Here is a 54,912-nt window from a genome sequence, read left to right on the forward strand (position 1 = left end):
GCACCGACGGCGTCACCGGCTGGGAGGGCGCGCAGTGGATCGGCATGCGGGGCAAGGCCCCGAACTCGCCGGGCGCCCCGATGCTGCGCACCCAGGCGCGCCTGACGGGCCGGGTCCGCGAGGCGCGGCTCTACATATCCGCCCTCGGCGTCTACGACGCCTACGTCAGCGGGCACCGCGTGACCGTCCCGCAGGACGGCGGCACCACCCTCGAACTGCTGCCCCCGGGGTGGACCAACTACGACGCACGCGTCACCTACCTCACCTACGACGTCACCCACCTCGTGGCCCGGGAACCGGCCGTCACGCTGGCGGCCGTCCTCGGCAACGGCTGGTACAACGGCCGCATCTCCGAGGGCAGCACCTACCACTCCGAGAGCGGCAACGCCCTCGCCCTCAAGGCCAGGCTGCTGATCCGCTACGCCGACGGCACCACCCAGTCCGTCGTCACCCGGCCGGACGGCTCCTGGAAGGCCACCGACACCGGCCCCTGGCGGGCCGACGACATCTACGACGGCCAGACCTACGACGCCCGCCGGGAACTGCCGGGCTGGACCTCCCCGGGCTTCGACGACTCCGCCTGGTCCGACACCGAACGCGTCCCCTTCGAGACCAGGTACCCGCAGGCGGAACTCCTCGCCTACCCGGCCGAGACCGCCCGGCTCATGAGCCGCTGGGACCGCCGTCCCCGCTCCGTCACCGTCTGCACGGGAGTGACCGGTGAGGGCCGGGGCCGGGTCGTCGTCGACCCCGACCGGACCGTGACCGACCCGCACCGGGCGGCCTCCGCGCCGGTCACCCTCGGAGCAGGCGACACCGCCGTCTTCGACCTGGGACAGAACATGGTCGGCGTACCCCGCTACACCCTGCGCGGGCCGGCCGGCGCCCAGGTCACCTTCCGGTTCGGCGAGATGCTCAACGACAGCGGCGCCGGCGCGGACGGCCCCGCAGGGTCCGTGTACCGGGCCAACCTGCGCAGCGCCAAGGCCACCAGCACCTACATCCTCAAGGGCGACCGCGACGGCGAGACCCACCAGGACTCCCTGACCTTCTACGGCTTCCGCCACGTCTCCGTCACCACGACCGCGACGGTCACGATCACCGGTCTGACCGGGAAGGTCGCCACCTCCGCGATCCGGGAGACCGGCACCCTCACCACGAACGACCCCGACACCAACCGGCTCATCGGCAACATCCGCTGGGGCCAGCGCGGCAACTACCTCTGGGTCCCCACCGACTGCCCGCAGCGCGACGAACGCCTCGGCTGGACCGGCGACACCCAGGTCTTCGCCGCGACGGGCCTGTACAACGCGGACGCCGGACCCTTCCTCGCCCACTTCCAGAACACCGTGATCGACTCGCAGACCCTCTACGGAGAGGACAAGGACCAGTTCACCGGAGTCGCCCCCGGCGCACGCTACAACTTCCCCGGCGGCGGCAGCGGCTGGGCGGACTGCGGCGTCGTCCTCCCGTGGACCCTGTGGCAGATGACCGGCGACCCGACCGTCATCGAGAGCAGCTGGCCCGCCATGACCCGCTACCTCGACTGGATCCGGCAGCAGACCGGCGACACCTACGCCGGTCAGGGCTCCCTCACCGGCGACTGGCTCGCACCGCAGAAGACCAGCGCCCAGCTCATGAGCGACGTCTACTACGGCTACTCCGCCCGGCTCATGGCACACATGGCCCGAACCGTCGGCCGCCCCACGGAGGCCGCCGCGTACGAACGGCTCTTCGGCGAGATCAGGAAGGCGTTCATCAGGAAATACCTCGCCACCGGCGGCGGCACGGTCACCGTCAGGTCCAGCCTCGGCGAGGCCTCCCCGATCGAACCGGGCGCGGATCCCGACGAGAGGACCGAGGACAACTCCCAGTCGGCGCTGCTGTGGGTGCTCAAGCTCGGCTTCTACGACACCGAGGCCCAACGCCGCGCCCTGGTCCAGGCGTTGGCGGACAACATCGGCAACGACGCGGCCTACAAGGCGGCCCACCCGGACAGCAGCCGGGTCAAGTACGCAGAGAACACGCTGTCCGTCGGCTTCCTCGGCGTCAACGTCATCGCGCCCGTCCTCACCGACGAGGGCCGCGCGGACCTGGCGTACGCGCTGCTGCACCAGGACGCCATGCCGTCCTGGCTGTTCTCCGTGCGCAACGGCGCCACCACCGTCTGGGAGCGCTGGAACTCCTACTCCGAGGAGGCCGGCTTCGGCCCGGTCAGCATGAACTCCTTCAACCACTACGCCTACGGCGCCGTCATGGAGTGGATGTACGCCTGCATGGCGGGCATCGCCCGGGACCCGGAGAGCCCCGGCTTCAAGCACTTCCTCCTGCGGCCGCACCTCGACCCCACCGGGAGGATCACGCACGTCACGGGCTCGCACGTCTCGCCGTACGGCGAGATCAGGAGCGAGTGGCGCGTGCCGGACGGCGGCGGGCAACTGGCGTACGACGCGGTCGTGCCCGCCAACAGCGAGGCCACGCTGCACCTTCCCGCGGCCTCGGCGGACGCCGTCCGCGAGGGGCGTACCCCGCTGGCTAGCGCGGACGGCGTGCGGTTCCTCGGGCACAGCGGCGGGGTGGCCTCGTTCCGGCTGCCGTCCGGGTCGTACCGCCTGACGAGCGCACTTCGCTGACCGCTCCGGAAACTTTCGCAGTCTGCGGCGGAGAAATTAACATGAGGGGGTGTGCGAGGCCGCAGCCGCGTCGGAGCGGACGACACCGTCGCCCGTCGCCCGAACTGCGTGCTGTCGGTGGCCCAGCTCTCCGCGGACGAGCGGGCCCAACTGAAGGCGAAGGGCATCCCGTTCGTCGTCTTCGACCCGACCGCCGAACTGCCGGACGACGTGCCCTTCGTCGGCGCCACGAACTGGTCCGGAGGCCGGACCGCGACCCGGCACCTCACCGAGCTCGGGCACCGCCGCCTCGCGATGATCAGCGGCCCCGAGGACGTCCTCTGCTGCACCGCCCGCCTGGACGGATACCGCTCCGCGCTGCGGGCCGCCGGCCTGCCCGCCGATCCGGGGCTCGTCGCGCACGCGCCGCTCACCCGGGAGGACGGCTGCGCCGCGGCGCGTTCCCTGCTGGCCCTGCCCGACCGGCCGACGGCGATCTTCGCCGCCAACGACCTCCAGGCACTCGGCGTCTACCAGGCGGCGCGCGAGGCCGGCCTGCGCATCCCCGACGACCTGAGCGTCGTCGGCTTCGACGACCTGCCCGTCGTCGCCTGGGTGGACCCACCCCTGACCACCGTCCACCAGCCGCTCACCGAGATGGCCGTCGCCGCCACCGAACTGGCGCTCGCCCTCGGCCGCGGCGAGGAAGCGCCCCAGATCGGCCTGGAGCTCGCCACCACCCTCACCGTCCGCTCCAGCACCGCACCGCCGCCCGCCTCCGCGAGCCGAGGCCGTTGATTTCCAGCGGTGCCCGTCGCTAGCCTCGTCGGAAACTGTCCACGGATCGAGCGCGAAACTTTCCGCGAAAGTTTCTCCGGCGAGAGGACTCGATGAGAGTGCCGAGCACACCCGACCCGGGCACCACCCTCCGCAACCCCGTGATCCCCGGCTTCCACCCGGATCCGAGCGTCTGCCGGGCCGGCGAGGACTACTACCTCGCGTGCTCCAGCTTCGAGTACTTCCCCGGCATACCGATCTTCCACAGCCGCGACCTGGTCCACTGGACGCAGATCGGCAACGTGCTCGACCGGCCGGGCCAACTCCGCCTGCCGCCCGGCTCGCCCTCCTCCGGCGGGATCTACGCCCCCACCCTGCGCTACCACGACGGCCGCTTCTGGCTGATCGTCACGAACGTGAGCGGCGACGGGAACCTGCTGGTCACGGCCACCGACCCGGCGGGCCCCTGGTCCGATCCGATCCTGCTGCCCGGGGTACGCGGCATCGACCCGGACCTCGCCTGGGACGACGACGGAAACTGCTGGTGCACCACCGCCGGAGTCACCCAGGTGCGTCTCGACCCGCACACGGGACAGACGCTCGGCGAACCGCGACGCCTCTGGTCCGGCACACCCGGCGCCAAGGCCCCGGAAGCACCGCACCTCTACCACATCGGCGACTACTGGTACCTGATCATCGCCGAGGGCGGCACCGAGCGGTGCCACGGCGTCTCGATCGCCCGCGGCAAGGCACCCGAGGGCCCGTTCGAACCCTGCCCCGCCAACCCGATCCTGACCCACCGGGGCACCGACCACCCCATCCAGAACACCGGCCACGCCGACCTGGTGCAGGGCCCGGACGGCTCCTGGTGGATGGTCCTGCTCGGCGTCCGGCCGCAGGGCGGCACCCCCGGCTGGCACGTCCTCGGCCGCGAGACCTTCCTGGCCCCGGTGACCTGGTCCGACGGCTGGCCGGTCGTCGGCGAACTCACACCGGACCTGCCCCGGCCCCCGTGGCCGCTCCAGGAACCCCCCGTTGTGCCGGTCCGGGACGACTTCGACGACAGCGAACTCGCCCCCGCCTGGATCTCACTGCGCACCCGGTCCGCGGAGCACTGCACCACGAAGGAGCGGCCCGGCTCGCTCACCCTCCGCGCCCGGGGCGAGTCGCTCGACGACCCCGAGGTCACCTTCGTCGGCCGCCGCCAGCAGCATCTGTCCTTCCGCGCCCGGGTGTCGGCCGACCCGGCCGAAGGAAGCGGCGGGCTGGCCGTCCGCCTCGACGAGCAGCACCACTACGAGATCGAGGCGACACCGGGCGAGGTGAGGGTCCAGGCCCGCGTCGGCTCGCTGCGCTCGCAGCTAGCCTCCCGCCCGGTCCCCGCAGGTCCGGTGGTGCTGAGGATCGAGGCGGCCGCCACCCGGCAGGTCAGCGACGCGCGCCAGGGCCCGGACACCATCACCCTCGGCCTGGAGGACGCGGACGGCACCTTCGCCGAACTCGCCACGCTCGACGGCCGTTACCTGTCCACCGAGGTCGCGGGCGGCTTCACGGGCCGGGTCATCGGCATGTACGCCGCGACCGGGACCGTCCACTTCGACTGGTTCGACTACGAGCCACTGGACGCCGACGCGGCCGGGTAGGCGGACACGGGCATGGCCGGCCCCGCACACGCGGTCAGCAACTGACCGCATCCCCTGGGACGGTGACCGTGCACGCCGCCCGGACACCCCGACCACGGGCCGGCCCACGACGCGAAGGCCCAGATACCGCGATGACCGTTCTCGACGCCCGGGCGCTCAACCGCGCCACCCTCGCCCGGCAACTGCTGCTCGACCGCGCCGACCTGCCGGTGCTCGACGCCGTCGCGCACCTGTGCGGCCTCCAGGCACAGGAACCGCAGGAACCGTACGCCGGCCTCTGGTCCCGGCTGCGGACGTTCGACCCGGCGGCGCTGTCGGACCTGCTGACCGGACGGCGCTTGGTGCGGACCCACCTCATGCGCCGCACCGTCCACCTCGTCACCGCCGCCGACGTCCTGGCCTGGCGGGCCCGCCACCACGACATGCTGCGCACCCGGGTGCTCGGCACGTACCGCCGCGAACTCGACGGGATCGACCTCGGGGAACTCGCGGCGGCCGGCCACGAGGTCATGGCCGACGGCGAGCCCCGCTCGATGTCCGACCTCGCCCGTGCCGTCTCCGGCCGCTGGCCGGCCGCGGGGATCCGGCCCCTGGGCGAGATGCTGGCCGCCGCCCTCCTCCCGACGGCGCAGCTGCCGCCGCGCGGGCTGTGGCGCACGACCGGGGGAGCCCGCTACGCGCTCCTCTCCACCTGGCTGGGGCGCGAGACCGACCCGCCGGCCCCGGACGGCTCCGACCCCGTGGGCCAGGCGCTGGTACGGCGTTACCTGGCCGCGTTCGGCCCCGCCGCCTCGGCCGACCTGCGCGCCTGGTGCGGCCTGGCCGGACTGCCGGCCGCGGTCGCCGCCCTGCGCGGCGAACTGGTCGCCTTCCGCGACGAGCGCGGCCGGGAACTGCTCGACCTCCCCGACGGGCCCCGCCCCGACCCGGAGACCCACGCCCCGGTGCGCTTCCTGCCCGCGTTCGACAACGCGATCCTCGGCTACCACGACCGCAGCCGGATCATCGACGACGCCCACCGCGGCCTCTCGGTCGCCGGCGCCCGCGTCGTCCTCGTCGACGGCCGGGTCGCCGCGACCTGGACCGTCGAGGCCGGCACCGGCACCGTCCTGGTCACCCCGCTGCGCCGCTTCTCCCGAGCCGACCGGGCCGCCGTCGAGGAAGAAGGCCGGGCGCTGGCGTCCTTCCTGTCCGACGGCGCCGGCCAGCGGGTACGGATCGCCGCGTCCTGACAAGCGACGCCGGACAACTGCCGATACGCGATAGGCGCCCGGCCCCGGGGGTACCCAGGAGTGCGCCGCGGACGCGACCACGCAGGCGTCCGCACGGAGCAGCGAGGAGCCCGGCATGGGACGGAAGCGGCCGCGGACGGACCCGAGCCGGGCCACGCGCCTGCGGCAGACCGCCGCCGAGGTGTTCGGCTGGGACACCCTCCTGCCCGAGCAGCTCACCGCCATGGAATGGGTGCTCGACGGCGAGGACACCCTCGTCGTCATGCCGACCGGATCCGGCAAGTCCGCCGTCTACCAGGTCCCCGCCCTGCTGCTGTCCGGGCCGGTCGTGGTCGTCTCGCCCCTGCTCGCGCTCCAGCGCGACCAGATCGCCGGTCTGCCGGACGGCGACCGCGCCCCCGGCGCCGTCGCCGTCAACTCCGACCTCGGCGCGGCCGGGACGGCGGACGCCTGGGACGCAGTGCGCAGCGGCGACGCCCGCCTGCTCTACCTGTCGCCGGAACAGTTGGCCAAGGACGATGTGGTGGAGCGGCTGGCCGAGGCACACCCCGCCCTGTGCGTGGTGGACGAGGCCCAGTGCGTGTCCTCCTGGGGCCACGACTTCCGCCCCGACTACCTGCGCCTCGAACAGGCGGTACGCCGGGTGGGCCGGCCACCCGTCCTGGCCCTGACCGCCACCGCCGCCGCACCGGTGCGCAGGGAGATCGCCGAACGCCTGGGCATGCGCCGGCCGCGGCTGATGGTCACCGGCTTCGACCGGCCCGAGATCAGACTGGAGGTCCGCCGCTTCCTGGACGACGACGAACGGCGCCGGGCCGTCGTCGAACGGGCCGCCGCCGAACCCAAGCCGGGCATCGTCTACGCCGGGACCCGCAAGGACAGCGAGCACTACGCCGGTGAACTGGCCGCCCTCGGACTCGCCACGGAGGCCTACCACGCCGGGCTGCGCGCCGCCGAACGCGAGCGGATCCACGACGCCTTCCTGTCCGGCGCGGCCGACGTGGTGGTGGCGACCTCGGCGTTCGGCATGGGCATCGACAAGGAGGACGTGCGGTTCGTGCTGCACGCCTCACTGCCGGGTTCCCTGGACGCCTACTACCAGGAGATCGGCCGCTGCGGCCGGGACGGGCAGCCGGCCCTCGCCGTCCTGCACTACCGGGCCGAGGACACGGGCATGCGGACCTGGTTCGCGGGCCGCACCCCCGGCCGCGACACCCTGGCGGACGTGGCCCACGCCGTCCACGACCACCGCGGGGACGCCCCGGACCTCGACGACCTGCGCGAGGACACGGGCCTGTCCAGGAACCGCGTCACGGCGGCGGTGAACCTGCTGGAGGAAGCGGACGCCGTCGCCACGGGGGAGGAGGGGGAGGTGCGCCCGGCCGCCGGCGTCTCCCCGGAGCGGGCGGCCGAGCAGGCCGCGCGGACGGCGCAGGCGCACCGCCGCACCGACCGCACGCGGGTCGAGATGGCCCGGGCCTACGCCGAGACCACCGGCTGCCGACGCCGCTTCCTGCTGGGCTACTTCGGCGAGAACCACCCGGGGGCGTGCGGGAACTGCGACCTGTGCGACGCGGACCGTGCCGGGCACGGGCAGGAGGAGCGGCCCGCCCATCCCGCCGCGGCCGCCTGTCCCGTGGGCACCGAGGTGCGGCACGAGCAGTGGGGCGACGGCATGGTGCTCAGCGAGGACCGGGACCGCATCACCGTGTTCTTCGGACAGGCCGGCTACCGCACGCTGGCCCTGGAAGCGGTGGCCGGCCAGGACGGACTGCTCACCGTGGTGCGCAGGCCGGGCGAGGACCGGTGGGCCGGCTGACGTGAGGGGAGCACACTGGAAGGGAGCTGCCGGTGCTCACGAGGGGGTGTCGGCCGATGGAAGCGTCAGGGCGTACGACCGTGCGGTGCTGGCGGTGGCGGCGCAACCCGCTCAAGCGGCGCGTCGACGTCGTCGAAGCGTGGGTGGTGCTCGCCGGTTGGGTGTTCGCCCTGCTGGGCGGGCTGGTCGCCGGGTCGATGGCGGCGGGCGCCGTCGAGCGGGCCGTCGAACGGCAGCGGGCCGAGAGCCGCGAGGTCACGGCGGTGCTCGTCGAGGACGCGCCCGGCCCGTCCCCGGCGCGCGCGGCGAGCGATCACCGGGTCTGGGGCAAGGTGCGGTGGACCGCGCCGGACGGCTCGGCCCACCGGGAGGAGGCACGGGTGCCGCCCCGGGCGCCCGCCGGGAGCACGATCCCCGTGTGGGTGGACCGCGACGGTGACCTCACCACGCAGCCGGTGTCACCCGGCGAGGCCTGGTTGCACACCACCGTGGGCGGCGTGCTGGCGGGTGCCCTGACGGGCGGGGCGGTACTGGGAGCCGCCTGGGTGACCCGTCTGTGTCTCGACCGGCGGCGGATGGCGCAGTGGGACGCCGAGTGGGAGCGGATCGACACGCGGCGGGGGTGGAAGACGGGCTGATCGACACGCGGCGGGGAAGACCGGCTGAACCGGGCGGCCCTCGTGCGGTCGTGCCGCCGCTCTCCCGTGATCACGCCCGGCCGACCGTGTCCTGCCCCTCGATCGACTCGTGCTCGCCGGACGGGCCCGGCGCCGCGGAGCCGGCCGCCCCGACCCGCCGCCGGCGCACGCGGCGGCCGGTCAGGCGGGTGGCCAGTGGCTCGGTCCAGCGGGCGGTCAGCGGGCCGAGGAGGACCAGGATGAGGACGTACGCCGTGGCCAGGGGACCGAGGGACGGCTCGATGCCGGCCGTGACGGCGAGCCCGGCGATGACGATGGAGAACTCGCCGCGGGCCACGAGCGCCCCGCCCGCGCGCCAGCGGCCCTTGGGCCCGATCCCGGCACGGCGCGCGGCCCAGTAGCCGGTGGCGATCTTCGTCGCGGTGGTGACGGCGGCCAGCGCGAGGGCGGGCAGCAGGACGGGCGGGATGCTGGCCGGGTCGGTGTGCAGGCCGAAGAAGACGAAGAACACCGCGGCGAACAGGTCCCGCAGCGGCGCGAGCAGGCTCGACGCGCCCTCGGCGACCTCACCGGACAGGGCGATGCCGACCAGGAACGCGCCCACGGCGGCGGACACCTGCAACTGCTGGGCGACCCCGGCGACCACGAGGGTCACCCCCAGTACGACCAGCAGCAGCTTCTCCGGGTCGTCGCTGGAGACGAAGCGGGAGACGTGACGGCCGCAGCGCACCGCGAGGACGAGCACGAGGGCCGCCACCCCGAGCGCGATGGCGAGCGTGAGCGCGCCCGCGGCCAGGCTCACCCCGGCCAGCAGGGCGGTGACGATGGGCAGGTAGACCGCCATGGAGAGGTCCTCGAGGACCAGGATGCTCAGGATGGCCGGCGTCTCGCGGTTGCCGAGCCGCCCCAGCTCGCCGAGGACCTTGGCGATGACGCCGGAGGACGACACCCAGGTCACGCCGGCCAGCACCACGGCGGCGACCGGCCCCCAGCCGAGCAGCAGGGCCAGGGCCGCGCCGGGCAGGGCGTTGAGGACGGCGTCGACGATCCCGGCGGTGTAGTGGGTCCGGAGGTTGGAGACGAGGTCGGCGGCCGTGTACTCCAGGCCCAGCATGAGCAGCAGCAGGATGACGCCGATCTCCGCGCCGACGGCGACGAAGTCCTCGCTGGCGCCCAGCGGCAGCAGCCCGCCCTCACCGAAGGCGAGCCCGGCCAGCAGGTAGAGGGGGATCGGCGAGAAGCGGAAGCGCCCGGCGAGGCGGCCGAGCAGCCCGAGCCCGAGGATGAGGCAGCCGAACTCGATCAGGAAGACCGCGGAGGAGTGCATGGCGGGTCACTCCCGCCCGAGTATCGCGGCGGCCGCCTCCACGCCCTCGCGGGTGCCGATGACGATGAGGATGTCACCGCCGGCGAGCCGGAAGTCCGGGGCGGGGGAGGGGATCGCCTCGGCCCGGCGCAGCACCGCCACGACGGACGCGCCGGTGTCGGTGCGCAGCCGGGACTCGCCCAGCAGCCGCCCGTTCCAGTGCGAGGATCCGGGCAGTTCGATCCGCTCGGCGACGAGGCCCAGGTCGGTGGTGGACAGCAGGTTCGGCGTGTGGTGGGCGGGCATCAGCGCGTCGATCAGCGTGGCCGCCTCCTCCGCCGTGAGGCGCACCGACAGGTCGCACGCGTCGGGGTCGTCCTCGCGGTAGGCGCTGATCGTCCGGTGTCCGTCGCGGTGGGCGACCACCGACAGGCGGCGGCTGTCCCGTGTCGTCAGGTCGTAGCGGACCCCGATGCCCGGCAACGGCGTGCTGCTGAGGCGTGGCGCGCTCATCTCGTCCCCCTTCGGTCGGCGTACGCGTTCCGGTGACTCGCCTGCGGGGGGCCTCGCCCGGACGTGCGCCCAGATCCGGCCTGTGCGCTCATCCTAGGCGGCCGTGCGGGACCGTACCCGTCCCGCGTGTGCTACCTGGACGACTCCGGGACAGGGGATCCGGACGGGAAGGGAGTGGTCGTGGGCTGCCGCGCGGTCGCCCCCTCGACCTGCCGTACGGTGCCCGTCCCCGGCCGGTGGCCCTGGCCCGCGCCGGTGGACAGCTGGGACCAGGCCCCGAGGGCCAGGGCCACGGCGGCGGCGGTGGCCACGACACGTCCCACGCGCCGGACCTTGGCGCCGCGGTCCAGGTCCCGCCAGGCCACGCGCACCCACAGCTCCTCCGGCTGCCACAGGTCACCGACGGCGTGCGGGGGCTGGGGCTGCCGTCCCGTCGCCCTCTCCCGCGCGGAGGGTTCCCTGGGGGCCGAGGCGCGTATGGCGGACTCGCTGTCCGTCAGGAACCGCAGCCACACCTCGTCCGGGACCGAGAAAACGCCCTCCGGCTCGTCGGGTGCTCCCCGTCCGCCCGGTCCTTCGGTGGTCACGTCCCCTCATCCCCTCTCCGCCCGTCGGCCTGGTCACCGGGCAGCGAAGATCAGTATGCCGCCCGGCACCCGGAGCCGCTGCCCCGCGGACGCGGCGATGTGCGACCGGGACCGCCTCGATACGGGCGTGTGCGGCGGGGCCGCCGACGACCGGGATCCCGGGCCGCGCGACGAGGGTGGGGCGCCGTGGGGCGGGAGCGGCGCGCGGCGCTCCCGCCCCACGGGTCAGACGGCCGCCGGCAGCACGTGGTCGCCGACCTTGTCGGTGCTCAGGCACAGGGAGCAGACGACCGCGTCGTGCGTCCGGCACGCGGTCACGTCCGGCCGTTCGAACCGCTGCCGGCACACGTGGCAGTCGTAGGTGGTGGCGCTGGGGTTGCCGTCCTCGTCCAGGAGCGGCTCGTCGATGCCGTCGTCGGTGCGGCGCAGGTAGTACCGGCCCTTGGTGACCACGGCCATCAGCGGCGTGAGGACGAAGGCGATGACGGCCGCGGCGACGGGCGAGTACGGCTGGAGCGTGTCGCCCAGCGCGTGGAAGTACATGGCGATGGACAGCCCGGACGCGGCGACGAAGGCCACGACACCGACCGGGTTGACGGCGTAGAGCATGCCGCGGCGGAACTCGGGGGCGTGCGGGGACAGCTTCAGCACGTACTTGTTGATGCCGATGTCCGTGGCCACGGTGACCACCCAGGCGATCGCGCAGTTCGAGTAGAAGCCCAGGATGCTGTTGAGGAAGCTGAACATGTCGGCCTCCATCAGGGCGAGCGCGAAGCCCAGGTTGACCAGGACGAAGACCATCCGGCCCGGGTAGCGCCTGGTGACCCGGGTGAAGGAGTTGGTCCAGGCGAGGGAGCCGGAGTACGCGTTCGTCACGTTGATCTTGATCTGGCTGATCACGACCAGGGCCACGGCCAGCGGGAGGACGAGCCAGGACGGCATCATCGCGTCGAAGGCGTGCTTGAACTGCTGGATCGGCTCGGGCGCGGCGGCCGCGCCGACCTCGGCGATGATGTAGACCGCGAGGAACACGCCGATGGCCTGCTTCAGCGCGCCGAGCACCACCCAGCCCGGGCCGGCCATCACCACGGCCGTCCACCAACTGCGCTTGTTGGCCTCGGTCTTGGGCGGCATGAAGCGCAGGTAGTCGATCTGCTCCCCGATCTGCGCGATCAGCGACAGGCAGACGCCCGCGCCCAGCAGCACGGAGGCGGTGTTGACGCCGCCGTCGCCGTCGGTGCCCGCGTAGGCGAGGAAGCGGTCGACGCTCCCGGGGTCGGTGGCGACCAGGTAGACCAGCGGGCCGACCATCAGCAGCAGCCAGATCGGGGTGGTCCACACCTGGAGCTTGCTCAGCGCCGTCATGCCGTAGATGACCAGCGGGATCACCATGAGCGTGGACACCAGGTAGCCCAGCCACAGCGGCAGTCCGAGGCCCAGCTTCAGGCCCTGGGCCATGATCGAGCCCTCGAGGGCGAAGAAGATGAAGGTGAAGCTGGCGAAGATGACGCTGGTGAGGACCGAGCCGAAGTAGCCGAAGCCCGAGCCGCGCGTGATCAGGTCCAGGTCGATGTTGTAGCGGGCCCCGTAGTAGGCGAGCGGGAATCCGGTCACGAAGATGACGACCGCGGCGACGGCGATCGCCAGCAGCGCGTTGCCGGTGCCGTGGGCCAGGCCGATGCCGGCGCCGATGGAGAAGTCGGCCATGTAGGCGATGCCGCCGAGCGCGGTCGTCGCCACCACCATCGGAGTCCAGCGCCGGTAACTCCGCGGCGCGAAGCGGAGGGTGTAGTCCTCCAGGGTCTCCTTGACGGCCTGGTCCGTACCCCGCGCTGCCTCCTGCGCGGGTTCCGGCTCGACGACTTCTGCCAGTCGTGGCTCCGTACTCATGCCACGCCTCCTTGCTGCGGGTTGGGGACCGACAAGGCAGGCACGGTAGGCAGCGGTCGTTACCCCTAAATACTTCCTGCGTGAAGGGAATGTTTCGGAGGCATCTCACGAGACCTGGGGCCCCCGCCCGAGCGCCGCGACGAACGAGAACGGCGAAGGGCCCGTGCACAGGCACGGGCCCTTTCTGTCTGGCTGTCAGGCGGTGACGCGGTGACCCCTACGTGCGGTCACCCTTCGGCTTGCCCGGCTGGTCCGGCGTCCCGTGCGGCGGCGCACTGGACGGCTCCGGCGACGTGGCGCGACACCGGCGAGCCGCCGTGGCCCTCGCCCGTCTCGGGACGCAGGGCGCCCGGGTCGCCGGACGTCGGCTCCGCACCCGCGCGCAACTGCTCGAGCCGGGACCCCAGCAGCTCCGTCACCGGCAGCCGGTCGGCGTGCGACCGCTCGTACGCCAGCAGTTCCTCGACCTCGTCCGCCGACAGCGACCGCACACGGCTCTCCAGTCCGCCGAGCGGCAGATGGTCGTAGTCGGGCAGCGGCAGGGTGTTGCGGGCGGGATCAGCCATGGTTCTCACTTCCCTGTGTACGACGTGATGTACGACCGGGGCGGGCGGCCCGGGGCGGGCGGGGTGGCTCGGGGCCGGGTGGTCCGGGACCGGGTGGCTCAGCGGGCGCCCGGTCCGCCGCTGCCGAAGCCGCCGCTGCCGCCCTCGTTCCAGCGCGGACGCTCCTGCGAGGCGCTCGTCCGGTCGCTCTGGCGGCCGTTCGCCTTCAGCTCGTGCGGAGTCAGGCGCTCCTCGCTTCTCGGCATCTCGTCCGGTTCCCGGCGCTCACGCGTCTCGCGGACCGGGCCGCCGGCGGGCATCCGCGGCTGTTCCTCGGGGCGTGGCGTGGGCAGTTCCCTGCGCTTGTTGCGGAAGCCGAGGACGAAGGCCCCCAGCAGCAGGCCCACGACCACCACGCCCGCCACGACCAGCCCGATGCCGAGGGCGCCACGGCCCGCGGCCAGCTCCATCCATGCGGTATTCATGGCGAGCGGGTACCCCTGGTCCTCCCCGTGAACCGGCTCACCTCGATCGCGAGGACGAGCGTGACGAGGACCGCGAGGACGTCCGCGAGGACCTGGTCCGCGCGCGGTTCTCCTTGCGGACGGCGTCCAGCAGCTCCGCCTTCGACATACGCGAGCGCCCCTCGACCCCCATCCGCTTCGCGAGGTCGTACAGGTGCTCCTTCGAGGCCTGCTCGTCGACGCCCTCGCCGCTGCGCCCGCCCTGCTGCCGGGGCCGGGCCGACCGCGGGTCGGAGGGGCCCTTGCGGCCGCCCTCCTTGCGCTCCCAGTGGTCGCCGACCTTCTCGTGGGTGTGCTTCAGCGCGCCGAACGCCGTGCGGTGCGCGCGCTCGCCCTCGCCGTACTGCTCGACGGCCGAGTCGTGCGCCTTGATCCACGTGCGCTGCGCTTCCTTGGAGGACCGCTCCAGGGTCGACGGAAGCTCCTCTCGCCCGGGCATCTGACTCACCTCCGTGCGTGGTCGTTCCGGGGTCGGCCGGGTGCCCGGCGGCAGGGCCGGAAAACGGGGCGCGGCCCTTGGGAACACCGGGTTTGACGGGCAGGCCCGGGGGCTACCCGCGCGGTGTGACTTCGACGACATCCCAGCAGGAGCTGTTCCGGTTCCTGGAGGACCGCTTCGCCTGCGCGCAGGCGTGCACCGAGTGCGCGCGGGCCTGTGCGCTGCGCGCGAGCCTCGTGGATCCCGACGGCACCGAGAACCAGGAACTCGTACGACGCAAGGGCATCATGTGCGCGGAGGTCTGCGACGCGACCTGCCGCGTGCTGTCCGAGCAGAACCAGGTGGACGAGACCAGCATCCGCGTGCAGGTGGAGTGGTGCCGGACCGTGTGCCTGGAGGCCGCCCACGCCTTCGACCGGCAGCCGGGCGCGGAGGACTCCGCGGAGGCCTGCCGCGCGTGCGCGCGGGCGTGCACGGACTTCCTCGCGACCCTGAACTGACCCGGCGTCCGCACGCGCCGGCACGACACCGAGGGGGCATCGCCATTCCCAATTTCTGAAACACGTTCTACGGTGTGCGCCGACAGGACCGGCCTGGGGAGCCTGGAGGCGCCGTGCACCTCGAATACACGCCCGAGCAGCAGCGGCTGCGCAGCGAACTGCGCGCGTACTTCGCCGACCTGGTCCCGGACCACGCGTCCGCACGGCACGGCGACCCGGCCACCCAGAAGCGGTTCTACCGCGAGACCATCCGGCGGCTCGGCGCCGACGGCTGGCTGGGCGTCGGCTGGCCCCGGGAGTACGGCGGACGCGGCCTGACGGCGATGGAGCAGTTCATCTTCTTCGACGAGGCCGCCCAGGCCGGCGTCCCGCTGCCGCTGATGGCGCTGAACACCGTCGGCCCGACGATCATGCAGTACGGCACCGACGAGCAGAAGGCGTACTTCCTGCCGAAGATCCTCTCCGGGGAGATCGACTTCGCCATCGGCTACAGCGAGCCCGGCGCGGGCACGGACCTCGCGTCCCTGCGGACCCGTGCCGTACGGGACGGCGACGAGTACGTCGTCGACGGCCAGAAGATCTGGACGACCAACGGCGACACCGCCGACTGGGTGTGGCTGGCCGTGCGCACCGACCCCGACGCCCCGCCGCACAAGGGCATCACCATGCTCCTGGTGCCGACCTCGGCCCCCGGCTACTCCTGCACCCTCATCAACACCCTCGCCTCGCACGACACCACGGCGAGCTACTACGAGAACGTCCGCGTGCCCGTCTCGCACCGCGTCGGCGCCGAGAACCAGGGCTGGCGGCTGATCACCAACCAGCTCAACCACGAGCGCGTCACCCTGGCCGCCCACGGCACCATGGCGATCCGCGCCCTGCACGACGTGCAGCACTGGGCGATTCAGACCAAGCTCGCCGACGGCCGCCGCGTCGCCGACCTGCCCTGGGTCCGCCGCCTGCTGGCCCGTACCCACGCCAGGCTGGACGCGCTGAAGCTGCTCAACTGGCGGATGGTCGGCGCCGTCCAGGACGGCACGCTCACCCCGCAGGAGGCCTCCGCCGTCAAGGTCTACGGCTCCGAGGCCCGGCGCGACGCCTACGCCTGGCTCATGGAGATCGTCGCCGCGCCCGGCGCCCTGAAGGAGGGCTCGGCGGGCGCGGTCCTGCACGGCGAACTGGAACGCGGCTACCGCTCGGCGGTCATCTTCACCTTCGGCGGCGGCAACAACGAGATCCAGCGGGAGATCATCTCCTGGATCGGGCTGGGGATGCCGCGGGTACGCCGCTGACGGCCATTGTGACGAGGCTTTTTAGTTGGCATAAGAACCCCTAACAGAATGATCTTTGAGGTGGTTGGATCACTCTGGGATAGATGATCCGGAGGTGTGGGGTGGCTCGGCCGAAGCCGTGGGATGTCGATGACGAGCTGTGGGCGGTGGTCGAACCGCTGCTGCCGAAGGTGGAGCGTCGGGTTCGGCATCCGGGACGCAAGCGGCATCCGGACCGGCTGGTGTTCCAGGGCATCCTGTTCGTGCTGCATACCGGGATTGCCTGGGAACACCTGCCGCAAGAGCTTGGTTTCGGCTCCGGTATGACGTGCTGGCGCCGCCTGGCCGAGTGGACAGAAGCTGGCGTGTGGCCCCGGCTCCACGAGTTCCTCCTCTCCAGGCTCCGCAGCGCGAACGCCCTGGACTTCTCCCGGGCGGCGGTCGACGGCTCGCACATCCGGGCGCTAAAGGGGGACCCCAGACGGGACGAAGCCCTGTCGATCGGGGCAGGACGGGCAGCAAACATCACCTGATCACTGATGCCACCGGCATCCCGCTCGCCGTCACGCTGACCGGCGGCAACCGCAACGACGTCACCCAGCTCATTCCCCTGCTCGAAGCGGTGCCGCCGGTACGCGGCAAGCGGGGTCGCCCCCGGCGCCGCCCGGACCTCGTTCTCGCCGATCGCGGCTACGACCACGACAAGTACCGCCGCCTTGTCTGGGACCTCGGTGTGAAGCCCGTGATCGCACGACGCGGCACCGAGCATGGCTCCGGGCTGGGCACCCAACGCTGGGTCGTCGAGCGCGCCTTCGCCCACCTGCACTGGTTCCGCCGCCTGCGGATCCGCTGGGAGATTCGCGACGACATCCACGAAGCCTTCCTCACCCTCGGATGCGCCCTGATCTGCTGGAGGCGTCTTGCCGCATCACGACAGCAGCCGGTCCCTGCACCAGAAGGCCCTTGAAGCACTGGAGCCAGTCAGTGCACGCGATCCCCGCACTCCGCCGGGAACAGCATGGCACCTGGCGGCAGTTCGCCCGGATGCCGGGCGATCACCCGCAGGCATGCTTCGAGAGAGCCCTCCGTGGGCGGGTATTCGAGGGTGAGTTCGTTGAGCACGGTGATGGCACCAGCGACATGCATTTCCGCTGCATGCACGCCGTCGGAGAGACAGCCGGCCAAGATGCCGAAGGCTGCCGTGTCACTACCGTCGGTGACGCACTCGCGGATCTCGAAGCGCCAGTGCACGGCCGCGTCGGCCAGCAATGACTTGCCCCTCTTACCCAGCCCGACAAGGAAATCGGTGCGAGCTCGCACATGGTGGGCAATGGCACAGCAGATGGGAACCGCGGTGCCGTCAGGATCCACCACCCGCGTGTACCCGGCATGCGGATAGCACGATAAAGCCTCATCCAGCAGCCCCAACGCAGTGGCTTTTGCCGCCGGGTGCCCCCGCTGGGCGATGTCCAGAAGCAGCGGGGCCGCAACCACAGCCGCTGGGAACACCGCGGCGCTGTGGCCATGAACAATTCCACCGCCGCCAAGCTGCGAGCCAGCCTCCGCCGCCTGTACCAGGTTCCCTGCCTCGGAAAGGGCACGTAGACCGCGGGCGGCACGATCCGGTTCATACCAGTCAGGATGGCCCGATATTGAGCCCCAATCCACCGCGTCGATCTCATCCAGCACAGCAGCATCCTCGCACGCAGCCGCTACCCACCGTCCAAGTCCCAATGAGGACTTCGCAGACATTCCGTTAGTAGTTCTAAAAGCGGGATGGTCGGCACTGAGCGGAGCGTCTGGCCTGACGCGCGATGGGCCATACTGAGATCGTCGGCGTCCCGGATATTGAACGGCGCCAGGCCGATCCTCTGGGCGCCCTCACCGCCCATCTGTGTCAGGCGGCGGTGGCCGACGTCGTGACGTGACCAGCGCCGCAGCTTCTCCGCGAACACGTCGTCGTAGTCCTGGTGCAGCCGGACCGGATCGGTGGTGGAGAGCACCGACACGGCACTGGCCAGCCGGATACGGCTGGTGGCCTGGGCGATCGCGGCCAGTCGGGACGGCGGGGTTGGCGACTGCGAAGTCCCAGCAGTGGTGCTCGCCGAGACCGAAGACGTCCAGGCCGGCCTGGACGACGGAGCGGCCCGGCCGGCGTGGTCGCGGGCCGGGCCGCTGTGATGGGGCGGGGGCTGGGGGTTCAGAAGGAGCAGGGCCCGAACCGGCCCCACATGATGACCGCGGCGACGATGAGCAGGATCGCGTTGAACCCGATGGCCTGCGGCTCCTTGCGGCGGGCGTGGAGGCCCATGGCCAGGACCATGATCACAGCCAGGCCGGTGGCGGCCAGCGGGGTGAGCACGGTGGCGATGTCGAAAGCACCCGGCAGGATCAGCCCGAGTGCGCCGGCGAGTTCGGCGACGCCGATCAGACGCACCACGGGTGTCGAGACGTCACTGACCCACGGCAGCTGGGATATGAGCTTTTCGCGGGGCTGGGTGGACTTGATGACGCCGGCGGCCGCGAACAACGCGGCTAGGACGCCCTGCAGAATCCACAGGAACACGTTCATCCGAGCGGAGACCTTCTTCTTCGGTCGCGCCGCGGCGGGGATCGCCGCGGCGGATGAGGATGGAGCGGATCAGGATTCAACGGATCAAAATCCAATGGGGGAGAGCTGGGTGGCGTCAGCCGGTGAAGACGCGCTCGGCTTCGTCGCGCTGGGTGTGCAGGTCCCAGTAGAGCGGGGCGATGTCCTCGGCCTCGGCGGTCGGGATTTCGGGAGGGCCGCCCGCGCCGATCCACACGCCGATGGCGACGTGCGCGGCCTGGATACCGGTTCCGGCCAGCTCCTTGTGCAGGTTGAGCACCCAGTTGCGCAGGGCCGCCTGAGCGGGGTTGACGTTGCCGAGCATCGGGATGGGGTCGACCGAGCCGGCGCCGTTGGTGAAGAGCAGGGTGCCCGCGCCGGCCTCACGCATCGCGGGCAGGACGGCCTGGGTGGCGGTGATGGCGCTGTAGAGCAGGAAGTCGATCCAGCCCTGCACATCGGACGGGCTGGTCTGGGACGGGGAGGTGAGGTTCACGGAGGCGATGCTCGGAGCGGGGGAGTGCTCCAGGACGTCGATGCCGCCGAAGCGGGTGGCGGCGTCCTTGAGGGCCTGGGTCAGCGCGTCGTGGTCGCGCACGTCCGCCGGGAACGCGGCGGCGGTGATGTCCTCGGCGGCGAGCTGGGTGACGAGGTCGTCGAGCTTGGCGCGGTTGCGGGCGATGAGAGCGACGTCGTAGCCGCGCGAGCCGAAGGTGCGGGCGATGGCGAGGCCCATTCCGGGGCCGGCTCCGACGATGGCGATGCTGGGCATGGTGAAGTCCTTTCGTGCGGGGAAGCGTCTGGGATACGGACTGGTCAGGCGACGGCGATGGCGATCTTGCCGACGGTGCCGGCGCCGAACGCGGCGAAGGCCTCGGGGCACGCTCGTGGTCGAACTCGGCGGTCACCGAGACCTTGAGGGCGCCGGAGGCGACCTGCCCGGCGAGGGGGGACAGGGTGTCGGCGGTCGGGTTGGACCGGATCATGGCGGTCTGCAGCTTGCGGTCCTCCGAGGCCTCGGGGACGGTGAGGGCGGAGGCGACGGCGCCGCCGTCGCGGGTCAGCGCGGTGAGCTCGGCCAGGTCGCCGACGAGGTGCAGCACCGCGTCCACGCCGTCGGGGGCGATCGCCGGGACCTGCGCGGTCATGTCCACCGTCTTGCCTCCGGTGAAGGCGGCGGTGCCCGCCAGCCCCCGAGCGCGCCGGCGTCACGCACCAAGACCCCGTCGGGCCGGTGGGCGATGCCGATGGCAGCGGGAACGGCGACGTACTGCGCCATCGAACCGGTGCCCAGGCGCGCCGATCCGGTCGCCGTGCCCAGGTCGAAGCCGTTCACCGAGGACGCGGCCACCTTCACCAGCACCTCACCGGGCTCGGGGCGGGGCACCTCCACCTCGGCCACCTCGGGGCTGCCGGGTACCTGAGCCAATGTCACAGCGCGCACTGATCATCAACTCCTGGGCATCGGTATCGCTCGATTCGGAAAGGGGTATCCGGTTCGCGATCCGGAAAGGCCTCTCCGGTTCGCGGTGCCTACGATAACACTGAAACTGGATAGCGCATTCCGATTCGCTAGACTGAGTGTCATGAACCTTGGCGCCCGATCCAGCGATGACCCGGCCGCACAACCTCTGCGCAGCGATGCCGAGCGCAACCGTGCGCGGATCGTCGCCGCCGCGCGCACGGTCTTCAGGCGTGACGGCCTGCATGCCTCCATGGCTTCCGTGGCCCGCGAGGCGGGGGTGGGCATCGCCACCCTGTTCCGCCGGTTCCCGACAAAGGAGGAACTCGTCGCCGCGGTCTTCGCCGACCGTATGGACGCCTACGTCGACGCGGTCGGCGTCGCCCTCGACGACCCCGATCCCTGGCGCGGTCTCGCGGGGTTCATCGAAACCGCCTGCGCGATGCAGGCCGCCGATTACGGCTTCGCCGACGTACTGACCATGACCTTCCCCGCAGCCAAGGCTCTGGAGGAGCGCCGGGACCAGGCGTACGAGGCCGTTGTCCAGCTCATCGGCCGCGCCAAGGCCGCAGGACGTCTGCGTGAGGACTTCAGCCCCGAGGACCTGGTGCTGGTGCACATGGCCACGGCCGGCGTCGTCAACGCCACCGGCGACGCCGCTCCCGACGCCTGGAAACGCGTCGTCGCCCTGATGCTCCAGTCCTTCGAGGCCCCGGCCCGCGGCCCCCTGCCCGACCCGCCCGAGCCCCGCGCTCTCTACAAGGCCATGCTCCGTGCCAGTCAGGCGTGCTCCGCCTCGCCGGAACCAGGGAGGAAGGACTGAAGGGCCACGTCCGCCCGACTGCGCATCGTGAGCGTGGGCCGAGCGCGTGCAGTCGGGTCATTTGTTTGCTGCTGCGACGAAAGGCCGTTGACCAGCTTCCAGTACAGGTTGCCGTGTGCCAGGGCGACGCCCTTTGGGGCGGCCGGAGGTGCCTGACGTGACCGCGATGATGGCGATGTCTGAACCGGTGGGCGGCTTCTCGATGAAGGGTGCGGACGGCTCGGCGTCGGCGTGCGGGTCGTCTCACGTCAGGCGTATGCCCGTGCCGTCCGGGAATCGCTCGTCGCCCAGGACCGCATACGGTGCGGTCTCCTCGCGCACGACGGTGAGCTCGCCCTCGGTGGCTGCGGGTGGAGCGGCTGGAGCACAGCTCGGCGACCGGTGTACGCCGCTTCAGCCGTCGGCGGGCGGTCAGGTGCTCGGTGGGTCGGTTCGCGGTCCCACGGCCACCAGCAGATCGTCGCGGAAGGTCTGCGGGGCCAGCCGCTGCGAAGTCACCAGACATGAGGCCTTCCCCGGGGCGGCCCGCACCCTGCTCGTCGACAGCCGGTTGCGGGCGAACCTGCGGCGGGCGACCGGCACCATCCGACGAGCGGCCGGCGGTCGCCGCCGAACTGGAGGATCGGAAGGAGCGCGGGGCGGCGCCGGGTTCGTGGGCTGTTGGCGTGCGGGTGCCAGCCCTGGCGTTCATCGGCACGTCGGTCAAGGTGACCCAACATCCGATGTATTGGAGAGCTCATCGCTGTCCTCTGCTGCTTGCCCGGGCGCAGTCGACGCGGGAAGTTCTTTTCTCATCACGCCTGAGGGGCCTGTCGAACTGCCGATGGACGTCATACGAGTTGGTGCTGCAGCCCTCTAGACATCCGATCTATAACGCGGCAAAGATGACGTGCTCCTCGGAGGACTCCAAGAGGCTGCACTTCCCCTCGTGTCGAACACTCATGGCTGGGAGATCTTGCCGTGACCCATGCATCGCACCCGCAGCGAAGAAGCGTCCTGAAGCTCGGCGGGGCCCTCGCCCTCGCGCCCCTGATCACTCAGCTGGCCGGCGGCACCCCTGCGGGGCCGGCCTTCGCCGCCACTTCCGCCGCGTCGGCGGCCGTCCGGTGGCCGACCCTTTCGCGCAAGGCGCTGAAGTACTCGGTCCCCGCCCTGGACTGGCAGTCGCAGGCCCTGCCGATCGGCAACGGCCGTCTCGGCGCCATGCTGTTCGCCGACCCCGACCAGGAGCGCATCCAGTTCAACGAGCAGAGTCTGTGGGGCGGGGTCAACAACTACGACAACGCGCTCGCCGGCAAGCCCGACAGCGCGTTCGATACCAGCATGACCGGCTTCGGCTCGTACCGGAACTTCGGCGACGTCGTCGTCACCTTCGCCGACCGTGCGAAGGTCACCGCTCCCGGGGGGCCGTACCGCACCTCCTCGTCGGAGGGCGTGGAGAAGTCGTACGACGGCGACGCGAGCACCAAGTGGTGCGTCGACGGGCCCGGTTCGAGGGTGCAGTGGCAGGTCGAGCTCCCCGAGCCCGCCACGGTCGCCTCCTACCGTCTGACGAGTGCCAACGACGTGCCGCAGCGTGACCCGCAGGAGTGGACGCTGTCCGGTTCCGCCGACGGCGCCGACTGGACCACGCTGGACAGCCGCACTTTGCCGGCGCCCTTCGAGAGCCGTTTCCAGACGAAGGAGTTCACCTGCGCCACCAGCGGGTCGTACCGCTTCTACCGGTTCGACTTCGTCCCCAAGGCAGGGGTCAGCCACTTCCAGGTGGGCGAGATCGGGCTGTCCGGTATCGACCTCGGTGGCGCCGCGCTGTACCTGTCGTCGCCGAGCGGGCACTCCGGGGGATCGGGTGCCGGGACCGGATCCCGGGCCACTGACATCTCGTGTTCGGTGGACAGCGATCCCGCCACGGTCTGGCGGGTCGACGATGCCGGACCCGCGGTCGTCTGGCAGTCCGAGCTGCCCCGCGGGGTCGCCGTCACCTCGTACACGCTGACGGCGGCCCCGGACCGTCCGCAGGACGACCCCCGGCGATGGACGCTCGAGGCGTCGCAGGACGGGCAGGCCTGGGTGACGCTCGACACGCAGAGCCCCGGAGCACCCGTCGCCGGCCGTGGCGAGAGCCGGACGTTCCGGGTCACCAACAGCACCGCCTACCGCGCCTATCGGCTCACGTTCACCCCGGGTGAGTCGTCCACCGGCTTTCAGATCGCCGAAGTCGCCCTGGGAGGCAGGGGGTTCGACACGCGCACGCAGCGCGCGGTCGTCGACTACCAGCGCGCCCTGGACTTCTTCGACGGTATCCATGTCACCCGGTTCGGCGCGCCGGGGCGGCGCGTCCTCAGGGAGGCGTTCGCCAGCCGGTCCGCCGACGTCATGGTCTTCCGATACACCTCGGACAGCGACCGGGGACTGTCCGGAGCGATCTCCTTGACGTCCGGGCAGCAGGGGGCTCCCACGACCGTCGACGCCGATGGGCGTCGGATCGCCTTCCGCGGAGTCATGGGCAACGGCCTCAAGCACGCGTGCACCGTCCAGGTCGTGCACGCCGACGGCGACTTCCGTGCCGACGGGTCCGCCCTCCGGTTCAGCGGCTGCACAAGCCTGACCCTGCTGCTCGACGCCCGTACCGACTACAAGCTCGACGCCGCCGCCGGATGGCGCGGAACCGATCCCGAACCGGTCATCACCAGGACACTCAACAAGGCGGCCGCCCGGTCCTACAAGGAACTGCGCGAGGAGCACACCGCCGAGACGCGTGCGCTCATGAACCGTGTCTCCGTGGACTGGGGCACCTCCGACGACGGCGTCGTCGCCCTGCCCACCGACGCCCGGCTCGCGCGTTACGCGTCGGGCGGCGAGGACCCGACCCTCGAACAGGCGATGTTCGACTACGGCCGGTACCTGCTGATCAGTTCCTCGCGCCCGAAGGGCCTGCCCGCCAACCTCCAGGGTCTCTGGAACGACAGCAACCAGCCGGCGTGGGCCGCCGACTACCACACCAACATCAACGTCCAGATGAACTACTGGGGAGCCGAGACCACGAACCTGTCGGAGTCTCACGAAGCACTCATCGAGTTCATCAGGCAGGTGGCGGTGCCCAGCCGCGTGGCGACCCGCAACGCCTTCGGAAAGGACACACGGGGCTGGACCGCCCGTACCAGCCAGAGCATCTTCGGCGGCAACGCGTGGGAGTGGAACACCGTCGCGAGCGCCTGGTACGCGCAACACCTCTACGAGCACTGGGCGTTCACGCAGGACATGAAGTACCTCCGTACCGTCGCGTACCCGATGATCAAGGAGATCTGCGAGTTCTGGGAGGACCACCTCAAGGAGCGCGAGGACGGACTCCTCGTCGCGCCGAACGGCTGGTCCCCCGAACACGGGCCGCGGGAGGACGGCGTCATGTACGACCAGCAGATCATCTGGGACCTGTTCCAGAACTACCTCGACTGCGAGGCGGCGCTCGAGGCCGACCCCGCCTACCGGGCCAAGGTCGTGGACATGCAGGCGCGCCTCGCGCCGAACAAGATCGGCAGGTGGGGTCAGCTGCAGGAGTGGCAGGAGGACATCGACAGCCCCACCGACATCCACCGCCACACCTCACACCTCTTCGCGGTCTACCCGGGCCGCCAGATCACCCGGAAGACACCCGACTTCGCGGCCGCCGCCCTCGTCTCGCTCAAGGCCCGGTGCGGCGAGAAGGACGGCGTCCCCTTCACGGCCGGGACGGTGTCGGGCGACAGCCGCCGCTCATGGACCTGGCCCTGGCGGGCGGCCCTCTTCGCCCGCCTCGGTGACGGGCAACGCGCCCAGATCATGCTGCGCGGACTGCTCACCTACAACACGCTGCCCAACCTGTTCTGCAACCACCCGCCCTTCCAGATGGACGGCAACTTCGGCATCACCGGCGCCGTCGCCGAGATGCTCCTGCAGAGCCACGACGACGTCATCCACCTGCTGCCCGCCCTGCCCGACGCCTGGAAGGGCAAGGGCTCCTTCACCGGGCTCCGCGCCCGCGGCGGCTACGAGGTCAGCTGTGCATGGCGGGACGGGAAGGTCACGTCCTACAAGATCGTGGCCGACCGGGCACGGAACCAGCGGACCATCACCGTGCGGGTCAACGGCGCGGACAGGAAGGTGAAGCCGATCAAGCCCTGAAGGCGGCAAGGCGGCAAGGCGGCAAGGCGGAGACGGCGGCCGCAGGGCCACGACGGCGAACACCGATCCGTGTTCGACCTACGTGAGGTGGGTGCCCTGCGGCTCCGTGTGCTCTCGGAAACCTCCTGCTCGCTTCGCCGCCAGGCCGGTGCTGACGGCGATCCGGTTCCAGGCGTTGACGGTGGCGACCGTCATGACGAGCGCTGCCAGCTGCCGGTCGTCGAAGTGGGCGGCGGCTTCGTCCCACACGGCATCCGGGACGCCCTCCGTGCCGAGGCGGGTCGCGGCCTCGGTCAGCGCGAGCGCGGCACGTTCGGCCGCGCTGAAGCAGGGGGAAGCACGCCAGCGTACGAGGGAGGACAGCCGTTCGTCGGTCTCGCCGCCGTTCCCGGCCTGGTGGCGGTGGAGTTCCACGCAGAACGAGCAGCCGTTGAGCTGACTGGCCCGCAGCTTGACCAGCTCACGCAGCGGCGCCGGCAGCGGGCTCGACGCCAGGTACTGTTCCAGGCCCACCATGGCCTGATAGGCGGCGGGTTCGAGCTCGGCGAGGTTGATACGAGGGTTCATGGAGGCTCCAGGTGATCGCTCCTCGGCCCGCTGTTCGAACCTGACCTCGGCTTCGGGTGCGAGACCCAACTGCGGGCCGGTGAGCGGCTCGGGCACCGTGATGAGGATGTTGTAGTGGTTCGGGAAGTGACAGGCGTCGAAGCCCAGGACCGTCCCCACCCGGCCCCCGCCCGCCCAGACCTCGTCGCCCCGGTCGATGACACCGCCGCAGCCGATCTCCACGAAGCCCAGGAAGCCGACCCGGTCGATCCGGGCACCGGCAGCGGCCTCCGTGTGATCGGTCGTGACCAGCTCATGTACCTCGCCCCGGCGGACGCAGCGGCTCGCGAAGCCCTCCAGGGTCATGCCCCGGTCGTCACGCCGGTGGGTGAGCACCTTCACCAGCTGTCCGGACACGGCGAGTTTGGCGCCGTCCTCTCCCGGGATCATGCGTGGCGTTCCTCCTGTCGGGGGCGGTGGCGGATGCGGGGGCGTCCGGCGCCTTCGTGCGCGTAAGCGGCGGCCACCAGTTCCAGAGCGGCCAGGCCGTCCGGCTCGTTCGCGCGACGGCCGGCCAGGACGTCGGTGAAGTCCCGCAGGACACCGACGTACTCGTGCCACAGGGACCCTTTGAACTCCCGGTGGCCCGCGAGCATGTCGGCACGGTCCACGGTCCCGTCGGCGAGGCGTACCTCCACCGTCTTGCGTTCGCCGGGACGGGACCAGTCGAGCACCACGCGGGCCTCCGCACCGGACGGGGCGCGCAGCAGCACCCGCGCCTGCCGGTCGACCCCCCGCGCGTCGCGGCGCACGGTGGCCCCGGTCACCCGGACATCGCCGAGGAACAGGCGCACGAGGTCGAACGCGTTCGGGCCGTTGTCGGCGAGGCAGCCGCCCCCGCAGCGCTCCGGGTCGAGATACCAGCGGTCCCGGCCGGCGTGTTCCTCGATCGTCTCCTCGTAGCGCACCGTCAGCGAGGCGATCGGCGGGCCGGAGACGATACGCCCGCGCAGCGCCCGCACCTCGCTGTTGTAGCGGCGGTGGAAGGACGTGAACAGCACGGCGTCGTGCTGCCGGGAGAGCCGCACGAGGTGGTGGCCGTCCTCCGGCCGCGTGGCGAGGGGTTTCTCCACGCACACCGCGCGCCCCGCCGCCAACGCGTCCCCGCACACCGGGTGGTGCAGGTCGTTGGGCACGTTGACCACCACGGCGTCCAGGTCGGCGTCCCGCAGCAGCTCACGGTGGTCGCGGTAGCGCGGCACCCCGGCCGGGGCGGTGGCGAGCCGGTCCTGGTCCAGGTCGCACACCGCCACCAGCCGCGCGCACGCCTCGCGTTCGAGCGCGGCCAGATAGAAACGGGAGATGACTCCGAGGCCGATGAGGCCGATGCGGGGAGGTCGGGGCGTCGTCATGCCGGGCTCCCCGCCTCGGCGGGTCCCCCCGGTGCCGGGAAGGGGAGACCGCTCTGCCGTGCCAGGTCGAGCAGTTCCCGGTGCAGGGCCGCGCCGAGCGGCACGCCGTTCGCACGCCGGTCGCGGCAGCGGGCGTCCTCCGGCCAGCCGGGGTAGCGCACCGGCTCGTCCGCCCGGACCGGCGGGCAGTCGAGGAGGGCGCCGAACAGTCCGGCCGCGTCGGTGAGGAACTCCGTCTCGGAGCGGAGCCGCCCGGGGGCGACGGCGAGCAGGAAGCAGCCGATGTCGTCGTCCGGGCCGCCCGCCTTGGCCTCCGCCGCCTGCGGAACCGCGGCCGAGGGGCCGAGTCCGGCTCCGGGGACGAGCGCGGACAGCACCTCCACCAGCAGGCCCAGCCCGAAACCCTTGTAGGCACCGGTGTCGGGGGTGCCGCCGAGCCAGCTCAGGTGCGCCTCGCCGCGGTCGAAGGCGGCCGGGTCGGTCACCGGGGCACCGTCGTTGTCGTGCAGCCAGCCCTCGGGCACGCGCTGTCCGGCGCGTGCCGCGGCCCGGACCTTGCCGGTGGGGGCCACCGTGGTGGCCATGTCCAGGACGAACGGCGGCCGGTCCCCGGCCGGGGCGGCCAGCGCGAGGGGGTTGGTGCCGAGCAGGGGGGACCGTCCGCCGACGGGGCGGACGATCCGCTGCCGTCCGCAGTTGGCGGTGACCAGGCCCACCATGTGGTGCCGGACCGCGCGCAGGGCGTGGTGGCCCGCGCAGCCGAAGTGCGTGGCGCCGCGTACCGAGACCATGCCGACCCCGTACCGGTGGGCACGCTCGACCGCCAGCTCCATGGCCTCGCCGGCGGCCCACAGTCCGAGCGCCCGACGGGCGTCGAGGAGCACGGAGGCACCGTGGTCGGCGACGATCCGCGGCTCCGCCCTGGGGTCGCACCGGCCCGAGTCGAGCAGTGGCAGATAGAGGCGGGTGAGGTTGGTGACGCCGTGACTGGTGAAGCCGGTCAGGTCGCCGTGGCACAGTGCCTCGGCGGCGGCTTCGGCGCGGTTCTCGGGCAGTCCCCGGCCGACGAGGACCCCGGCCACGAAGGCGAGAAGGTCCCGGTACGGCACGCGCACGGAGACGTCGCCGGGGGCCCGGGGCGGCACGACACGCGGGCCGGAGCGAGGCGACTCGTCCGTCGCGGCCCTGGTGGTCTTCGAGGTGGTGGAGGTGGTGGAAGCCGTCGAGGTCATCGGGCGGAGATCCTGTCCTCGGCCGCGCCGGGCGCGGCAGCTCGATGGGTGTGGGTTTCTTCGGCGGTACCGCCGCCGGGCGGCGGGTGGCGGACGCGGGCGACGAGAAGGCGGGCGATCTCGTCGGCGTAGCGGTCCAGTTCGGCCAGGTCGGCGTACTCGCCGGCGGCGTGGGCCCGGTTGGTGTCCAGGTCGCCCGGGCCGAAGACGGCCGTGTAGCCGTCCGGGACCTCCGCCATCCAGATCGCGTCGCAGGTGAAGGCCGGTTCCTCGTCGGGCCAGCGCGCCAGGCCCGCACGCCGTTCCAGCAGTTCCTCGGCCCACGGCGCGCGGCCTCGGCCGTCCAGCGCGGGCAGGCCGCGTTTGGCCCACTGCAGCGAGGTGATCCGGGCCGCGTCGGCGGCGGTCCTGGCCAGGTCGCGGGTGCCGGCCGCCCCGGCGGAGAAGGCGGCGAGGGCCTCGTCCAGGGCTTCCCGCAGGGCGGTTTCGGCGGCCTCGCCGGCCGCCCGTGAACCGTAGGAGACATTGAGCAGCAGCCGGCCGGTGCCGTAGACCCTGTTGTGCCGCTCACCGGTGTGCAGGCCCGCCACGCACACCCTGCCGTCACGGATCCGCGGGGGCAGGGCGCGGGCCAGGTGGTGGCTGACGTACCCCAGCAGCACGGTCGCGTTGTGCCCGGCCTCGGGGCGATCGTCCACGGCGTCCTCGCCCTCGACGCGTACCACGGCCGTCATGGACGCCGTCGAGCGCGGCAGGAAACGGTGCCCGGTGGGCTCGCAGAACAGGTTCAGCCCGCCGATGAACCCGGCCTCCACCAGCGGCCTGGTGCCGAACGTCCCCATGGCGCCGCCCTCTTCACCCGCGACGGCCTGCACGAGCACGCCGACCCGGCTGCCCAGGGCCGGTTCCGCGGCCCGGGCCGCCCGGATGCCGGCGAGCAGGGCGACGGCGGGGCCCTTGGCGTCGATCGCTCCCCGGCCGGTGAAGCGCCGTCCGTCGAAGTGGGCCGGCCACCATCCGGCCACGGTGTCCAGGTGGACGTTGAACATCACCGTGTCCCGCCGCGGGAGCCGCGGACCGAGGCATAGCACCAGGCTGGGCTGGCGGGCCAGGAACGTCTCGTCCCGCGCCGCCTCCCGGACGATCAGCGGTACGTCCTCCCCGCACAGCACGCCTGGTTCCGCCGGGGCGTGGCGCAGCACCCTCAGACCGAGCTGCGCCGCGGCCGCCGCGTAGGTCCGCCCGGCCTCCCACAGGGACACGGCCGGGCCCGCGTCGCCCGTCTCCAGCGGTCCGGCCGTGGGGGTGTCGAGCAGGCGGAGCAGCAGCTCGTGATCGGCCGGTGTCAGCCGTGCGGGAGGTGGCAGGGCGGCCGGGAGGTCAGTCATGCCGCCTCCCGCCGTCGGCGACGGGGGCGTGGACGGGCAGGACGTCCTGCCGGACGAGCCGCTCCAGGTGCCGGCCGTAGCGGACGAACGCCGCCACCCCGTCGGAGCCGGTGGTGTCGTGGTCCTGGTGCGGCCGCAGGTGGGTGTGCGGTTCGATCGACCACGCCCCCGTGTAGCCGTGATCGAGGAGGGCCTCGAGGCAGGAGCGCACACCCGATTCCCCGTCCCCCGGCAGTGTGTATGCGACGTGGCCGTCCGGTCCGGTGCGGGCGTCTTTGACGTGCACGTGGGCGACGTGGCCGATGATCTCGTCCAGCAGCGCGCGGGCGTCGTAGCCGTAGGGCACCCCGTTGCCGATGTCGAACAGCAGCCGCAGCGCGGGGCCGCCGGCCCGGTCCAGGAGTTCCAGCATCCGGTCGGCCCGGGCGCCGGCCCAGCCGCTGCAGTTCTCGTGCAGCAGCACCAGCCCGTGCTGCTCGGCCTGCCGGACCAGCAGGGTCATCCGGGCCAGTACCCGCCTGCCCCACTCCTCTTCGTCCAGACCGGCGTTGGGGTAGGACATCACCCGGACGTACCGGGTGCCCAGGGCGGCACAGCGCCGGGCCAGCGCGCGCAACTCCCGCTCGTCGTCCTCGAAGCGGCCGGTGACCGGCCGGCTCCAGTTGGCGATCCGGGAGTCGACGCAGACGACGTCGAGGCCGGCCGCCGTGATCCGGTCGGCCAGGGCGGCGAAGGCCCGGTCGTCCAGGTCGGCGACCGCGACGCCGTCGACGTTGCGCAACTCGATCGCGTTCCAGCCCAGTTGGCGTAACGCGTCCAGTTGCCCGGTGAGGTCCGCCGCGGCCTCGTCCCCGATGCCCGCGAAACGGATGCCGGGTGCGGCCTGGCCGGTGCGGTCGCTGCCGGTCGCGCCGGACCGGGGTCGCAGGCGGTTCGCTCCAGAGGGGTGGTCAACGGCCATGGGTGATCGCCTCCTTGCGGCGGGGCCTGCCGCCGGTGGGTGGTACGGCCGCTTGCTCGCCGGCGGCCAGCCGCTTCGCCTCGTCGAGCAGTTCGACCGTGCGCACGTGCAGGCCGAGGTCGTCGGGGCCGGTCCCCTCCCCGCCGGCGGCGAAGCCGCGGTAGGCCTGTGTCAGGCAGGACCTGAGGGAGTCGTCGGGGAAGACCTCGCGCGTGGTGTGGCCGTCACGGGTGATCTCCAGCTGGGCGAAGTCGTCGTCCTGGCCGACCGCGTAGTGTCCGACGACGCTGCCGCCCGCCATGTCCAGGGCGATGCGTCGCTGGCGTACCGGTGCGGACAGGTCGGACAGCACCTCGCTGCGGATCCCGTCCGCGTGCAGCAGTTCGAGGTGCGCGCCGCCCATGCGCGGCACCGTCACCGGCCCCACCCGCAGGTCGGTGCCGGTGGCGCGGTGCACCCGCGCGTCGCCCAGGAGGCGCAGGAGGACGCCCACCGCGTGCGGGGCCTCCACGTCGAAGGCGGAGGTGTGGCTGCCGCTGCCGAGGGAGCGCCGGAACCGGGGTTTGTGCTGGATGACGGAGACGGAACGCACCTCGCCGAGCCGCCGGTCGCCCACCAGCCGGACCAGGCGCCGGGTCAGCGCGCTGTGCAGCCAGGGGGCCACCACCGACAGGCGCAGGTCGTGCTCCCGCGCGAGGCGCAGCAGGCTCCGGAGCGCCTCCCGGTCACCGGCCAGCGGCTTCTCCGCCAGGATCCGCGAGAACCCGAGGGCGGCGACCTCGCGGAGCACCTCGACGCGCACGGCGGGCGGAGTGCACAGATGGACGACGGTGCGCGCCGGGTCCAGGAGATCGCAGGCCTGGCGCAGTGAATCGGCGATCAGCAGGTCCCGCTGCCCGGGCGGGGAGCCGTTCCCGGGGTCCACGCCCACGATCGGATGGTCGGCGAAAGCCGCGAGGGCCTGAGAGCGCGCGCGCAACAGCACGGGCACATGCAGTCCCAGGCCGGCGCGGCCCAAGCCGACGATCAACGTGCACAGCACGTCTAGACCCCCCTTGTGCGTCTTTTCAGAAAGTAATACTTCGAGCGTTGAATCGGGCTCGGGTGAATTGAAAACGATCTGCATACCCATTCTGACGCCCCGGGAAACACGCACAGCGGTTCTCGTGAAATATGCGACGGGAGGGGCGCGGGTTGCGTTGTCGCGGCCTCGACGCATCGTATCCGATGGTGGCGTTCTTCGCCTTTGCTCGCCAGTTCTGCGGTCGACGGGAAGATGGCTGGAATGAACGTCGGAAGCGGCGGTGGGGCGCGATCTTCCCGGCATGTTCCGTCCACCAGGGCGATTCCGCCGGGGCAGCCGAACCCGCGGGCGAAAACAATCGGCCGCGGGGGAGGGCTCACGCTTCCAAGAAAAATGTTTCTGCGGTTCGGGTGATCCCGCCCTCCATTGACAGGCGTCGACGGCTGCCACTATCCATGTAGCTTGCAGCGAGGAATTGCAAATTCGTCTTGCGTGGGGCGGTTGATCGCCCGGACCTCTGCTCGGGTTTTTCCATCTCCCTGCCGCAGTTTTTCCGACGACGAGGAGTGAGATGTCCAACAAGACTGCCCAGGTCGAGCGCCTCCGGCAGCGCTTCGAGCTGTACGACACCGACGGCGACGGGCGTGTCCGACGCGGGGACCTGGAGGCGGAGGCCCGGCGCATCGTCGAGGCCTTCGGCGAGCCGGACGGCTCACCCAAGGCCCAGGCACTGCTGCACGCGTACCCGCACATGTGGGACTACATGATGGAGAAGGCCGGCCGCGACCCCGGTGACTCCCTGTCGGCCGACGAGTTCGTCGCGATCGCCGACGCCCAGATGCTGAGCCAGGGCGCGGCCGGCTTCAGCACCATGCTCCGGCCCAGCATCCGAGCGATGGTCGACCTGTGCGACATCGACGGCGACGGGCAGGTCGACCCGGCGGAGTTCCGGAAGTGGCTCGCCGCCATCGGCAACGACCGGGTCGACGCCGACGAGGTGTTCGGCCAGGTGGACACCGACGGAAACGGGCAGCTGTCCGTCGAGGAACTCGTCGCCGCGGTGGGCAGGTACCACGCGGGGGAGCTCGACGCCCCGCTGCTGGGTGTCTGAGCCGCAGGCCGGCCGGGGTCGATCCGGGCGCGAGACGCTCCGGGCGGCCCCCCGCCCGCGGACCCTGCCGCCCCCCGTGGACCCGGGGGGCGGGGCCCGGCCCGACGGGTCACGACCGGCCGGTGCGGCGGGCCCGCCGGCGCCACCGGCCAGACCCCTCCTCGTGCGTGCCGCCCTCGTGCTGCTCGCGCTGGGGCAGGGACTGCCCGGGCTGTGGGCTCTCTTCGCGCCGCGGTCCTTCTACGGCGAGTTCCCTTTCCCGGGCCTCGGGTGGGTGACCAGATTCCCGCCGTACAACGAACATCTGGTGCGCGATCTCGGCGCTCTGTCGCTCGGCCTGACGGCTGTTCTCATTTCGGCCGCTGTCGTCCCGGAGCGGCGCCTGGTGCGGGCGGCGGCCTTCGGATGCCTCGGCTTCACGATTCCGCACCTGATTTTCCACGTCGCGCATCTCGGGCGCTTCGGCACCGCGGACGTGGTCGGGCAGCTCATCTCCCAGGTGGCCCCGATTGTTGTATCGGGGTGTGTCCTGCTGTCGAGTCGGCGGGACTGAGAAACGAGGTCCATTGTCTTTATCACTCGTGTGAGTGGATTGGCTGGGCCTGCCCCGGTAAGTATCTGAACCGCGTGTCCAGAGAAGGAAAAAGGAAAGGAATAACGTGACCACTTCCGTGCAGGAACAGCGGCTGCGTCGCCGATTCGACATGTGGGACAAGAACGGCGACGGCACCATCGAGCGCCGTGACTGGGCCGAGGAGGCACAGCGCATTCTGGCCTCGTTCGGGGAAAGCGAGAGTTCTCCGAAGGGCCGGGCCCTCACCGACGCGTACCTCGGTATGTGGGACCACCTGGCGGGGCAGGCCGGAATCGGCCCCGACGGGACGCTGAGCTTCGGCGAGTTCGCGGCCGTGGCGGCGAAGCAGGTGCTGGAGCGCGGGCAGGACGGCTTCGACGAGGTGCTGCGCCCGACGATCGGCGCGATCGCGAACCTGTGCGACACCGACGGTGACGGCCAGGTCAGCCCCCAGGAGTTCCAGCGCTGGATGCACGCCATCGGCAGCGACGAGGCCACCGCGCAGACGGCGTTCGAGCTGATCGACAGCGACGGTGACGGGCAGTTGTCGGTCGAGGAGCTCATCGCGGCGGTACACCGCTACCACTCCGGCGACCTGGACTTCGCCCTCCTCTGACCGCCTGTCGACGACGGGGCACCGCTCCCGCGTCCGGCGCCCCCCGGCCCGCCGGGGAGCGCCGTCCCAGGTCCTGCCCGGGGAGCGCCGTCGCATGTCCTGCCCGCCCCGTTCCCGCCGAGCGCTCGGCTCGCCTCCGCCACCACCGCCACGAGAGGAACCATGCACGACGCATTCTCCGGACAGAGGAACGGCGGGCGCGGCATGGCGACGTCCGGCGCTCCCGGCACCCCGGCCGGCACCTCGGCCGGGGTGCCGGCCGGCACCGAGGCCGGCGCCTCGCGGCCGGTGCCTTTCTTCACCCAGGCACGGACCTTCGAAACCCTCTGGCCGGACATCAGGTCCCGCCTGGTCGAGGTCTTCGACGACGGCAAGTTCTCGCACGGCCGGCAGGTCGCCCGGTTCGAGGAAGCCCTCGCCCAGTGGACCGGCGCACGCTACGCCGTGGCGGTGAACAGCGGCACCGACGCCCTCGTGCTGCTGCTGCGCGCCTGCGGCCTGCGACCCGGCGACGAGGTCCTCGTCCCCGCGTTCACCTTCGTGGCCTCGGCCTCCGCCGTCGTGCTGGCCGGCGGCCGGCCGGTCTTCGCCGACATCGACCCCGTCACCTACACCCTCGATCCCAAGTCCGCGGCCGACGCGATCACCCCGCGCACCCGCGTGATCATGCCCGTCCACCTGTTCTGCCAGCTGGCCGACATGGACCCGCTGCTCGACCTGGCGCGCCGGCACGGACTGACGGTGGTGGAGGACAGCGCGGAGGCCATCGGCATGCGGTGGGACGGCGTGCACGCCGGGCTGCTCGGAGCCGGGGGAGTGCTCTCGTTCTTCCCCACCAAGACGCTCGGCGCCATCGGGGACGCCGGGGCCATCCTCACCGACGACCCCCACCTCGCGGAGACAGCAGGGGCGTTGCGTCACCACGGGCGCTACGGCCGTACGCTGGCCCACTTCCCCGGCATCAGCAACGAGACCACCGTCAACGGCGTCAACAGCAAGATGGACGACATCCAGGCGGCCGTCCTGCTCGCCAAGCTCACCCGCCTGCACGAGGACATCGCCCGCAGGTCCCTCCTCGCCGCCGCCTACACCGAACGGCTGGCCGGCACACCGGGCGTCCTGCGGCTGCCCACCGTGGTGCCCCGCACCGCACGGACCGACCCCGTCTTCTACGTCTACCTCGTCGAGGTCGAGCGGCGTGACGCACTGGCCGCCTACCTGGCCGGGCACGGCGTGGGCACCGAGACGTACTACCCGGTCCCGCTGCACCTCCAGGAGTGCTTCGCCCCGCTGGGCCACCGCCGGGGCGACTTCCCGCACGCCGAGACGGCCTGCGAGCGCACGATCGCCCTGCCGCTGTACCCCGACATGAGCCTCGACGACGTCGACACGGTGTGCGACCTCGTCCGCCGTTTCGCTACGGGGAGGGCGGCGTGACGATCGCCTTCTTCGCCCCGGACCTCTTCGAGGACGACCGGCAGGTGCTGCTGGACCTCGTCCACGCCGTCGGCACCGCGCCGGAGCAGCGGTTCCTCCTCGGTGAGCACACCGCCCGTTTCGAGGAAGCCCTGCGCACCTCGCTCGGCGCCGCCGACGTCGTGGCCTGCTCCAGCGGCACCTCCGCGCTGACCCTCGTCCTGCACGCCATACGCATCGGCCCCGGCGACGAGGTCGTCGTACCGGCCTACGGCTGCGCCCCGCTCGCCAACACCGTGGCAAACCTGGGGGCGACGCCGGTGTTCGCGGACATCGACCCGTGGACGATGGTGGCCGACCCCGACGAGGTGGAACAGGCGATCACCGAGCGGACCCGGGCCGTCATGCCGGCGCACATGTTCTCGGTGATGGCCGACATGCCCCGCATGCGCGAGATCGCCCGGCGGCACGGCGTACGCCTGGTCGAGGACTCGGCGGTCGCCCAGGGCGGCGTCCTCGACGGCCGCCCCGCCGGCACCTGGGGAGAGGCCGGGGTGTTCTCCTTCGTCCAGGTCAAGACCTTCGGAACAGCCGGCGAGGGCGGCGCCGTCGTCACCATGGACCCCGAACTCGGCCGTGCCGTCCGCTCGTTGCGCAACCACGGCCAGAGCGAGCGGTTCGTCTACCCGCGCACCGGCTACAACAGCCGCTTCGACGAGGTCCTCGCGGCCTTCCAGCTCCACCGCCTCCCCGGCCTCCCCGCCCGGCTGGAGCGCCGGGCCCGCATCGCCGACTACTACACCGAGCGCTTCACACCGCTGCGCGAGCGTGGCGTGCTGCCCCCGCCGCCCGGCCGTGACGGCCGCTGCTTCTACGTGTACTCGCTGCTCGCCGAGGAGCGGGACGACCTGAAGCGGTACCTGGCCGACCGGGGCATCCAGAGCCACGTCTACTACCCCCTGCCGCTGCCGCACCAGGCGGCCTTCGCCCGGTTCGCGCCCCCGGGCCGCAGCTGGCCGCACGCGGAGAGCGCCGCCCGGCGCCAACTGGCCCTCCCCGTCCACCCGCGCCTGACCGACGCCCAGGTGGAACACATCGCGGACACGGTCTGCGCCTACGCCGGCCGAGCGGCAGCCGCTGACCGAACCCACCCGAAGGAGCGGAGCAGATGACGACCCGCACCGAGGCCGGACCCTCCACGTCCGGAACGACCCGCCCCGAGAGCAAGCTGCGCAGCTACGCCCGACTGGGCAAACTCGACGTCTACGACTACTACCCGAGCGTCGCCGTGGCGCTGTCCGCGGTGCTGCTGCCCCTCTCCGAGCTGCCGACCGCGACGATCGCGACGCTCGCCCTGTTCCTCCTCGGCGCGGTCTTCGTGATCGTGGCGATGGTCGCCCTCGACGACGTGACCGGCTACCGCGACGGCAGCGACGCCGCCAACTACGGCCCGGACGACCCGTTGCGCAACAAACTCCGCAAGCCGCTCGTCGCGGGGACCCTGACCCTGCGCGAAGCACTCGGTTTCGGCTGGGCCACCGCCGCGGCCGGCGCCGTCCTGTGGGCCGCGGCCGTGGCGACCGCCCCGTACCGGCCCACCTGGACCGTGGTGCTCATCGTGGTGCTGTTCGTGGTGTCCGTGCAGTACTCCTACGGGCTGAAGATCAGCTACCACGGCTTCCAGGAGGTCTTCCTCGCGGGGCTGGGCGCGGCGCTCGTGATGGCGGCGTACGGGCTGGCAGCCGGCCAGTTCTCCGGGTTCGTGATGGTGCAGGGGGTGCTGTTCGGCTTCGGTCCGCTGCTGTTCGGCGTGTACTCCAACACCAACGACATCCCGGGGGACCGGGCCGTCGGGCGGCTCACCGTCGCCTGCCTGGTCTCGCCGAAGGGCAACGCCGTCTTCATCGGCGCCCTGTCCGCGGCCGAGTTCCTGATCGGCGCGGTCGCCTCCGCCGCCGGTATCGCCCCCTGGTGGTTCGTGCTGCTGATGCTGCCCGTCACCGCGCTGCGCCTACGGCAGTACCTCACCGGATTCCGCCAGGGGGACATCATGCGCGCCCGCAAGCTCGGGTTCCCGGCGCACCGGGTCAGCACGGTGCTGCTGATCACCGCGAACCTGATCGTCGGCGCCGGGGCCGCCGGATGAGCCCTGATCTCGACGTGGCCGTGGTCGGCGCGGGCATGGCCGGACTGACCACCGCCCACGAACTGCGGCGCGCGGGCCTGAAGGTGCGGGTCTTCGAGGAACAGGAGCACGTCGGCGGCCGGATGCACAGCTTCCGGCAGGACGGCTACATCATCGACGAGGGCGCCGAACAGATCTCGGACCAGGGCTACCGCGCGACCTGGGAACTGCTCGCCCGGCTGGGGGTGCCGGACCACGACGTGCCACGCATCGGCAGGTCCATCGGAGTGTGGCGCGCCGGACGGGCCCACCCCGGCGTGGCGGACCCCTCCGCGGTGCTCACCGGTGCCGGGCTCTCGCCCCGCGCCCGGTTCGACCTCGCCCGGCTCCTGGCCTGGGCGGGCACCCACCGCCGCGCGTTCGACGCCGACCACCCCGAACGGACCCCCGCACGGGCCCTGACGGTCCGGGAGTTCGCGCGGCGCTACCACCGGGACGTCCACGACTACCTGCTCCAGCCCGTCGCCGGCAGCTTCTTCGGCTGGGACACGGCACGCTCCACCGCGGCCCCGATGCTCAGCCTGCTGCTGTCGGTCGGACCGGCCGCCGGCTGGCGGACGTACCGCGACGGCATGGACCTGCTCGCCCGGCGGCTGGCCGAGGGACTCGACGTGGTCACCGGCACCCCCGTGCACGAGGTCGTCACCGAGGAAGGCTCCGTACGGCTGCGCGTCGGGGACGACACCCTCACGGCCCGCTCCGCGGTCCTCTGCGTACCCGCGCCGGTCGCGGCACGCCTGCACGCCAACGCCCCCGCCGACGAGCTTCCGTTCCTGACGGCCTGCACCTTCACCCCCACACTCAAGGTCAGCTGCCTGCTGGACCGGCCGCTCGCCCCCGCCTCCCGCAAGCCGCTCTACGTCCTGCTGACACCGGACGCGGAGGACGACGTACTCTCCGCGATCATCGTCGACCACGCCAAGCACCCCGGCCGCGCACCCGCCGGCAGGGGACTGCTGACCCTGATGGCCGACGCCCGCCGCATCCCCGAACTGCTGAACGCGCCGCAGGGGCAGACGGCCGACCGGCTCGTCAGGGCGGCCGCCCGGTACGTCCCCGGTCTGGAGACGGCCGCCGGGCGCCGCTTCGTGCACGCCTTCACCCACGGCCTGCCCGAGGCGACCCCCGACGCCCTGCGCCGACGCGCACGCTTCATGGCCCGCCCCGCACGGCCGGTCGAGTACGCCGGCGACTGGGTCATGCTGCGGCCGGCCAGCGAGGGAGCCGTGCGCTCGGGCGCCCTCGCGGCCTCACGGGTCATCAGCCGACTGCGACCGCCCAGGACGACCGGCCCGACGCGCCCGGCCGCCCGCACCGTCGAGGAGAACCTCTCGTGAAACCGCACGACATGGGCGTCCTGTTCGACGAATGCGCCGCACAACGCATGGGCACGCAGGTCCACTTGGACCGGCCCTTCACCATCGGCGCGGACGCCCGGACCCACTACACGCTCCCGCAACTCGCCGCGCTCGTACGGGACGCGGCCGGCTGGCTGACCGCAGCGGGGGCCGGCCCCGGAGACCGGGTGGCCATCGTCAAGGACAACCACTGGGACTACGACCTGCTGGCCTGCGCCACCGTGCGCGCCGGCGCCGTCCCCGCGCAACTGTCCGCCCACCTGTCCGGGGAGGTGCTGCGGACGCTCCTGGCCCGGCTCACCCCCGCCCTGCTGGTCACGACGGCCCAGGTGCTGGAACGCGGCCGGCGGGAGGGCGCCGACCTGGCCGCCGCCGCCCGCGCCACGCTCGTGCTGGACGGCGCCCTGCCCGGGACGCTCGGCATGGACGACGTCCGCGGACACACCGCCCCCGGACCCCACCGCAGACACGACGACGAACCCCTGGTCATCCACCACACCTCGGGCACCACCGGAGTGCCCAAACTGGTCGTGCACTCGACCCGCACGATCATCGGCAAGCTCGCCCGGTTCGAGAGCGTGCGGCTGCCGCGGATCGGACTGCGGCGCAGCGACACCCTCGTCAACGCGAGCGCGTTCGCCCACGGCCGCACGTTCTGCTGGACCGCCAGCGCCCTGTCCATGGGCCCCGCCGCGATCTCCATCATCACCACCCAGGACCCCAACCTCGCCGACCCCGTGCTGCGCGCCCACCCGCCGACCGTCCTGGAGGCCTTGCCCGCCTCGTTCGTCCGCTTCCAGCCCCTGACGGAAGGGCTGGACAACCCGTTCCGGCGCGTCCGCCTCGTCATCAGCACGTACGACGCCATGCATCCCCCCACCGTCCGCGCCTACCTCAGGGCGAGCCGGCACCGCAGCCCCGTGTGGCTGGAGGGATGGGGACAGACCGAGACGGGACCGCTGACCTTCCACTTCCACACCCGGCGCTCCGTCCACCGGACGTCCAGCGGGACCGGCACCCGGAACCTCGGACGCCCGGTGCCCGTGAAGACGCGGCTGCGGGTGGTCGACCCCGACACCCTCCGGCCCCTGCCGCGCGGACGGGCGGGCCTCGTCCTGGCCAGGACCGCCGCCTGCGCCCTGGGCTACGTCGGCGAGGAGGACCGCTGGTCGGCCAAGCGGCACGGCACCTGGTGGAACACCGGCGACATCGGCGTCCGCAACGGCGACGGCAGCATCGACCTGCTCGACCGCGAGGTGGACCGCACTCCGCAGCTCAGCTGCCTGCGCACCGAGGACCTCCTGGAGACCCGGCTGCCCCAGGCCCTGGAGTGCGTCGTCCTCGCCGAGCCCGGCCGGGACCCGCTGCCCGTCGTCGTCACCGCCGACGGCGCCCTGGACCGGGCCCGCTGGAAGGAAGCGGTACGGGATCTGCCGCCCCTGCGGGAGCCGGTCGCCCTCACCTGGGACCAGGTGCCGCGCACCGGCACCGGCAAGGTACGGCGCGGGGAGCTGCTGCACCGCCTCACCGGCCGCAGCGACACCTCCGGCTCCGGCCGGTGGACCTGAAGACGCGACAAGTGCCTGGGACGGCACAGGGGGAGACACATGCGCGAGAGCCTGGGCCGGGCCCCGGGATACGTCTTCGACAACGACAGCGAGCACAACGACGCACTGCACCGCTGTCTCACCGACGCCTACGACACGATGACCTTCGCCCGGCTCGCCGAGACCGGCGTCACGACCGGCTGGCGGTGCCTGGACATCGGCTCCGGGAGCGGGACGGTGGCGAGATGGCTCGCCGAACGCGTCGCACCCACCGGTGAGGTCACGGCGACCGACCTCAGGCCACACCTCGTCCAGGACGGCCCGTGCCTGACGGCCGTCGAGCACGACGTGGTGACCGATCCGCTCCCCGAGGCGGAATTCGACCTGGTCGTCGCCCGCCTCGTCCTCCAGCACCTGCCCGAACGGCTCGCCGTCCTCGACAAGCTCGTCCACGCCCTCAAACCCGGAGGATGGCTGCACATCGAGGAGTTCGACGCCTCCTACGAACCGCCCCTGCTCACCCCCGACGAGGAGTCCGCGCGGCTCTACACGGCCTTCCTCGACGCCAAGTGCGCCGTCATGCGCGCCGGCGGGGGAGACCCCCACTGGGCCCGGAAGGCGCCCGCCGCCATGCGGGCCGCGGGGCTCGTCGACATCGACCCCCGGCCCCGCATCGAACTGCGCACCCCGGGGTCACCGGGCCTGCGGATGCAGCTCAACCACACCTACCACCTGCGCGACGGACTCCTCGCCGCCGGCATGACCGAGACGCAACTCGCGGACGTCCGGGCGCTGATGCGGGACCCGTCGTTCTGCGCCGCGTCCAGTGTCATCTACTCGGTCCATGGCCGGCGCCCCCGGCCCGGCGAGCGGGGCGGCACCCGATGACGCTCTGCGCGCCGCACGCCGAGGCCCCGGCCACCACGCCGGTGGCCGCCCGGGTCGCCGCACACCTGCTCGACCTGGTGGACGACCCCGCCACCGCCACCGTCGGCCGGCACATCGACTGGCAGGGCCCGCTGCCGCTCCCCCTGGCCGACGAGCACGCCGTCCAGGCGGCCTGCGGCATCATGCACGTCCACGGCCGCGCGGCCGGACACCCGGCCCCGCTCGCCGTCGACTACGCCTCCACGGTCGCGGGCGTCCTCGCCGCCCAGGGAGTCTGCGCGGTCCTCCTCGCACGGGCCGCGGGCGCCGGCCTCAGTCAGGTGCGGACCTCGGTGAGCCAGGCCGCGCTGCTGGCACTCGCCCAGTACCTCGCGGCCGCGACCGCCGACGGCGACGACCCGCAGGACGGGCGTCCGGAGGAGGTCCTCCTGCCCGGGGGGTGCCCGTTCGTCTCCGCCGACGGCGTGCGCTTCGAACTCGAAGCCCTCGACGCCGAGCGGTGGCTGGGCTTCTGGCAGACGCTCGGCGCGGACCGGGCCGAGACCGGCCGCGGCTGGCGGTCGTTCCAGCAGCGGTTCGCCACCGCCACCTGCCCGCTGCCCCCCGGCCTGGCCGCCACCGCGCGCCGCGCCTCCTTCGCGGCCGTCCGCGCGGCGGCGGACCGCTCGGGAGCCGCCGTCCTGCCCGTACGGGACGATCCCCTCCCGCCGACGGCGACCCCACCGTGGACGCTCACGCCGTTCCCCGCACCGGGCGCCCCCACCGGCGGCCGGGCCCGCGCCGCAGACGCGCACCGCACGGCCGGGGCCCCGCTCGCGGGCCTCCGGGTCGTCGAGTCGGCCCGCCGCGTCCAGGGGCCCATGGCCGGTCACATCCTGCGGCTCCTGGGCGCCGACGTCGTACGGGTCGAACCGCCGGGCGGTGACCCGATGCGCGGCATCCCTCCCCTCGCGGGCACCTGCTCGGCCCGCTTCAGCGCCCTCAACGCCGGAAAGACCGTCCAAGAGGCCGACTTCACCACACCGGCGGGCAGGCGGGCGGTCCGCGCACTCGTGTCCGAGGCCGACGTCTTCCTGCACAACTGGGCCCCGGGCAAGGCGGCCCGGCTCGGACTGGACGCCGAGGACCTGCGTGCCGCCCGCCCCGGGCTGGTGTACGCGTGGGCGTCCGGCTGGGGCGACGCCCTGGGGCCGGCACCGCCGGTGGGGACCGACTACTTGGTCCAGGCGCACAGCGGCCTCGCCGCCGCCGTCCGGCCCGCTGACGAGCCACCCGCACCCTCCTTGATGACGCTCACCGACGTCCTCGGCGGGCTGGTCTGCGCGCAGGGCGTGCTGGCGGCGCTGGTGGCCCGGCTCCGCACCGGGCGGGGCTGCCGGGTGGACTCCTCCCTCTACTCCGCCGCCGCCCTCGTTCCCCGCGGGCGGCGGCGCGGAGCGACGGGCCGCCCGCTGCCGACCAGTGACGGTTACCTCTGGCCGGGGCCGCAGGCCCGCGAGCGGCCGCACCGCCTCGCCCGGGCACTCGGCCTCGGCGCCGGGGCGGACGCGGACGCGATCGCCTCCCGGGCCCGGACGCTGCCCACCGCGCTCTGGCTGCCCAGGCTGGCGGCAGCGGGCGTGCCCGCCACACCGGTGTGCACCGGCCTCGACGACCTGGCCCGCGACCCGGCGTTCGCACCGGCGCTGACCGTCGGGGAGTACGCCGCCCCCCTCGCACCCTGGGAGTTCTCATGAGGGCCCGATGGACATCGAACGCCGGCATCGAGATCCGCGACCTGGTGCCGGCCCGGCTGCGGCGCGCCTGGGTCACCCAGGGCCACTGCCCCGACCGCGACCTCTACACGCTCTTCTCCGCACACGTACGGCGTCACCCCGGCCGGACGGCCGTCATCGACCCGGCGGGCGCGCTGGACTACGCCACGCTCGACACCCGGGTACGGCACATCGCCGCCCGGCTCGCCGAACACGGCCTGGGCGAACGGGACATCATCGCCGTACGGGTGCCGAACGGGCGCGACGCGGTGGCCGCGGAACTCGCGGTCGCCGCCGTCGGCGCGGTCGCCCTGCCCTATCCACCGGGGCCCGGCAGCCGGGGCCCGGTGAGCCTGCTCGGCCGTGCCCGCGCCCGCGCGCTCATCGTCGACGAGCCCTCCGACGCGGTGCCGCAAGCCCATCTCCCGCACCTCGAAACGGTGTTCACCTTCGGGGAAGGCCGGGGAACCACGCAGTCACTCGCGGCACCCGCCCGGCGGCCCTTCGTCCCCCGCCCCGTCGACCCCGAGGCACCCGCCCGGATCCTCGTCTCCTCCGGTTCCGAGGCCGAACCCAAGATGGCCGCCTACTCCCACAACGCCATGGCCGGCGGCCGGGCCGCCTACGTACGCGCCCTGCACGACGGGCACGGCCCGATGCGCAACCTCGTCCTCGTCCCGCTGGCGTCCTCCTTCGGCTCCTGCGGCACGTCCGTCACGCTCGCCGCCCTCGGCGGCACGCTCCTGCTGCAGGAGTCCTTCGACCCGGCCGCGGCGCTCCGCATGATCGTCGAACACCGGCCCACGCACGTCTTCGGTGTGCCCACGATGCTCCACCGCATCGCCGAGCAACCGCCCGCACACCAGGAGGACTTCACCGGCCTGCGGGCCGTCGTCTCCAGCGGCGCGGCCCTCCCGGACGCCACCGCCGACGCCTGCCGCCGACGGTTCGGCCGCCCCGTCATCACCGTGTACGGATCATCCGACGGCGTCAACTGCCACACCGCCGCCACCGGGCTCCGCCCCGAGACGGGCACCGGCCTGCCCGACCCGGCCGTGGCGCGGATCCGCATCATCGACGACACCGGCGCCGCCGCGCCGACCGGACAGCCCGGGGAGATCTGCGCCAGAGGCCCGATGACACCGCTGTGCTACGTGGCCGACCCCGGCCTCGACGCCCGGTACCGCACCTCCACCGGCTGGGTCCGCACCGGCGACCGCGGGCTCCTCGACGCCCACGGCCGGCTCCACGTCCTGGGCCGCATCAAGCAGATCGTCGTACGCGGCGGCTACAACATCAGCCCGGCCGAGGTGGAACGCGAGATCGGCGCCCACACGGCCGTGGCGGAGGTGGCCTGCGTCGGCGTGCCCGACCCGGAACTGGGGGAGCGCCTGTGCGCATGCGTCCGCGAGACGCCGGGCGCCCGCCCACCGGACCTGCGCGAACTCACGCGGTTCCTGGAGTCCCAGCGCGGCCTCGAACGCCGCAAGCTCCCCGAACTCCTCCTGCACGTCAGGGAGATGCCGCTCGGCCCCAGCGGCAAGATCTGCCGCAGGACCCTGGCGCTCCTCGCCGCCCGTGAGACCTCCGGCCCGCGCTGACCGTCCACCACCCGAAGGGCCCGCCCCATGACGTGTCCCTCCGCACCGACACCCTGCCTTTCAGGGAGCGACATGAACAGCGTTGCCGTCATCGGACTCGGCTACACCGGTCTCCCGCTGGCCCGGGAGGCGTGCCGCGCCGGCCTGCGGGTCACGGGGATCGACGAGAACCCGTCCGTCACCACGGCCCTGAACGCGGGCCGCTCACACGTCCCCGATGTCACCGACGCCGACCTGGCCGCCATGCTGGACGCCGGTTTCCGGGCCTGCGCCGACGGGAGCCCCCTCGCGGAGGCCTCGGTGGCCGTGATCTGCGTCCCGACCCCCCTGGACGCCACGGGCGGCCCCGACCTCTCCCACGTGCGACGCGCCGCCTCAGCCATCGGGGACCGCCTCAAGCCCGGCACCCTCGTGATCCTGGAGTCCACGTCCTTCCCCGGCACCACGGACGACGTCGTCCGGACGATCGTGGAACAGGCCTCCGGGCTCAGCGCCGGCACGGACTTCGCCCTCGCCTTCTCACCGGAGCGCATCGACCCGGGCAACGGCACCTTCGGCGTGCGCAACACCCCGCGCGTCGTGGGCGGATACACCCCACGGTGCACGACGGCCGCGGCCGACTTCTTCCGGCGGCTGTGCGACCGGGTCGTGGAGGCGGGCTCCGCACGGGAGGCCGAACTGGCGAAACTCCTCGAGAACACCTACCGGAGTGTGAACATCGCCCTGGTCAACGAACTCGCCATCGCCGCCAGGGCGTGGGGAGTCGACGTGTGGGACGCCCTCGACTGCGCCCGCACGAAACCCTTCGGCTTCCAGGAGTTCCGGCCCGGACCGGGGGTCGGCGGACACTGCATTCCGGTCGACCCCGTCTACCTCTCGCACTGGGCGCGCGCCGCCGGCACCCCGCTGCGCCTGGTGGAACTCTCGCAGGAGGTCAACGCCGGGATGCCAGCACACGTCGTGCGGCGCGCCGAGCACCTGCTGCGGCAGCACGGCAGGGCCCTGCGGGATGCCCGGGTGCTGCTGATCGGCGTGACCTACAAACGCAACTGCGCGGACCTGCGGGTCACCCCGGCCGCCGCGATCGCCCGGCTCCTGCGGCAGCACGGCGCCCGAGTCGCCTACCACGACCCGCTCGTCGACGCCTGGGCGCCGGACGGCGAACCCGTGGACCGCGCCGCCGACGCACTGGCCGCCGCCGCGGACGCGGCCCTCACGATCCTGCTGCAGGACCACGACACCGTCCCCCTGGACCGACTGCCCGAGCACGCCCCCCTGCTGCTGGACACCCGGGGCCGGCTGCGGGGCACCGGCGCCCATCAGCTCTGACGTCCTGTCGCCCTGCGACGGCGAGGCCTACCAGTGCCGGACCGTCCGCCGGACGGCGCGGTCGGTCACCAGGCCGCTGGACGGCGCAGGCGGTCACCAGGCCGCGTCGTCCCACTGGTCCAGCAGGTCGTCGGCCGATGCTCCCTCGGCGCCGGCCGCCGGGCCGCGGACGGACTGTTCGGTCCAGATGACCTTGCCGCGGGCCAGGTAGCGCGTGCCCCACCGCCGGGCGAACCGCGCGACCAGGAACAGCCCCCGCCCCCCTTCGTCGGTGGTCGCCGCCCGACGCAGGTGCGGCGACGTGCTGCTGCCGTCGGCGACCTCGCAGATCAGACTGTTGCGGTCGTGCAGCACCCGAAGCCGTATCGGCTCGGTGCCGTAGCGGATGGCGTTCGTGACCAACTCGCTGATCACCAGCTCGGTGGTGAAACAGAGCTCTTCCAGCCCCCAGGCCTCCAGCCGGCGGGTGACATCCGCCCGGATCCCGGCGACGGCCGCCGGATCGCCCGGCACGTCCCATACGGCGACCTGGGAGGGGTCGAGCCTCCGCGTACGGGCGACGAGCAGGGCCACATCGTCGCCCTGGCGAGCCGGGAGCAGCGCGTCGATGACGTCCTGGCAGGTCTCCTCCGCCGTCCGGGCCGGTCTCGCCAGGACAGCCCGCAGCGCCTCCAGACCCGCGTCGATGCCCTGTTCCCGGTCCTCGACCAGGCCGTCGGTGTACAGGACCAGCCGAGACCCCTCGGGCAGCGTGAGTTCGGCCGTCTCGAAGGGCTCCCCGCCGCCCAGGCCCAGGGGCGGCGAGCCCGGTACGGGCAGGTACTCCACGGTGCCGTCGGGGTGCACCAGGGCCGGCTCCGGATGCCCGGACCGGGCCAGGGAGCACGCCCCGGAGGCCGGGTCGTAGATCGCGTAGAGACAGGTGGCGCCCGTGACGCCCTCGGTGTCCCGATCGGCGCTCTCCTCGCTGTCGATCCGCGTGACCAGTTCGTCCAGGCGCCCCAGGAGCTCGTCCGGGGGCAGGTCCAGGGCGGAGAAGTTGTGCACCGCCGTACGCAGCTGTCCCATGGTGGCCGCCGCGTGGAAGCCGTGGCCGACCACGTCCCCCACCACGAGAGCGACCCGGGCTCCGGGCAGCGGGATGACGTCGAACCAGTCGCCGCCGACTCCGTCCAGGGCGGGCAGATAGCGGTGCGCGACGTCCACGGCCGACTGGTCGGGCAGGGAGCGGGGCAGCAGGCTGCGCTGGAGCGTCTCGGCCAGGGCGTGCTCGCGGGTGTAGCGGCGGGCGTTGTCGATGGCCACGGCGGCCCGCGCGGCCAGTTCCTCGGCGAAGGCCAGGTCCTCCTCCTCGAAGGGAGCGCTCTGCGAGCGCCAGAAGCCTGCCATGCCCAGCACCATGCCCCGGGCCTGGAGCGGCACGGTGATCAGGGACTGGAAGCCGTGGTCCGGCGCCCGATGCCCGGGCCCGGGTCTTGGGGCTTGAGCGGCCGGACCGGCCTGCAGCACGGCGCGGCCCCGCTCGACGCCGACGGGCGCGGGCGTGGCGGGAACGAAGCGGACCAGCTCTCCTACGGGCCACGGGGAGGGGGCGCTCTCGACACAATTGACATTTTTGAGGCCGCTGGCTTTCTGGACCCCGTCGGCACTCTGGACACCGTGAACGGCCACGCGGCGCATCTCGGGGCCGGGACCGTCAGGCTCCTCACCCCGCAGGACCGGATCCAGCAGATCGACGGTGGCGGCGTCGGCGAACCGGGGGACCGCCACCTCGGCCAGTTCCTGAGCGGTACGCGCCACATCCAGCGTGGTACCGATCCGCACCCCTGCCTCGTACAGCAGCCACAGCCGCTCCCGGGCCACCTCGGCCCGGCCCGCCAGTGCCCGCAGCTCTGTCGTGTCACGCAGCGTGACCACGCTGCCGGCGGGTCGGTCGTCGGGGTCGACCGGCCGCATGTTGACCGCCAGCAGCCGGTCGCCGGCCAGGTGCACCTCGTCGGTGGCCACCCGGTTCGAGAGCAGCAGCCGGACGGTGCCCGCGGCCAGGCCCAGATCGGTGACGCGGTGCTCCTCGGCATCCGCGGGCAGCCCCAGCAACCGCCGGGCCTCGTCGTTGGCCAGCAGGAGCCGTCCGTCACCCGCGATGATCAGCACCCCTTCCCGCACCGCGTGCAGCACCGCGTCGTGATGCTCGTACATGCGGGTCATCTCGGACGGGTCGAGGCCGTGGGTCTGGCGCCGCAACCGCCGGGAGACCAGCGCCGTCCCACCCGCCGAGACCGCCAGCGCGCCGGCGGCGAAGCCGAGCAGATGCGGCAGCCGGCCCCACACCACGTCGTTCACGCTGTCGACGGTGATGCCGACCGACACAAAGCCCACCAGGGTTGTCCCGTCGGTGTCGTGGACGGGGACCGTGGAGTCCACGGAGAGGCCCAGGCTGCCCTCGAAGCTCTGGGTGAAAGGGCGGTCCGCCGCCGCGCCCTCGCGCAGGGCGAAGACGTGCTTGCCGATCAGCCCGGGGTCGGGGTGGGTCCACCGGAAGCCGTTCGGATCGAACGCGACGACGTAGTCGACCCCCGACTCCTTGCGGGCCTCCTCCGCGCGGGGCTGCATCACCGCACTCGGGTCGTCGCCCTTCATGGCCTCCAGCGTCCCCGGGGCGTGCGCGAAGGTCTGGGCGACGCCGAACGTCAGCTGCCGGGCCTCCTGCGTGCTCGCGCTGCGCGCCTGCAGTACCAGGGCCACGCCCGCGGCCGCGGCGAACAGCACCATGATCCCCAGCTGCAGCAGGAACACCTGGCCCGCGACGCTGCGCACCCTCGGCAGGGAGGCCGGACGCGGCCCCGGCGAACGGCCACCGGACTCCCGCCGCGCCTCGTGCCCACCGGCCGGTCGCGCGGCACGCGCGGAGCGCGCCCCCCGACCGTCGAACGGATCGGATCGAGAGACCGAGAATCGGCCGAACGTCCTGGCCATAGCCCTCTCCTGTCATCCAGCGCCGTGCCGCCCCATGGAACTCAGGCCCGTGCCCACGCCCGCCAGCGCTTGGTCACGGAGTCCTGGTTCTCGAGCCACCACTCCACGTCCAGGTCGAAGCCGGACCGCAGGTGCCCGGGGGTGCTCGGCAGGTTCGCGGCGGTGGACTCGGACAGATGGGCGTACGCCGCGGGTACGACGGGGCCGTTCGGATAGCTGCGGGCGAAGTGGGCCTGCACCTCGGGCCGCAGGGCGAAGTCGATGAAGCGGTAGGCGGCGCCGGGGTTCGCGGCCCCCTTGAGGATTCCGTAACCGTTGCTCTGCCTGCGGGCACCATTCCACTCGTACGCGAGCCGCGAGCCACGGCCGGCCGGGTCCTGGAGGCGGCCGAGCCAGGCGCTGGAGGCCACGACCTGCTCACGGCCCAGCAGCTCGGCAGGCTCGGCGCCGTTGTCCCAGAGCGTGTGCACCGAGCCCTTGATCTCGTCGAGGGCCTTGAAGGCACGGTCCACGTCGAGGGGGTACAGCTCGTCGATCGGCACACCGTCGGCCAGCAGCGCGAACTCCAGCTCCGGCCAGTCCAGCTCGCTCTGCAGCGCCCGCCGGCCGGGGAAAGCCCCGACGTCCCAGAAGTGCGCCCACGACTCGGGCTGCCTCCCGCCGAAGGCATCGGTGCGGTAGGCCAGAACACTGGCCCAGTAGGCCTTGCCCACCCCGTGGGAGAGGAGCAGCGACTTGGCGATGCCGGCCTTCCGGGCGTTCCCCAGCCGGTCGTAGTCGAGCTCCTCGGTGACGCCCTTCTGCTGGAAGAGCACCAAGAGGGACATGTTGGTGTCCGCGACATCGCACGGCGTACGGCCCGCCTCGATCTCGGCGAGCAGCTGCTCGTGCAGGAGGTTCACCACTCTGACCGGGATGCCGGTCTCCTGGGTGAACGGATCGTAGAGGGCCTTTCGGTTCGCCTCGCCGTAGGAGCCGCCGATGTCACGTACGACGAGGACGTCGGTGCTCCGCCTCCCTGCGACGCTCCGGCCGGCACGCGACCCGCAGGCGGTGAGCGGAGCTGCGGCGAAGCCTGCCGCGGCGCCGCCGACCCCGCTCAGAAACGCCCTGCGGCCGATCCCCCCGCCCGTCACCGTCTGCCTCCGTCGCGTCCGGGGGCAGCGGCGGTCGACACCTTGATATAGCGGGGGAGAGAAACGGTGGCGGCCATTCGAGGGATCTTTCTTCGCGGAACCTTCGTATGTGTGTAGCAGGAAAAGTGGATTCTTCACAGACGTGGCGTCGAAGAAGATTTCCGCGCGATGCGATTTACGGGATTCCGGGATCCGCGTCGTTTGTCGACGATCTTGCGTAGTCGAGGTCGTCCGCTGGCCCGCTTGTATTCGAGGAATTCGTCGATGCCGACGGTATCGCCTTCGCGGCCGAGGCCGGATTGACGGTGGGTGGAAAGACGGGCCGGGCACTGGGGGAGGGGGCGCCCGGCCCGTCAGCTCAGCAGCCCGTCGGCTCGCGACGGTCAGGTGAGGGGTTCGACGGGGAGGGTGCCGCCGTTGCGGTGGCCGCCGAGTTTGCGGACGGCGGCGACGAGGGCGAGGGCGAGGATGGCGAGCGCGATGAGGACGGCGCTGACGGCGGTGACGGTGGGGTCGACGTCGAACTGGAGGGCGTTGAAGACGAGGACCGGCAGGGTGCGGGTGTCGGGGGTGGACAGGAACTGGGCGATGAAGAATTCGTCGAAGCTGGTGATGAAGGAGAACACGGCGGCGGCGATGAGGCCGGGTGTGGCCAGGGGGAAGGTGACGCGGCGGGCGATGGTGATGCGGCTGGCGCCCATGCTGGCGGCGGCGTCTTCGAGGCGTTCGTCGATGCCCTTGAGGGTGGAGATCATGATGAGGATCGCGATGGGTGCGGCGAGCACGGTGTGGCCCAGGGCGATGGCCAGGGGGCTGCCGAGCATGCCGGCGGGTTCGAAGAACAGGAACAGCCCGAGCGCGATGACGACTTGGGGGATGAGCATGGGGGCGAGGACCAGTCCGTAGACGGCCGCGTGCAGGGGCAGTCGGCCGCGGGCCAGGGCGGTCGCCGCCGTCACGCCCAGGATCAGGGAGAACACCGTGGTCAGGGCCGCGATGAGGCTGGACAGGGCGATGGAGGTGGCCCAGTTGCCGCCGGGTGCGGCCATCTGCTGGTACCAGCGGGTGCTGTACTCCTTGGGCGGGAAGGTGCCGATGCCGTCGGCGCCGAAGGACGTGACCAGGATGATCACGATGGGCATCGCGAGGAAGAGCAGGATGGCGGTGGCGCTGAGGGCGCGGCTGATGTGTCCGGCCCGGGTGGGGGGCAGTTCCATCATGAGCTGCCTCCTCGTGCTGCCGTCTTCTTGCGGCGGAGTTTGGCCAGGCCGAGGATGCCCAGGCCGGCGAAGGTGAGCAGGAGCAGGATGACGCCGAAGGCGGCGGCGGAGTTCCACTGGTCCTGCTTCATCACCTGCTGGTCGATGAGTGCGGCGACGACGGTTTGTTTGTCGCCGCCCATGAGGGCGGGGGTGATGTAGTAGCCCAGGCAGAGGATGAAGCTGAGCAGGCCTGCGGTGCCCACGCCTGGTGCCACCAGGGGGAGGTAGATCCGGCGGAAGATGGTCAGCCGGCTTGCGCCGAAGCCTGCTGCTGCGGCGAGCAGCCGTCGGTCGACGCCTCGCATCACGCCTTGGAGGACGAGGACGGTGTAGGGGAGCATCACGGAGGTGGTGCCGATGACGACACCGACCTCGTTGTAGAGCAGCGAATACGGCGCGCCCGGCGCGTGCAGCGAGGTGGCCAGCGTGTTGATCAGGCCGTGTTCGCCGAGCATGATGATCCAGCCGTAGGTGCGTACCAGGGCACTGATGAAGTGCGGCACCACGACGATCAGCATGGCGAGTGCGGCGAAGACGGGCCGCATGCGGGCGATGGCGTGGGCCAGGACGAAGCCGACCAGCAGGCTGAGTACGGCCGTCTCGGCGGAGATGCGCAGGGTGGACATCAGCACGGACAGGTTCGCGCCGCTGAGGGCGTCGGTGTACCAGTGCAGGGTGAACCCGCCGGTGTCGCCCTTCAGGCTCAGCGAGAGCACCCCGACGATCGGATACACGAACAGGACCAGGAGGAACACCGTGACGGGGACGGCGTTGACCAGCGCGATGCGGGAGCGGTGCCCGCGCTTCGCGGACGTTTTCCTCACGGGCACCTTGGCAGGTGCGAGAGCGGTGCCGGCCACGCTCACCCCCCGTCCACGACGTCGCTGAAGACGCTGACGTCGTCGCGGTCGGCGGTCACACAGACGCGTTCGCCTGGCTGTGGCGGGGTGGCGGCGGTTTCGATCCGCAGCGGGGGCGTGCCGGGGGCGGCTCCGTCCAGGCGCACGGTGACGCGGGTCAGCGAACCGCAGTACACAGCCGTCTCGACCGTGCCGCTGCAACAGCTCTCCTCGGCGCTGACCAGGCGGAGCTTGCTCGGCCGGACGGCGGCACGGACCCGCTGCCCCGGCGCGTATGGGTGGGCACGGGCCTTGAGGACACCGCCGGTATCCAGACGGACCCGAGTCGACCCGTCCCCGCCCGGTTCTTCGACTTTGCCGGTGAGGAAGTTGGCGGCGCCCAGGAAGTCGGCCACGAACGGAGAGGAGGGCCGCTCGAAGAGACCCCGAGGTGTGTCGAACTGCTCGATGCGGCCGTCCTTCATGATGGCGATCCGGTCCGACATGACCAGCGCCTCTTCCTGGTCGTGCGTCACATAGACGACGGTCAGGCCGAGTTCGCGCTGGATGGACTTGATCTCGGTCTGCATCTGGTCGCGCAGCTTCTTGTCCAGCGCGCCCAGCGGTTCGTCCATCAGCACGATCGGCGGCCGGTAGACCAGCACCCGGCACAGCGCGACACGCTGCTGCTGACCGCCGGACAGTTCGCGGGGCTTGCGGCCGGCGAACTTCGACAGGCCCGCCGCCTCCAGCGTCTCCCCAACCCTGCGCCGGATCTCCGTCTTCGACACCCCGCGCAGTTGCAGGGGGAAGGCGACGTTCTCGCTGACGGTCATGTGCGGGAAGAGCAGGTACTGCTGGAAGACGAAACCGAAGTCGCGCTTGCCGGGGTTGAGGCGGGTGATGTCGCGGCCGTCCACGGCGATGGTGCCGGAGTCGGGCTCGGTGAACCCGGCCAGCATCATCAACGTCGTGGTCTTGCCCGAGCCGGAGGAGCCGAGGAAGGTGACGAACTCACCCGCCGCGATCTCCATGTCCACACCGTCGACCACCGTCGTCCCGCTGTAGGACTTCCGCAGCCCACTCACCGACAGCGACTTCCCCGTCCGTGAGGACGACCGGGGCGCCACAGCAGCGGCGAGATCGTCAGCCGAAAGCCGTCCGCCGGTCAGGCTCGTGGCGGGCTCAGGCATCGGCCCACTCCTGCCAGCGCTTGGTGACGGCGTCACGGTTCTTGTCCCACCACGCCACATCCGCGTCGAACCCGGTCTTGAGGTTCTCGGGGGAAGTGGGCAGCGTGGCCAGGACGTCCTCCGAGAGCAGCTTGGTGGCCGCAGGGACGACGGGGCCGCCCGGGTAGAGCTTGGCGAACGCCGCCTGGACCTCGGGGCGCAGCGAGAAGTCGATCAGCTTGTAAGCGGCGTCCGTGTTGTCCGCACCCTTGGGGATGCCCCAGCCGTTGGTGAGCCGTCGCGCCCCGTTCCACTGGTACGCGACCGGCATGCCCTGCTTGATCAGCTCGTCGGCGCGGCCGGCCCACAGGCTGGTCGCCACGACCTCTTTACGGCCGAGCAGGACCGCCGGCAGGGCGCCGGTGTTCCAGAACTTCTTCACGTCACCGCGGATCCGGGACATCGAAGCGAACGCCCGGTCCACATCCAGCGGATACAGCTTGTCCAGCGGAACCCCGTCGGCCAGCAGGGCGAACTCCAGCTCCGGCAGGTCCACTTCCGCGCTCTGCAGCGATCGCGGACCGGCGAAGGAATGCGTGTTCCAGAAGTCGGCCCAGTTCTTCGGGCCGCGCTTCAGACTGTCCGTGCGGTAGGCCATCACGCTGGCCCACACGTTCTTGCCGACCGCGCGCTCGGGCAGGTTGTGCTCCGCGATCCCGGCGCCCTTGACGCTCTTCAGACGGTCGTGGTCCATGGGCTCCAGACAGTCCAGGCGGGTCATCTTCTGGAAGACGAGCAGCGAGTTGTCCATGAGGTCGACCTGCGGACGGCCCTGCTGCACCTGGGCGATGACCTGCGCCGACTGGTAGTTGACCGTGGTGACCGCGATACCGGTCTCCTTGGCGAACGGCTCATAGATCGCCTTCGTCAGCGCGTCGTTGTAGGCGCCACCGCTGTTGCTGACGACCAGTCGCTTCTTACCGCCACGGCCCGACGAGCTGCTGCCGGTCGCGGTGCCGCAGCCGGCGACTGCGGCGGCAGCGGCGACTGCGCCCGCAGTACGGAAGAGGGTTCTGCGTCCTATCCGGTTGCCTTCCATGGCAGAGCCTCCTGGAGTTCGCTGGGGAGAAGGGGGGAGGGGTGGCTCGGGGCAGACGCCGCGGGTCAGATGCCGAGCATGGTGTTGAGGTCGTCCAGGGACTTCACCGTGACGTAGTCGTAGCCGTGGGTGACCGGGTCGTAGCCGCGGTCCA

At 72.2% G+C, this 54,912-nt stretch carries 45 protein-coding genes and 2 pseudogenes (1 of these 47 cut by a window edge); 24 read left to right on the plus strand and 23 right to left on the minus strand.

What is annotated here, in order from left to right:
• From ABZ386_RS09290 to ABZ386_RS09315, 6 genes and pseudogenes are all read left to right on the plus strand, one after another.
• Positions 1–2,633, plus strand: partial view of a family 78 glycoside hydrolase catalytic domain gene (locus ABZ386_RS09290; protein ID WP_358964401.1) — the 3' portion only. The gene continues 331 nt to the left of window position 1, outside the view; 2,633 of the gene's 2,964 nt are visible here — the last part of the coding sequence; the start codon falls outside the window, past its left edge; the stop codon is at positions 2,631–2,633.
• 78 nt (positions 2,634–2,711) lie between these two features.
• Positions 2,712–3,410 (plus strand): annotated as a pseudogene (locus ABZ386_RS09295) (substrate-binding domain-containing protein); the annotation flags it as partial.
• Between the two features lie 92 nt (positions 3,411–3,502).
• Entirely contained in the window at positions 3,503–5,032 is a 1,530-nt protein-coding gene (locus ABZ386_RS09300; protein WP_355726866.1) for a glycoside hydrolase family 43 protein, read from the plus strand.
• Between the two features lie 131 nt (positions 5,033–5,163).
• A complete protein-coding gene (locus ABZ386_RS09305) occupies positions 5,164–6,264 on the plus strand; it encodes a winged helix DNA-binding domain-containing protein (protein ID WP_358964403.1) in 1,101 nt (366 codons plus the stop codon).
• Positions 6,265–6,379: 115 nt separating this feature from the next.
• On the plus strand, positions 6,380–8,083 hold the full coding sequence (locus tag ABZ386_RS09310) for a RecQ family ATP-dependent DNA helicase (RefSeq protein ID WP_358964405.1): 1,704 nt from the start codon (positions 6,380–6,382) through the stop codon (positions 8,081–8,083).
• Between the two features lie 56 nt (positions 8,084–8,139).
• Positions 8,140–8,721 (plus strand): hypothetical protein, encoded by a 582-nt coding sequence (locus tag ABZ386_RS09315; protein ID WP_351344368.1) that lies wholly within the window; start codon positions 8,140–8,142, stop codon positions 8,719–8,721.
• 70 nt (positions 8,722–8,791) lie between these two features.
• Here the strand turns inward: ABZ386_RS09315 and ABZ386_RS09320 are convergent, their stop codons facing one another.
• The 7 genes and pseudogenes from ABZ386_RS09320 to ABZ386_RS09350 form a co-directional block, all read right to left on the minus strand.
• Positions 8,792–10,048, minus strand: a complete 1,257-nt coding sequence (locus tag ABZ386_RS09320; RefSeq protein ID WP_351344371.1) for a cation:proton antiporter — start codon at positions 10,046–10,048, stop codon at positions 8,792–8,794.
• Positions 10,049–10,054: 6 nt separating this feature from the next.
• On the minus strand, positions 10,055–10,540 hold the full coding sequence (locus ABZ386_RS09325; RefSeq protein WP_037758104.1) for a TrkA C-terminal domain-containing protein: 486 nt from the start codon (positions 10,538–10,540) through the stop codon (positions 10,055–10,057).
• A gap of 131 nt (positions 10,541–10,671) precedes the next feature.
• A complete protein-coding gene (locus ABZ386_RS09330; protein WP_358964406.1) occupies positions 10,672–11,127 on the minus strand; it encodes a hypothetical protein in 456 nt (151 codons plus the stop codon).
• A gap of 225 nt (positions 11,128–11,352) precedes the next feature.
• Entirely contained in the window at positions 11,353–13,017 is a 1,665-nt protein-coding gene (locus ABZ386_RS09335) for an allantoin permease (RefSeq protein WP_358964408.1), read from the minus strand.
• A 217-nt stretch (positions 13,018–13,234) separates the two neighbouring features.
• A pseudogene (locus tag ABZ386_RS09340) lies at positions 13,235–13,583 on the minus strand (hypothetical protein).
• A 98-nt stretch (positions 13,584–13,681) separates the two neighbouring features.
• Positions 13,682–14,047 (minus strand): DUF6479 family protein, encoded by a 366-nt coding sequence (locus ABZ386_RS09345; protein ID WP_351344381.1) that lies wholly within the window; start codon positions 14,045–14,047, stop codon positions 13,682–13,684.
• Between the two features lie 37 nt (positions 14,048–14,084).
• Entirely contained in the window at positions 14,085–14,525 is a 441-nt protein-coding gene (locus ABZ386_RS09350; RefSeq protein ID WP_114250197.1) for a ChaB family protein, read from the minus strand.
• 125 nt (positions 14,526–14,650) lie between these two features.
• Here ABZ386_RS09350 and ABZ386_RS09355 point away from each other — a divergent pair, with 125 nt between their 5' ends.
• The 3 genes from ABZ386_RS09355 to ABZ386_RS09365 all read left to right on the plus strand — a co-directional run bounded on the left by ABZ386_RS09355 (position 14,651) and on the right by ABZ386_RS09365 (position 17,263).
• Positions 14,651–15,025, plus strand: coding sequence for a ferredoxin (locus ABZ386_RS09355; RefSeq protein ID WP_355720963.1), 375 nt, complete (start codon positions 14,651–14,653; stop codon positions 15,023–15,025).
• A gap of 113 nt (positions 15,026–15,138) precedes the next feature.
• Positions 15,139–16,317: an acyl-CoA dehydrogenase family protein gene (locus ABZ386_RS09360; protein WP_358964409.1), complete on the plus strand. Its 1,179-nt coding sequence runs from the start codon at positions 15,139–15,141 to the stop codon at positions 16,315–16,317.
• Between the two features lie 83 nt (positions 16,318–16,400).
• A protein-coding gene (locus tag ABZ386_RS09365; protein WP_358964410.1) for an IS5 family transposase occupies positions 16,401–17,263 on the plus strand; the annotation gives its coding sequence in 2 pieces (ribosomal slippage) (positions 16,401–16,761 and positions 16,761–17,263; 864 coding nt in all).
• A 14-nt stretch (positions 17,264–17,277) separates the two neighbouring features.
• Here ABZ386_RS09365 and ABZ386_RS09370 read toward each other — a convergent pair.
• A complete protein-coding gene (locus ABZ386_RS09370) occupies positions 17,278–17,985 on the minus strand; it encodes a hypothetical protein (protein ID WP_358964412.1) in 708 nt (235 codons plus the stop codon).
• Between the two features lie 303 nt (positions 17,986–18,288).
• Here ABZ386_RS09370 and ABZ386_RS09375 point away from each other — a divergent pair, with 303 nt between their 5' ends.
• Complete coding sequence (locus ABZ386_RS09375) at positions 18,289–18,477, plus strand: hypothetical protein (RefSeq protein WP_358964414.1); 189 nt, start codon at positions 18,289–18,291, stop codon at positions 18,475–18,477.
• 19 nt (positions 18,478–18,496) lie between these two features.
• Here the strand turns inward: ABZ386_RS09375 and ABZ386_RS09380 are convergent, their stop codons facing one another.
• From ABZ386_RS09380 to ABZ386_RS09390, 3 genes are all read right to left on the minus strand, one after another.
• Positions 18,497–18,868 carry a DoxX family protein gene (locus tag ABZ386_RS09380; protein ID WP_351344391.1) on the minus strand — a complete coding sequence of 124 codons (372 nt, stop codon included), beginning with the start codon at positions 18,866–18,868 and terminating at the stop codon, positions 18,497–18,499.
• A gap of 115 nt (positions 18,869–18,983) precedes the next feature.
• Positions 18,984–19,658, minus strand: a complete 675-nt coding sequence (locus tag ABZ386_RS09385) for an SDR family oxidoreductase (RefSeq protein WP_351344394.1) — start codon at positions 19,656–19,658, stop codon at positions 18,984–18,986.
• Between the two features lie 372 nt (positions 19,659–20,030).
• Positions 20,031–20,315 (minus strand): hypothetical protein, encoded by a 285-nt coding sequence (locus ABZ386_RS09390; protein WP_358964415.1) that lies wholly within the window; start codon positions 20,313–20,315, stop codon positions 20,031–20,033.
• A gap of 157 nt (positions 20,316–20,472) precedes the next feature.
• Here ABZ386_RS09390 and ABZ386_RS09395 point away from each other — a divergent pair, with 157 nt between their 5' ends.
• Entirely contained in the window at positions 20,473–21,171 is a 699-nt protein-coding gene (locus tag ABZ386_RS09395; RefSeq protein WP_351344400.1) for a helix-turn-helix domain-containing protein, read from the plus strand.
• A 960-nt stretch (positions 21,172–22,131) separates the two neighbouring features.
• Positions 22,132–25,332: a glycoside hydrolase N-terminal domain-containing protein gene (locus tag ABZ386_RS09400; RefSeq protein ID WP_358964417.1), complete on the plus strand. Its 3,201-nt coding sequence runs from the start codon at positions 22,132–22,134 to the stop codon at positions 25,330–25,332.
• A gap of 78 nt (positions 25,333–25,410) precedes the next feature.
• On the opposite strand, the gene ABZ386_RS09405 is transcribed toward ABZ386_RS09400, so the two are convergent.
• Genes ABZ386_RS09405 through ABZ386_RS09430 form a run of 6 tightly spaced genes read right to left on the minus strand, consistent with a single transcriptional unit; the run spans position 25,411 to position 31,913 of the window.
• Positions 25,411–26,328, minus strand: coding sequence for a carboxymuconolactone decarboxylase family protein (locus ABZ386_RS09405; protein ID WP_358964418.1), 918 nt, complete (start codon positions 26,326–26,328; stop codon positions 25,411–25,413).
• Positions 26,325–27,290 carry a Gfo/Idh/MocA family oxidoreductase gene (locus ABZ386_RS09410; RefSeq protein WP_358964420.1) on the minus strand — a complete coding sequence of 322 codons (966 nt, stop codon included), beginning with the start codon at positions 27,288–27,290 and terminating at the stop codon, positions 26,325–26,327. Before ABZ386_RS09410 ends, ABZ386_RS09405 begins: the two co-directional genes overlap by 4 nt.
• Positions 27,287–28,522: an Ldh family oxidoreductase gene (locus ABZ386_RS09415; protein WP_358964422.1), complete on the minus strand. Its 1,236-nt coding sequence runs from the start codon at positions 28,520–28,522 to the stop codon at positions 27,287–27,289. Before ABZ386_RS09415 ends, ABZ386_RS09410 begins: the two co-directional genes overlap by 4 nt.
• Positions 28,519–29,910: a M20/M25/M40 family metallo-hydrolase gene (locus tag ABZ386_RS09420; RefSeq protein WP_358964424.1), complete on the minus strand. Its 1,392-nt coding sequence runs from the start codon at positions 29,908–29,910 to the stop codon at positions 28,519–28,521. The genes ABZ386_RS09415 and ABZ386_RS09420 overlap by 4 nt, the downstream gene beginning before the upstream one ends.
• On the minus strand, positions 29,903–30,871 hold the full coding sequence (locus ABZ386_RS09425) for a sugar phosphate isomerase/epimerase family protein (protein WP_358964425.1): 969 nt from the start codon (positions 30,869–30,871) through the stop codon (positions 29,903–29,905). Before ABZ386_RS09425 ends, ABZ386_RS09420 begins: the two co-directional genes overlap by 8 nt.
• A complete protein-coding gene (locus tag ABZ386_RS09430; protein WP_356617616.1) occupies positions 30,861–31,913 on the minus strand; it encodes a hypothetical protein in 1,053 nt (350 codons plus the stop codon). The genes ABZ386_RS09425 and ABZ386_RS09430 overlap by 11 nt, the downstream gene beginning before the upstream one ends.
• A 553-nt stretch (positions 31,914–32,466) precedes the next feature.
• On the opposite strand from ABZ386_RS09430, the gene ABZ386_RS09435 reads away from it, so the two are divergent.
• From ABZ386_RS09435 to ABZ386_RS09490, 12 genes are all read left to right on the plus strand, one after another.
• Positions 32,467–33,006 (plus strand): EF-hand domain-containing protein, encoded by a 540-nt coding sequence (locus ABZ386_RS09435; protein ID WP_351344424.1) that lies wholly within the window; start codon positions 32,467–32,469, stop codon positions 33,004–33,006.
• Between the two features lie 163 nt (positions 33,007–33,169).
• The gene (locus ABZ386_RS09440; protein WP_351344427.1) at positions 33,170–33,559 is read left to right on the plus strand and encodes a hypothetical protein; all 390 of its coding nucleotides are present in this window, start codon (positions 33,170–33,172) and stop codon (positions 33,557–33,559) included.
• A 106-nt stretch (positions 33,560–33,665) separates the two neighbouring features.
• Positions 33,666–34,196 (plus strand): EF-hand domain-containing protein, encoded by a 531-nt coding sequence (locus ABZ386_RS09445; RefSeq protein WP_351344430.1) that lies wholly within the window; start codon positions 33,666–33,668, stop codon positions 34,194–34,196.
• A gap of 162 nt (positions 34,197–34,358) precedes the next feature.
• Positions 34,359–35,633: a DegT/DnrJ/EryC1/StrS family aminotransferase gene (locus tag ABZ386_RS09450; protein ID WP_358964426.1), complete on the plus strand. Its 1,275-nt coding sequence runs from the start codon at positions 34,359–34,361 to the stop codon at positions 35,631–35,633.
• Positions 35,630–36,784 (plus strand): DegT/DnrJ/EryC1/StrS family aminotransferase, encoded by a 1,155-nt coding sequence (locus ABZ386_RS09455; RefSeq protein ID WP_358964428.1) that lies wholly within the window; start codon positions 35,630–35,632, stop codon positions 36,782–36,784. Before ABZ386_RS09450 ends, ABZ386_RS09455 begins: the two co-directional genes overlap by 4 nt.
• The gene (locus tag ABZ386_RS09460; protein ID WP_351344439.1) at positions 36,781–37,758 is read left to right on the plus strand and encodes a UbiA family prenyltransferase; all 978 of its coding nucleotides are present in this window, start codon (positions 36,781–36,783) and stop codon (positions 37,756–37,758) included. Before ABZ386_RS09455 ends, ABZ386_RS09460 begins: the two co-directional genes overlap by 4 nt.
• On the plus strand, positions 37,755–39,134 hold the full coding sequence (locus tag ABZ386_RS09465; protein WP_358964430.1) for an NAD(P)/FAD-dependent oxidoreductase: 1,380 nt from the start codon (positions 37,755–37,757) through the stop codon (positions 39,132–39,134). The genes ABZ386_RS09460 and ABZ386_RS09465 overlap by 4 nt, the downstream gene beginning before the upstream one ends.
• Positions 39,131–40,723: an AMP-binding protein gene (locus ABZ386_RS09470; protein WP_358964432.1), complete on the plus strand. Its 1,593-nt coding sequence runs from the start codon at positions 39,131–39,133 to the stop codon at positions 40,721–40,723. Before ABZ386_RS09465 ends, ABZ386_RS09470 begins: the two co-directional genes overlap by 4 nt.
• Before the next feature lie 39 nt (positions 40,724–40,762).
• A complete protein-coding gene (locus tag ABZ386_RS09475) occupies positions 40,763–41,590 on the plus strand; it encodes a methyltransferase domain-containing protein (RefSeq protein WP_351344448.1) in 828 nt (275 codons plus the stop codon).
• On the plus strand, positions 41,587–43,326 hold the full coding sequence (locus ABZ386_RS09480; RefSeq protein ID WP_358964434.1) for a CoA transferase: 1,740 nt from the start codon (positions 41,587–41,589) through the stop codon (positions 43,324–43,326). The genes ABZ386_RS09475 and ABZ386_RS09480 overlap by 4 nt, the downstream gene beginning before the upstream one ends.
• Positions 43,323–44,945: a class I adenylate-forming enzyme family protein gene (locus tag ABZ386_RS09485; RefSeq protein WP_355724380.1), complete on the plus strand. Its 1,623-nt coding sequence runs from the start codon at positions 43,323–43,325 to the stop codon at positions 44,943–44,945. Before ABZ386_RS09480 ends, ABZ386_RS09485 begins: the two co-directional genes overlap by 4 nt.
• Positions 44,946–45,017: 72 nt before the next feature.
• A complete protein-coding gene (locus tag ABZ386_RS09490) occupies positions 45,018–46,274 on the plus strand; it encodes a nucleotide sugar dehydrogenase (protein WP_351344457.1) in 1,257 nt (418 codons plus the stop codon).
• Between the two features lie 93 nt (positions 46,275–46,367).
• Here the strand turns inward: ABZ386_RS09490 and ABZ386_RS09495 are convergent, their stop codons facing one another.
• The 6 genes from ABZ386_RS09495 to ABZ386_RS09520 all read right to left on the minus strand — a co-directional run bounded on the left by ABZ386_RS09495 (position 46,368) and on the right by ABZ386_RS09520 (position 54,758).
• Entirely contained in the window at positions 46,368–49,046 is a 2,679-nt protein-coding gene (locus ABZ386_RS09495) for a SpoIIE family protein phosphatase (RefSeq protein WP_358964456.1), read from the minus strand.
• 245 nt (positions 49,047–49,291) lie between these two features.
• Positions 49,292–50,386 (minus strand): ABC transporter substrate-binding protein, encoded by a 1,095-nt coding sequence (locus ABZ386_RS09500; protein ID WP_358964436.1) that lies wholly within the window; start codon positions 50,384–50,386, stop codon positions 49,292–49,294.
• Positions 50,387–50,769: 383 nt separating this feature from the next.
• Positions 50,770–51,606 (minus strand): ABC transporter permease, encoded by an 837-nt coding sequence (locus ABZ386_RS09505; protein ID WP_358964438.1) that lies wholly within the window; start codon positions 51,604–51,606, stop codon positions 50,770–50,772.
• Positions 51,603–52,472: an ABC transporter permease gene (locus ABZ386_RS09510; protein ID WP_356504724.1), complete on the minus strand. Its 870-nt coding sequence runs from the start codon at positions 52,470–52,472 to the stop codon at positions 51,603–51,605. Before ABZ386_RS09510 ends, ABZ386_RS09505 begins: the two co-directional genes overlap by 4 nt.
• A gap of 38 nt (positions 52,473–52,510) precedes the next feature.
• Positions 52,511–53,680: an ABC transporter ATP-binding protein gene (locus ABZ386_RS09515; RefSeq protein ID WP_358964440.1), complete on the minus strand. Its 1,170-nt coding sequence runs from the start codon at positions 53,678–53,680 to the stop codon at positions 52,511–52,513.
• Positions 53,673–54,758, minus strand: a complete 1,086-nt coding sequence (locus tag ABZ386_RS09520) for a polyamine ABC transporter substrate-binding protein (RefSeq protein ID WP_356504727.1) — start codon at positions 54,756–54,758, stop codon at positions 53,673–53,675. Before ABZ386_RS09520 ends, ABZ386_RS09515 begins: the two co-directional genes overlap by 8 nt.
• Positions 54,759–54,912: the final 154 nt, after the last annotated feature.

The sequence above is a fragment of the Streptomyces sp. NPDC006140 genome (genome assembly GCF_040628815.1).
GTDB lineage: Bacteria > Actinomycetota > Actinomycetes > Streptomycetales > Streptomycetaceae > Streptomyces.

Coding starts and splice junctions, on each gene's coding strand:
- ABZ386_RS09300 (WP_355726866.1), top strand. CDS start 3,503: ATGAGAGTGCCGAGCACACCCGACCCGGGCACCACCCTCCGCAACCCC.
- ABZ386_RS09305 (WP_358964403.1), top strand. CDS start 5,164: ATGACCGTTCTCGACGCCCGGGCGCTCAACCGCGCCACCCTCGCCCGG.
- ABZ386_RS09310 (WP_358964405.1), top strand. CDS start 6,380: ATGGGACGGAAGCGGCCGCGGACGGACCCGAGCCGGGCCACGCGCCTG.
- ABZ386_RS09315 (WP_351344368.1), top strand. CDS start 8,140: ATGGAAGCGTCAGGGCGTACGACCGTGCGGTGCTGGCGGTGGCGGCGC.
- ABZ386_RS09320 (WP_351344371.1), bottom strand. CDS start 10,048: ATGCACTCCTCCGCGGTCTTCCTGATCGAGTTCGGCTGCCTCATCCTC.
- ABZ386_RS09325 (WP_037758104.1), bottom strand. CDS start 10,540: ATGAGCGCGCCACGCCTCAGCAGCACGCCGTTGCCGGGCATCGGGGTC.
- ABZ386_RS09335 (WP_358964408.1), bottom strand. CDS start 13,017: ATGAGTACGGAGCCACGACTGGCAGAAGTCGTCGAGCCGGAACCCGCG.
- ABZ386_RS09345 (WP_351344381.1), bottom strand. CDS start 14,047: ATGAATACCGCATGGATGGAGCTGGCCGCGGGCCGTGGCGCCCTCGGC.
- ABZ386_RS09350 (WP_114250197.1), bottom strand. CDS start 14,525: ATGCCCGGGCGAGAGGAGCTTCCGTCGACCCTGGAGCGGTCCTCCAAG.
- ABZ386_RS09380 (WP_351344391.1), bottom strand. CDS start 18,868: ATGAACGTGTTCCTGTGGATTCTGCAGGGCGTCCTAGCCGCGTTGTTC.
- ABZ386_RS09385 (WP_351344394.1), bottom strand. CDS start 19,658: ATGCCCAGCATCGCCATCGTCGGAGCCGGCCCCGGAATGGGCCTCGCC.
- ABZ386_RS09395 (WP_351344400.1), top strand. CDS start 20,473: ATGAACCTTGGCGCCCGATCCAGCGATGACCCGGCCGCACAACCTCTG.
- ABZ386_RS09405 (WP_358964418.1), bottom strand. CDS start 26,328: ATGATCCCGGGAGAGGACGGCGCCAAACTCGCCGTGTCCGGACAGCTG.
- ABZ386_RS09410 (WP_358964420.1), bottom strand. CDS start 27,290: ATGACGACGCCCCGACCTCCCCGCATCGGCCTCATCGGCCTCGGAGTC.
- ABZ386_RS09415 (WP_358964422.1), bottom strand. CDS start 28,522: ATGACCTCGACGGCTTCCACCACCTCCACCACCTCGAAGACCACCAGG.
- ABZ386_RS09420 (WP_358964424.1), bottom strand. CDS start 29,910: ATGACTGACCTCCCGGCCGCCCTGCCACCTCCCGCACGGCTGACACCG.
- ABZ386_RS09425 (WP_358964425.1), bottom strand. CDS start 30,871: ATGGCCGTTGACCACCCCTCTGGAGCGAACCGCCTGCGACCCCGGTCC.
- ABZ386_RS09435 (WP_351344424.1), top strand. CDS start 32,467: ATGTCCAACAAGACTGCCCAGGTCGAGCGCCTCCGGCAGCGCTTCGAG.
- ABZ386_RS09450 (WP_358964426.1), top strand. CDS start 34,359: ATGCACGACGCATTCTCCGGACAGAGGAACGGCGGGCGCGGCATGGCG.
- ABZ386_RS09460 (WP_351344439.1), top strand. CDS start 36,781: ATGACGACCCGCACCGAGGCCGGACCCTCCACGTCCGGAACGACCCGC.
- ABZ386_RS09465 (WP_358964430.1), top strand. CDS start 37,755: ATGAGCCCTGATCTCGACGTGGCCGTGGTCGGCGCGGGCATGGCCGGA.
- ABZ386_RS09475 (WP_351344448.1), top strand. CDS start 40,763: ATGCGCGAGAGCCTGGGCCGGGCCCCGGGATACGTCTTCGACAACGAC.
- ABZ386_RS09480 (WP_358964434.1), top strand. CDS start 41,587: ATGACGCTCTGCGCGCCGCACGCCGAGGCCCCGGCCACCACGCCGGTG.
- ABZ386_RS09485 (WP_355724380.1), top strand. CDS start 43,323: ATGAGGGCCCGATGGACATCGAACGCCGGCATCGAGATCCGCGACCTG.
- ABZ386_RS09490 (WP_351344457.1), top strand. CDS start 45,018: ATGAACAGCGTTGCCGTCATCGGACTCGGCTACACCGGTCTCCCGCTG.
- ABZ386_RS09495 (WP_358964456.1), bottom strand. CDS start 49,046: ATGGTGCTGTTCGCCGCGGCCGCGGGCGTGGCCCTGGTACTGCAGGCG.
- ABZ386_RS09505 (WP_358964438.1), bottom strand. CDS start 51,606: ATGATGGAACTGCCCCCCACCCGGGCCGGACACATCAGCCGCGCCCTC.
- ABZ386_RS09515 (WP_358964440.1), bottom strand. CDS start 53,680: ATGCCTGAGCCCGCCACGAGCCTGACCGGCGGACGGCTTTCGGCTGAC.
- ABZ386_RS09520 (WP_356504727.1), bottom strand. CDS start 54,758: ATGGAAGGCAACCGGATAGGACGCAGAACCCTCTTCCGTACTGCGGGC.